Consider the following 57,091-nt stretch of genomic DNA (forward strand, 5'->3'; position numbering starts at 1 on the left):
TCCCCCATCGCGGCGATGCGTTCGGCCGCGGGTTCGAGGGCCTTCGCCCAGCCTGCTTCGACGAGCTCGTGCAAGGGTCGTGGTGCCACGGTCCGTCACCCTACTGGCAGGCGGCGCGCGGCGCATCCGTGCCTCCTTCGCGCATACCAGTCCTCCCCCGGGAGAGGCGTCGGCTTCCGCGTCCGTCGAGGTCCGTCGGGGCGGCGGCACCCATATGGTTCCGGCGGTGAACACCCCACCCGCCACCGAAAGATGTCGATGTCGGCGGATCCGTCCGCCACCCTTCGGACAAAACCGGACGCATCCCGCTCACCCGCCCCCTGCCCGAACGTCGGCGCGCGGACAGCCAGTAACATGCGGCGCCATGAGCTCCCCCACTGGGCCCGCGTCCGGCCTGCCAGTACGAATGCCGCGCCCCCGCCAGTCCGGACGGCACCGCCGCCCCGAGCCCCTGGCGGCTCCAGAGGGGGCGCCCGCGCTCGTCCTCGCCGTGCCGGGCGGGCCCGACGGCGCCGCCCTGGGGCTCGCCGAGGAGGTCCTCAGCATCGCGCGTTCCGAACTGCCCGGCCTCGACGCCCGAGTCGGCTTCGTGGACGGCGACGACGCGGACCTGTCTTCTCTGCGGTCCGTGCTCGCCACGGCCACCGAGGAACGCGCCGCGCGTCGGGAGTCGGCCGCAACGGCCGGCGTCGAGGCTCCGGACGCGGACGCGCCCGTGGCGGTGGTCGTGCCCTTGCTGGCCGGCCCGGACGGCGCGTTGATGCGTCGGCTCCGGCAGGCCGTGATGGACAGCCGTGCGGCGGTCGAGCTGACCGACGCACTGGGTCCGCACCCCCTGCTGGCGGAGGCCCTGCACGTCCGCCTCTCCGAGGCGGGGTTGGCCCGTGCCGACCGGGCCCGGCTGTTCACCGTGGCGACGGCGGCGGACGGCATCATCCTCGCGTCCCTGGGCGGCGAGGAGGCCGCGCAGGCGGCCGGGATCACCGGCATGCTGTTGGCCGCCCGACTGGCGGTGCCGGTGATGGCCGCCGCGCTGGACGAGGAGGGCGCCATCGCCTCCGTGGCCGAGCGGCTGCGTTCCTCCGGCTCCGGGCAGTTGGCACTCGCGCCGTACCTGATCGGCCCGGAGATCGAGGCGACCTTGCTGGAGGAGGCCGCGAAGGAGGCCGACTGCCCCGCCGCCCAGCCACTTGGCCCCTACCCGGCGGTCGGCAAGCTGGCCCTGGGCAAGTACACGACGGCGTTGGGCATCACCCCTCGGCAGCCGGGGACGCCGACCCGCTGAGACCGCGGGCCGGGCCGGCCGCCGCCGTACCGTCCCTTCGACGCCGTGGGGCTCCGCTCCTCAGACCGCCACCGGCGGCAACCGCCTGCGTGTGCGCAGCGGCGCGGCGAGCCCGGCGAGCGCGCTCTCCACCCCGTGTGCGTGCGCGAGGGCGGCGCCGCCCGCCGCCGGAGGCGGCGCGGCGTGGGACGGCGCCGCGTCACCCCCCGCGAGAGCCTCCACGGCGGCCTCCACGCGACGGGAAGCGTCCCGCAGGTCGGGGAGCGCCCGCGGGTCGACCGCGGCAGCGGCCAGCGCGCCGACCTCCCGCGCGCAGTCGTCCAGGAGTGCCACCACCACGCGGGCGCGTCGCTTCCTCCCGGGCATCGGGCTGAGAGGGTGGAGCAGCGGCGCCACCGCGAGGCGGACTCGGCCGAGCGCCCGCTCCAGTTCCGCCACCCGTGCCGCGGGATCGGCCTTCGGGTCGCCGGCGAGTCGGGCGGCGACCTCCGTTGTGCAGACGTGGACACACCTCAGCGCGCGACGGACGGAGGCCTGGGTGACACCGTGCGTGGTGACCGGAAGCAGGAGCGTCACCGCGATGGCGGCGCCGAGGGCTCCCACGCCGGTCTCGGCGAGCCGCAGGGCGAGCAGCCCGGGGGTGAGCGCTCCCAGCAGCCCGTAGAGCAGCGAGGCGAGCAGGGTCACGCAGAGCGTCATCCAGGAATACGACACCGCGGCGGTGTAGAAGATCCCGAAGACGCAGAGGGCGACGAGAGCGGCTGTCGGCACCGGTGCTCCCGCCACGGGAACGGCGACGACCAGGGCCGCTCCGACTCCGACGACGGTTCCGAGGACTCGGCGGAAGCCCCGGACGAGGGTCTCCCCGCGCGAGGTGGTGCCGACGAAGATCCACCAGGTCGCCCCCACCGCCCAGTACCAGCGCTCCCCCGAGACCAGCTGTCCGACCACGAGCGCGAACCCGGCGCCGGCGGTGGCCTGGACCGCCTGACGGGTGGTGACCCGGGCCAGCCCGCGCGCGGCGGGGGGAGCCGGCACGGCGGCGGGCGGATCCCGGCGCTCGTAGCACCACAGGCCGAATCGCGTGAGCGACGCGACCCCGAGCGACAGCAGCACCGCCGCGTACAGCTCGGGCAGGCGACCCGGGCCGGCGTCGAGGAACTGGGCGACGAAGTACGTCATGAACGCGAACACACCCAGGCTGTGGCCACGCGGACCCCAGCGGCGCGCGTAGACCCCGACCCCCACGACCGCCAGGAAGGTCAGGTCGCGGGCCACGGGGTCGGCGTGGAACACCGCGGCGGCGGCCAGCAGCGGCAGGCCCACCACCGGCAACAACGCGGTGGTGACGGCCTGGGACCGGATCGTGGTGTCGGTCACCGTGAAGAGGGCGAGGAGGGCGGCGAGGCCCCCGGTGATCGCACCGACCGTCGAGTGGCCGGCCAGGCCGGAGGCGACGACGGCCAGCACGACGCCGAGCACGCCCCGGGTGGCGAAGCGCAGCCGGGCACGGCCCGGATCCGGGGCCGCGAAGACCTTCTTGAGCACTGCCGTCCCCTCGGGAACTCGACGATCGTCTCGACATGACGAAGGCGCCGCGGTGTCCGCAGCGCCCTTGTCGCATCCATATCAGCACCCGGAGGCCACTGGCTCAAGTCGCTCCCTGATGTCTGGGCCATTGGTACAGTCAAGAGGCGCGAAGTCGGGCCACGAGCGAGCCACCGGCCCAGCCCCGAGGAGGAGCGACACCAATGGGCGTCGACACGTTGGACACCCGGATCCTGCGGCTGCTGCTGGAAGAGCCGCGCGGCAGCGTACGTGAGTACGCGCGCGTCCTCGGGGTCGCGCGGGGGACCGTCCAGGCTCGCCTGGACCGGCTGGAGCGGAACGGCGTGATCACCCCCTCGGGCCCGGACCTCTCCCCCGCCGCTCTGGGCCACCCGGTCCTGGCCTTCGTCCACATCGAGGTGACCCAAGGCCGACTGGACGAGGTGGGAGAGGCCCTGGCGGCCGTCCCGGAGATCGTCGAGGCCTTCTCGATCACGGGTGGGGGCGATCTCCTGACCCGTGTGGTGGCCCGGGACAACGCGCACCTGGAGGACGTGGTCCAGGCACTCATCAGCCTGCCGGGCGTGGTGCGCACCCGTAGCGAGGTGGCGCTCCGGGAGCGGGTGCCGCACCGGATGCTGCCACTGGTGGAGGCGATCGGGCGAGCCGTGTCCGAGTGACGGGCCCCACCGACGATCCGGCACGCTCGCCTCGCCCCGTGCGGGACGTGACCGAAGCCGCGTTCGGCCCGGACCGGTCCGGCTCCCCACGTGGTGGGACACCACAGGAGGCGCGACCGATTCCCGATCGCGTTGATCGGTTCGGGGCGACGATCCGTATCCCCTCCCGTACCAGTCTGTCTTCGTCCCAGGAGGCCCGATGCGCATCCCACGTGCCACGGCGGGAGCCACCTTCGTCGGTGGTGCCCTGATCCTCACGCTCACCGCGCTCGCCTACCCCACGATGCTCGGGGTCCAGAACACGGCGGGCGGCAAGGACCGCGTGGTGGCGAACACCCGGTTCGGCCCGCTCAGCGAGGCCGACCGGGATTTCGTCGTGAAGGTCAGGGCGGCCGGCCTGTGGGAGTACCCCCTCGGGCTGATGGCGATGGAGCGCGGCACCACGCCCGAGATGAAGGAGGCCGGCGAGCACCTGGTGGCGGGGCACGCCCGGCTCGACGAGACCTGCCGGAAGATCGCGCCCGAACTCGGCATCACGCTGCCGAACCAGGCCTCGCCGCAACAGCAGCAGTTCGTGTCGACGGTGGACGGGACCACCGGCCGACAGTTCGACACCACGGCGGTCAACATCATGCGGATCACGCACGGCCAGATCTTCCCGGTCATCGCGGACGTCCGGGCCAACACCAAGAACTCGCTCGTGCGTCAGCTGGCGGACCAGGCCAACGACACCGTGCTGGACCACATCACCGTGTTGGAGAAGACCGGCATGGTCAATTTCGACCAGGTCAACTTCCAGCAGACCGCTCCGCCCGGGCTGCCGGAGGCCCAACTGACCCCGCCCGCTCCCCCGCCCGGCGAGCCCGTGACCGCGCTGACCGAGCCGCCCGGCTTGGACGTGAACACGACATCACCGACACCCACCCCGTCGGCCGGTTGACCCGGCCGACGATCAGGAACGGCGGCGGGGACGTCCCCTCCCCCGGGAACCCCCGGCCCCGGACCCACGCCGGGGGTCACGGGCGGACGGCCGGCCCCCGGTCGGTGAGCCCGCCGACCCGCCGCCCTCACGCGAGTCGCGCCGGGGCGTCGCACGCTCGGCATCCCGGGCACCGGGCGTCCGACCGCGTCCCCGCGTACTGTTCACGGTCCGACCGCGCACGATCCCGATGAACTCCTCCACCAGGTCGGTGTGTCCGTCCTCGGGCCAAGAAAGGGCCACGGAGGAGCGCGGCGCGTCCGCCACGGGCACGTGGGCGAGGTCCCTGCGATGGTGCAGTCGCGCCAGCGACAGCGGCACGACGAGGACCCCGATCCCCGCCGCCACCAACCGCACCGCGTCGTCCGTGGTCTCGGGGCGTTCCCGAGCAGGCAGGCCGGGCGACGGTCGCCACCCCAGTACGTCGTCGAGGGGGTTCAGGACGATCTCGTCGGCCATGTCGTCCGCCGTCACCTCGTCGACGGCGGTGAACACGTGGTCTCGTGGCACGACGGCCACGGTGGTCTCGGTGTACAGCGGGATCGCGCTCAGCACCGTCCGGTCCACGGGAAGCCGCACCAGGCCCACGTCCGCGGCACGGCCCAGCAGCACGTCCGCGGCGTCGGCGGCCTCCACCTGCTCCAGGGAGAGCGGCACGCCGGGAAGCCGCTCCCGCCACACACCCGCCCACTTGCCGGGCATCACCCCCGGAACATAGGCGAGCCGGAACGAGGGAGGTCCTGCCGAGCCAGTCACCGGCCCAGGGTACCCGGCGAGGTCGGGAGCGGCGCGGGTGGTCGATACCCTGGTGGACATGACGTCGCACCAGAACACCCAGACCATGAAGCCCGCGACCGCGGCGAGGAAGCTGGGTGTGTACCTCGAGGCCACCCCGGCGGAGTTCCGGGCGGGCCTCGTCTCGCGCGCCGAGCTCGGCGCGCTCCAGTCCGACCCCCCGCAATGGCTCCGTGACCTGCGTCGGGAGGGCCCTCACCCTCGACAGGTGGTGGCCGCGAGGCTGGGGGTCTCGATCGCGGGACTGCGTCGCGGAGGATTGACGGAGGCGCTGACCACCGCGGAAATCGAGGCGGTGCGGGAAGAGAACCCCGAGTGGCTGGTCCGAGAGCGTGCGGTACAGGCCGACGTGCGCAAGGAGGCCTCCCGCGTCAAGAAGTTGCGGACCGAACGCGCCGATCGGGGCTGAGGCGCCCACGGGGTTCCCGTCGGCAGGGCACCGGCACGAGGCGAGGGGCGGCGGGGCTTCTCTCGGGCCGATCCGACCACCGGCGGGTGGCGACGGGAACGTCGATCGCCCTCCGGACGACATCGGCGCCCCGCCGGCACGGTTTCACGCCCCGCCGGTGACGGACCGGACACCCCCCGCGAGGTGTCCCCGGGGGCCCGCCCGTCGGAGACCGGTCCGCAGGAGACGTTGCGCGGTACCGGACAAGGGTGGAACGCTGGAAGAGGACACCCACACCAGGGACGCCGAAGGACCGCGTCACCCGACCGGAGCGATCGTCGGCCCTCCCGCGCCCGACGCGGGCGTGGGCCGACGCGCCGCCCGCCGCTTGGAGGCAGCCGTGAACAGCGCCGACGGATGGGGGGACGACGTCTATCAGCCCGACGGTTCCGAACAGCGGGAGGACACCGGGGTGCTGGACTCGGGTGACACGCTGGAGGACGACGGCGTCGACGACCCGTTGGACCGAGGCTGGTCCCCGCCCGAGCGGCCCCGGGCCGTCGAGCGGGACGGGGTGACCGCGGACGGGCGCCGCCGGGGAGACAGCCTCGACGATCGTCTCGCGGAGGAGCGACCGGACATCGCTCCCCACGGCGACGACGGCCTCGGCGACGGCGGCTGGAGCGACGGCGAACTCCTGGACAACGAGGTCGGCGCGGCCCGTTCGGGCCGGTTGGTGGCCCCGGACGAGGGCGCCCGCACGGACGAGGAGGCCGCCTTGGTGGCCCGCGACGTCGGTATCGACGGCGCCGCGGCGTCGGCCGAGGAGGCGGCGGTGCACGTCGTCGACGAGGACGAGATCCCCTGACACCGAGGTCTGGACCGGGCGGGCCTTGGCCCGCGCGGGCTCTCGGCTTCCCGAGGGCCGAGGGCCGATCCGGAGCGGGCACGGGCTCGCACCGTGCCCCCGGACTCCGTCGCGGAGTCCGACCACTCACACGGCGTTCAGCGCCACGACGCCGCCCACACCCCCGAGGAGCATGAACGCGGGCATCAGCACCTTCAGCTCCACCCAGCTGCCCGCGCGAAACCGCAGGGCCCGGGGAGGACCGACCGGGTACCAGCGCTTGCGGCCGACGGGTATCGGCCAGAGCACCGGGCAACCCGAGACGGTGAGCGCGTCGCCCAGGTCGTGAACCAGGGCGCCCAGCACGATGGGCAGCCCGAGCCACAGGTACTCCTGCCCCGGCGCGGTGAACAGCCAGTCCGCGCCGCCGCCGGCCCCGTCCAGCAGCTCGGCCAGTATCCAGGCGCTCGTCGCGGCCAGCAGCCACACGAGGACATCGCTGCTGGAGCCCCGGGTGGCCCGCCACAGGAGTCCTTCGATGGCCAGCACCATGTGCACGAAGAGGATCGCCAGGACGGCCCACCGACCGCCGGTGATCGCCAGGAGCGACGTGCCGCCGCCGATGAGCACGGCCCAGAGCCAGGTGTGCGTGAGGGTTCGGTGCCCGCCGTTGCGCCGGGGATCCCCCGGTTTCCTGGTGGCCTGGTAGACGGCGTGGGAGAGCTTGTCGACGATCTCGCAGAGGCCACGCGACACCGGCCCGAAAGCACGGGAGATGGTCGCCGCCTTGTGGTCGAGATCGGGCGCGAGCGCCGCCCCGGCGCAGATCAACGCCCCCGCGAGCAGAACGGGCCAGGGCATGGGATGGCCCCAGGCCGCCGCCGCTCCGCCGACCCCGAGCCAGGCAGCGGCTCCCGACAGTGAGTGTGCTGGTCCCATCATCGCCCCGCGCCCGCCCCATTCCGCCTGTGTCGCCGACCGGTCCCGGCCGATGGATCCGCCGTCGGCGACCCAGCGTAGCCTTCATGATCTTCGTTTCGGTCGCCGATTCCCGCATCCGAGACCACGCCATGCAAGATGGGGGCGTGACCCTCATCGATCAGCTGCCGCGGACCGCCGACCCCGACGCCCTCTACGAGGCCTTCGAGTCGTGGGCCGACGAACGCGGCCTCACGCTCTATCCCCATCAGGAGGAGGCACTGATCGAGGTGGTCTCCGGGGCGAACGTGATCGTGTCGACGCCCACCGGGTCCGGCAAGAGCATGATCGCCGCGGCGGCCCACTTCGCCGCGCTGGCCCGGGACGAGGTCACGTTCTACACGGCCCCGATCAAGGCACTGGTCTCGGAGAAGTTCTTCGAGCTGTGCAAGCTGTTCGGCACCGAGAACGTGGGCATGTTGACGGGCGACGCCTCCGTGAACGCCGACGCGCCCGTGATCTGCTGCACCGCCGAGGTTCTCGCCTCGATCGCGCTGCGGGACGGCAAGGACGCCGACATCGGCCAGGTCGTGATGGACGAGTTCCACTTCTACGCGGAACCCGACCGGGGATGGGCCTGGCAGATCCCGCTGTTGGAGCTGGAGCGGGCACAGTTCGTCCTCATGTCGGCGACCCTGGGGGACGTCTCCTTCTTCGAGAAGGACCTCGCGCGCAGGACCCGGCGCCCCACGGCCGTCGTCCGCTCGGCCACCCGCCCGGTTCCCCTGTCCTACGAGTACCGCCACACCCCGCTCACCGAGACGCTCACCGACCTCCTGTCGCACCGGCAGGCCCCGGTCTACATCGTCCACTTCACCCAGGCCCAGGCGGTGGAGCGCGCACAGGCCCTGATGAGCATCAACATGTGCAGCCGGGAGGAGAAGGACCGGATCGCCGAGCTGATCGGCGGCTTCCGGTTCACCACCAAGTTCGGCAGGAACCTTTCCCGGTACGTCCGGCACGGCATCGGGGTGCACCACGCCGGGATGCTGCCCAAGTACCGCCGGTTGGTGGAGAAGCTGGCGCAGGCGGGGCTGTTGAAGGTGATCTGCGGGACCGACACCCTCGGGGTCGGCGTCAACGTCCCCATTCGGACGGTGTTGTTCACGGCGCTCACGAAGTACGACGGGAGTCGCGTGCGAACGCTGCGCGCCCGGGAGTTCCACCAGATCGCCGGCAGGGCGGGACGGGCCGGTTTCGATACGGCGGGGCTGGTCGTGGCCCAGGCCCCCGAGCACGTGATCGAGAACGAGAAGGCCCTGGCCAAGGCCGGGGACGATCCCAAGAAACGTCGCAAGGTGGTCCGCAAGAAGGCCCCGGAGGGCTTCGTCTCCTGGACGGAGAAGACGTTCGAGAAGCTCATCGCCTCCGACCCCGAGCCGCTGACGTCCAGGTTCCGGGTCACACACACCATGCTGCTGTCGGTGATCGCCCGCCCGGGCAACGCCTTCGACGCGATGCGCCGACTGCTGGAGGACAACCACGAACCCCGCAAAAACCAGCTGCGGCACATCCGCCGGGCGATCGCCATCCAGCGGTCGCTGCTGGACGGCGGGATCGTCGAGAGGACGGCGGGACCCGACGCCGAGGATCGCGACTTCCGGCTCACCGTCGACCTCCAACAGGACTTCGCGCTCAACCAGCCGCTCTCCACCTTCGCGTTGGCCGCGTTCGACCTGCTCGATCCCGCGTCCCCGTCGTACGCGCTGGACATGGTCTCGGTGGTGGAGTCCACGCTGGACGACCCGAGGCAGATCCTCGCCGCGCAGCAGAACAAGGCACGGGGGGAGGCGGTCGCGGCGATGAAGGCCGACGGCGTGGAGTACGAGGAGCGCATGGAGCGCCTCCAGGACGTCACGTACCCCAAGCCCCTGGAGGAGTTGCTCGGCCACGCCTACGACACCTACCGCCGCAGCCATCCGTGGGTCGGTGACCACCCCCTCTCCCCGAAGTCCGTGATCCGGGACATGTACGAGAGGGCGCTGTCCTTCACGGAGCTGATCTCGTACTACGACCTGGCGCGCACCGAGGGGATCGTGCTGCGCTACCTGGCCGGCGCGTACAAGGCGCTCGACCACACCATCCCGGACGATCTCAAGTCCGACGACCTCCAGGACCTCGTCGAGTGGCTCGGCGAGATGGTCCGCCAGGTCGACTCCAGCCTGCTGGACGAGTGGGAGCAGTTGGCCAACCCCGAGGAACTGACCGCCGAGGAGGCCCAGGAGAAGGCCGACCAGGTCAGGCCCGTCACCGCCAACGCCCGTGCCTTCCGGGTCCTGGTGCGCAACGCCATGTTCCGCCGGGTGGAGTTGGCCGCCCTCGATCACGTGCGTGAGCTGGGCGAGATGGACGCCGACGCCGGCTGGGACGCGGACGCCTGGGGTGAGGCGATGGACGGCTACTGGGACGAGTACGACGACCTGGGCACCGGCCCGGACGCCCGCGGGCCCCGACTGCTGCTCATCGAGGAGGAGCCGCGGAACGGGCTGTGGCGCCTGCGCCAGATCTTCGACGATCCCAACGGCGACCACGACTGGGGCATCAGCGCGGAGGTGGATCTCACGGCCTCCGACGCCGAGGGTCGCGCCGTGATCCGGGTGACGGACGTCGGCCGGCTCTGAGGCACGCGGCGGGCGCTCCGGCACCCGCACACGTCGGTTCAGGATTCGGCGGCGGGGGCAGGGACGGCTCGGAGGTCGTCCACGGCGAGGTGCTCGCCGACGCGGTTCACCAGCAGGGTCATCTCGTAGGCGATCTGCCCGATGTCGGAGTCGCCACCGGTGAGGACGCACAGGCAACTGCCCTCGCCCGCGGCGGCGACGAACAGTATGGCGTCGTCGAACTCCACCATGGTCTGCCGCACCCGCCCGGCCCCGAAGTGACGTCCGGACCCCGTGGCAAGGCTGTGCAGCCCGGACGAGACGGCGGCGAGATGCTCGGCGTCCTCACGCCGCAGCCCCGTGCTTGTCCCTGTCACCAGTCCGTCACCGGACAGGATCATGGCGTGCCGTACGGGTTCGACGCGCTCGGTCAGGTCGTCGAGCAGCCATCCCAGCCCCTTGTCGTGCGCCATGTCGCGATCTCCCCGTGTCGAGCTCCGCCGATGCCGGACGTGTCGGGCCCCCTGGCCGGGGGACCCGGGACGCCAGCCTTCCCCACCGCGGGACCGGGGGCAAGGGAGGAGAGGGACATGGCACGGAAGATGACCGACGAGGAGTGGCGGGAGTTCGTCTCGTCCGGCACCCGCACGGGCAAACTGTCCACGGTGCGGGCCGACGGCGGTCCGCACGTGGCTCCGATCTGGTTCCTGCTGGACGGGGACGACCTGGTGTTCAACACGAGCAAGTCTTCGGTGAAGGGACGCAACCTGGCCCGGGACGGAAGGGTCGCCCTGTGCGTGGACGACGACCGGCCGCCCTTCGGCTTCGTCGTCCTGCGTGGCCGGGCTCGGCTGTCGGAGGACCCGGAGGAGGTGCGCCGCTGGGCCACGAGGATCGGGGGCCGGTACATGGGCGAGGAGCGGGCGGAGGAGTTCGGGGCTCGCAACGCCTCGCCGGGGGAACTGGTGGTGCGCGTCGGCGTCGAGCGGATACTCGCGATGGAGGGCATAGCCGACTGAGGCGGGGGCGGAGCGCGTACGGTGCTCGTGTCCGGGCTCACGCGCCGACGCCCGGCGGCGGTCGGGCTCTCAGTCAGCCGTCCTCGCCGTCCGTCCCGAAGGCCGGGCAGGGCAGCCGCGCGCCCCCGGCACCGGGCGGGTGCCCAGCTCCGCCAGCCGGTAGCCGTCCGGATAGCTCTTGATCTCCCGGTTCTGCCGTGCGTGGTGGGGCGCCCGTCGCGGTGGCATCAGTCTGACCGCGCGCCCGCGCAGCCGTACCGCGTGCCTCACCAGCGCGCGGGTGTGGTCTCCCGGCGGCCGGTAGCGGAAGGCGCGCAGCAGGTGGTCGTCCAGAAGCGCCAGGGTGGAGGCCCGGAGTACCGGGGCGAGGGGGCGCGGGTACCAGGAGCACATCAGGTCGAGCGTGGCGTCGGAGACCCGCCTGGCCTCGGGATCCCACCCGAAGCGCTCCTCCTCGTAGGCGTCCAGGACGCTCTCGTACTCGGTGTAGGTGCGCGGCACGTCCCTGATTCCCATCGCCCTGCCGAGGGTTCCGTAGTAGGCGGCGCAGGCGACGATCTCGTGCCGGGAGAGCCGGCGCCACCCGTAGGCGTCGATCCACCGCTTGGGCGTGACGACGAAGGTGCACAGGACGTACCGCATGTCGTCGTCGGAGATGTCATAGGACCGGTGCATCCGATTGATCCGGCGGATCGCCGTCCTGCCCTCCTCACTGCCGAAACCGTGCTCGACGATGGCGTCGAGGAGCAGCGACGTGTCGTCGTAGCGCCGCTGTGTCCGCTCGGTCAGCTCCCGCGTGCGGGCCAGCAGCCGACCGATGCTCGGGACCGCGTACGTGCGGTAGAGGGCCAGCTCCAACGCCCGGGTGAAGTCCCAGGGAAACTCGTAGGCGGAGGTGAGCCGATAGATCTCGTGGGCGTCGGCCAGCGGGTCGAGCCGTCGGATGTGGGCCAGTCGTTCGAAGCGCCGCACGCGGTCGCTCCTTTCCGCGGTCGGGACCTCGGCTCGGCGGTGTCGGGGCGCTCGGCCCGCACCCGCCTTCCGCCCGGTCGGCGCGAGGCGACCTGGGCGAGAGGGCGGGCACCGCCGCCGCGCCCTCCGGGAACGGCGGGCGCCACGCTCGGCCGACGTGCGCCCCGCGCGAGGGCGGCACTCCGTTCCGGGAAGGTGATCAACGGCCCAACTGACGCCGGGTGTTCCGACGCAGCCGGTCGCGCTGCGAGGGGTCGAGCGCGAGATACGCGGCGGCCGGAACTCCCACGATGATCAGGAGGGCCGCCCACCACGGCAGCCAGATGAGCAGCAGGAGTCCGATCGCCGCGCCTCCCGCAGCGATCTTCGCCTTCTTCGACATGGTGTCGCCTCCTCGCCCGGCCTCTGCCGGTCTCTCTGTCCTGAGAACGGCTCGACGTCGTCCGCGGTTCCGCCCGGCGGCCCGGAGAAACCCCTGAGAGGCTACCCCTACCCACCCCCGAGGATCCTGTCCCGCCAGGCCCTCGGGGCGGTTCGCCCAGGCCGGGTCCCCCGCGTCGTCACGGCCTCTCGCCCGTTCGAGTGACCGAGTTCCCCACAAGGGGGCGGCCGTCCACCGAATCCGGATGTCTCCCCCGTGCCCCACCTCGGAGCGTCGTAGCGTGACCGGCGCGGCACCCGCGGTGCGCGGGGCCGGACCCTCACCGACCACGCACTGCCGGATCGCGGCGCCACACCGGCGCCCACTCCACCTCCCACCCACCCGGCGGCTTCGGACCGCCCTCGCAGGGCTCTCCCCGAGGTCGTGAATCTGGAAAGGCGACCCGCCATGGAACGAGCACGACCGTTGCCCAGCCGGAGGCGGCTCCTGACGGGCGCCGCCCTCGCCGCGCTCCCCGGCTCCCTCCTCTCGGTCGCCCCCGCCGCCGCGCGCGCCACGTACGTCGACGATCCGTCCGCCGAGTGGAGTCCGGCCGACCCGGCCAACTACACGGTGGCCGAGCGGCCCCTCACCCACCCGATCGACCACGTCGTGATCCACGTCGCCCAGGAGACCTACGAGGACACGCTCGCGATCTTCGGTGATCCGACGAGGAGGGTCTCCGCGCACTACGTCGTCTCGTCGCGCGGGCGACTGGCCCAGTGCGTGCGCGAGGCCGACATCGGCTGGCACGCGGGCAACTGGGACCACAACACCCGCAGCGTCGGAATCGAGCACGAGGGATGGGTGGACCGGCCGTGGTTCTTCACTCACGCCATGTACGAGCGGTCGGCGCGGCTCACGGCGGGAGTCTGCGACCGATACGGCATCCCCAAGGACCGCTCACGGATCATCGCGCACCACGAGGTGCCCGGCAGCGATCACGTCGACCCCGGCCCCCTGTGGGACTGGACGCGCTACATCCGGCTCGTCAATCTCCTGTCGGAACCCCGGTGACACGTCCGGGCGAAGGACCGGCCGAGACGGTTGTCGCCCTTCCCGACCGGGGTGACCATGAGGCCTTTCGCATCACCGTCGCGGGAGGCCGGAATGGGTGATCCATGGGTGGCTCTGGCCGCGGGCGCGGACCCCGTGGAGCGCTCTCGCGCTCTGCGCCGCGCACACGAGACGTTCACCCGTCTGGGCACCGTGCCCCGCCCCGTCCGCGAAGTCGTGGCGGAATCGTGGCGCCGCTCGGCGAAGGCCGGGGTCGGTCCGGAGGACACGGCGGACGTCGAACTCCTCGACGACGATCTGGCCGCCTACCGCTCCGAGCATCCGTTGGCCCGGGTGATGCCCCTCGTCCGCGAACTCACCGGCTCCTTCGCGGCGGACGGCGAGCATCTGGTGGCCGTGTGCGACACCCACGGCAGGCTGCTGTGGGTCGAAGGACACCCGGCGACCCGCAGGCGGGCGTCCCGGATGAACTTCGTCCCCGGGGCGCGGTGGGCGGAGAGCGCGGTCGGGACCAACGCCCCGGGCACGGCCGTGGCGGTCGGTCACGCGGTTCAGATCTTCTCCGCCGAACACTTCGTCCGGCGCGTCCAGCCGTGGACCTGCGCGGCGGCGCCGGTCCACGACCCGTGGACGGGCCGGGTGCTCGGCGCGATCGACATCACCGGCGGTGATCGGCTGGCCCACCCGCACAGTCTGGGCTTCGTGCACGCGGTGGCCCGCGCGGCGGAGTCCCACCTCGCCCTCTCGTCCCCCCTCCGCCCGGCCGGGACGACCTGCCTGCTCCACGCGCTGGGGCGAAGCGAGGCCCGGCTCACCCTTGACGGGCTCCGCATGCGCCTGAGCCGCCGGCACAGCGAGATCGTGTTGTTGCTCTCCCGCCACCCCGAGGGGCTGACCGGAGACGAACTCCTCTGTGCCTTGTACGAGAACGAGGCGGTCACCGCGGTGACCCTGCGCGCCGAACTCGCCCGCCTCCGGCGGACCCTGGGGGCCGGACGACTGGCGTCGCGTCCGTACCGGCTGACCGTTCCGGTGGACTGCGATCTGTCCGTCGTGGAGCGGCGCCTCAACGCGGGCGCGGTCGGCGCGGCGCTCGCGGCCTACGGCGGCCCGCTGCTGCCGGCTTCCCGCGCCCCGGCCGTGGTCCGCCTGAGGCGCCGGGTCGCCGACACGCTCCGCCGCGCTCTCGTCGCCGGCGGTGATCCGGACCTGCTCACCGACTGGGCGCACGCCCCCTGGGGCGAGGACGACCTCGATGTCTGGCGCGCGCTCGCGGCCGTGCGACCGACGGCCGCGGTGGGCGCCCGGCTGGCCGCGTTGGAGGACGAGCTCGCCGTGCCCACGTCCAGGGCGCTCGCCGAGGAGGCGGCCAGGCGGGCCGCCGGGGCGCCCCGTTCACGCCTCCCCGGTCGGCGTCCGCCGTCCCGGTGACAGCGGTCCGCCGCCTTCGCCTCGTCCGTCGGTCCCCGTCCCCCGCCGTCTCGACCATGGGTCCGTCGCGACCGCTCCCGCCGCCTCCACCCGAAGACCTGCCGGTCGCCCCCTGCCCCGGCCGGCCGCCCCCAGGACGCCGCGCCACAGGCGACACCCGCGCGGCGCAACCTGACCGCAACGTCCCGCCCCCTAGCCTCCGGACACCGGCCTTTTCGACACGGTCGGTGTGCTGGGAGTCCCGCCCCGCTCCACGAGGGCTCGCCCGCGCCCCCGCTTCCGAGCCCCGTCCACCGGACGAGGCATCGACAAGGAGAGACCCGATGACCCGCTACGCCTCGCCCGGCACCGACGGCGCGATCGTCTCCTACCGGCCGCGATACGACCACTTCATCGGCGGCGAGTACGTCCCCCCGGTGCGCGGCCGGTACTTCGACAACCCGTCCCCCGTGAACGGCGAGCCGTTCACCGAGGTCGCCCGCGGCACGGCGGAGGACGTCGAGCGCGCCCTGGACGCGGCCCACGCGGCGGCGCCGGGGTGGGCGCGGACCTCGGCCGCCGAGCGCTCCGGGGTCCTGCTGAGGATCGCCGATCGGATGGAGGCCGATCTTGAGCGGCTGGCCGTCGCCGAGAGCTGGGAGAACGGCAAGCCTGTCCGGGAGACCCTGGCGGCCGACATCCCCCTGGCCATCGACCACTTCCGCTACTTCGCGGGGGTCATCCGATCACAGGAGGGGTCGCTGGGCGAGGTCGACGACGACACGGTCGCCTACCACTTCCACGAGCCGCTGGGCGTCGTCGCACAGATCATCCCGTGGAACTTCCCGATCCTGATGGCGGCGTGGAAGCTCGCGCCCGCCCTCGTCGCCGGGAACGCCGTCGTGCTGAAGCCCGCCGAGCAGACGCCGGCGTCCATCCACTACTGGCTGAGCCTGGTGGCGGACCTCATCCCCCCGGGGGTGCTGAACATCGTCAACGGGTTCGGGGCGGAGGCGGGGAAGCCGCTCGCCTCCAGTCCGCGGGTGGCCAAGGTGGCGTTCACCGGCGAGACCACCACCGGGCGGCTGATCATGCAGTACGCCTCGGAGAACATCAAGCCCGTCACCCTGGAGCTGGGGGGCAAATCACCCAATGTCTTCTTCGACGACGTGTGGGCGAGGGACGACGACTTCCGGGACAAGGCGCTGGAGGGCTTCACCATGTTCGCCCTGAACCAGGGCGAGGTGTGCACATGCCCGTCCCGCGCCCTGATCCAGCGTGGGCACTACGCGGAGTTCCTCGAAGCGGCCGTCGCGCGCACCGAGCGCATCACACCCGGTCACCCACTGGACACCGACACGATGATCGGCGCGCAGGCGTCCAACGACCAGTTGGAGAAGATCCTTTCCTACTTCGACATCGGCCGCCAAGAGGGCGGTAAGGTGCTCACAGGCGGCGAGCGCGTACGCCACGAGGGAGAACTGAAGGGCGGCTACTACGTGCAGCCGACCATCTTCGAGGGACACAACAGGATGCGGATCTTCCAAGAGGAGATCTTCGGCCCTGTCGTCTCGGTGACGCCGTTCGAAGAATTCGACGACGCGATGAGCATCGCCAACGACACGCTGTACGGTCTCGGCGCGGGCGTGTGGACACGGGACATCAACACGGCCTATCGTGCCGGCCGCGCCATCCAGGCGGGACGCGTCTGGACGAACTGCTACCACGCCTATCCGGCCCACGCCGCGTTCGGCGGGTACAAGCAGTCCGGTATCGGCCGGGAGACCCACCGAATGATGCTGGAGCACTACCAGCAGACGAAGAATCTGCTGGTGAGCTACTCGCCGAAGAAGCTGGGCTTCTTCTAGCCTCGATCTTGCATGAGGGTCTGTCAGCTTGCTGACGGACCCTTTCGGCTTGTTCGGGGTGGCTTTTTCTGCAGGTGGGCAGGCTGGTGGCCCGGCTGTCGCGTCGGGTGGGCGCCGGGTTCCACGGCTCCGGTCGGGTGGTGCTGCTCGTAGGGACGGGACGTTGCTGGTCAGCCGGGGTTGGGCAGGGCAGCGAGCCGTTGCAGGGCTTCGGTGATCAGGCCGGTCCAGGGCCAGTGTCTGGCGAGGCGGACGATGCGGCGGCGTCCGGTGGTGACGAGCTGAGCGGCCGCGGAGAACAGCCGCAGCCGCAGGCGGCGGGGCTCCCACCGGCGGGCGGTGCCGGTGAGGGCGAGCATCGGCATCCAGGCCAGCAGGTCGAGGGCGATCTGGACGATCTCCAGCCAGATCTGGTTCTGCGCGGCGTCGTGCAGGGGGAGGTTGCGCAGGCCGGTGGCGCGGGCGGCGCGGATGCGGTCCTCGGCGCGGGCCCGCTGGCGGTGCCGCAGCTCCAGCGCGGCGATCGGGGTGTTCTTGGTGTTGGTGGCGAAGCAGGTCAGGCGCATGCCGTCGGCGTCGGTGAGACGCAACTGGGCGCCGGGGTGCGGCCGTTCCTTCCGCACGATCAGCCGCATCCCCTTGGGCCAGCCCTTGAGGCAGTCGCCGTCGAGCTCGGCCACCCAGGCGCCGTCGCGGATCTCGCCGTCGGGCTCGACGGCCGGCGTCCAGGCCGATGCCGGGACCTTCAGGACCGCGTGGTGGATGGCATCGGTGATGGTCATGCCGACCGAGTAGGACAGCCACCGGCCGCGGGCGCACAGCCAGTCGACGAACTCATGGGTGCCCCCGCCGGAGTCGGTGCGGAGCAGCGTCTGCCGTCCGCGCCGGTACTTCTTCGGCAGCTGCGCCAGCGCGAGCCGGGCGACTTCGATGTGGTCGGCTGCGGTGTTGCTGCCCGCGTTCCCGGGCCGCAGCAGAGCGGCCACCGGCTCCCCGGACCCGCCCCGGCCGTGGTCGACGAACCCCATCAGCGGATGATGCCCGAAGGTCTTCTTCCAGGTCGCGGCCGCATCCTGCTTCTCGGAATGCGCGATCACCAGCACCCCGTCCAGGTCCACGACCACCTGCCCGGCCGCATCCGGCGCCACGTCACCGGCCAACTCCCACACGTATTCACGGACTTGAGCGCGTGCCTGGCGCAGTGCGGTCAGCGCACGCTTCCCGCCCGCTGCCAGCGCGTCGACCAGCCGGGACACCGTTGGGTCGGAAGCCACCGGCCCGAACACCGCAGGCTCCGCCCGCAGCATGCCCACGTCCGCCAGGCAGTCGCCGCCCAGCGCGACCGCGAGCGCCACATCCAGCAGGATCTTGCCCGGATCATGCACCGCCCGCGGCTTGCGCCACGGCGCCAACGCCGCCGATATCGCCTGATCCAGACCGGTCTTACGGACCGTCTCCACCAGCAGCACCCCACCGGCCTGGGAAACCACCCCGCGACCACCGCCTTCGGTACGGACACGCGGGTAGGACCCGATACGCTTCTTCACCTGGAGAGTGCTTCTTTCCTGCGACGGCCTGGACCCTAGACAAGTCCCATCGTTGCAGGTCAGGAGCACTCTCCGCGTTTCTGATCACCCACCGGACGCTCTGCCGCCTGAAAGCGCGAGGCTAGGCCCCCGAAGGGGCGCCCGCCCGGCCGTGTCGGTCACCGGGCCTGCGCCCGCTCCCGCACGCCTTCGCCGGCGAGGGAGGGCCACTCGCTCCCGTCCGCGCTCCCGGCGAGTGAGCGTCGGACTCTCACGGTGGCGACTTCCCGGTACGTGAGTGAACCCCCGGGCCGGCCCGGGGGTTCACTCACGTACCGTTCGCTCAGCCGTTCACGGCGTAGTCGACGGCGAGGCCGCCGACCACTGTCACCGCGATGACGTGGCCGGGGCACAGCGCCGCGGAGATGGCCAGGGGAGTGGCGAGCGTCACGGGCAGCGATCCCGGGGAAGGAATAGCCCCGCCGCTCTCTTCCGTAAGCGTGCCCGCCGATATAGTCAGCCGGTCGATGAGATCTCCACGCATCTGTGCGAATGGCCTTTCTTGCTCGGGTGGGACGCTGCCCGTATCGGAGCGCCCGGGGATTTTCCCCACCACTCCTTTCTAAGCCCCGCACCCGCCGAGAAACGTCCACCGACCGCCGCCTTGTCCGGTTGACGCCCGCGCCACCATTCGGTGGACCCCGGACGCCCACGTTCGAGGAAAATCCCACTCCGTTCACCGCGAGCACCCGCACCACACCGCACCCACGCGCCACTCCGGCGATCACAGGCACCGACTCCCTCACCATCCCCGACAGCAACGGCATCTACGGCGGGCGCCCCTTCGCCGTTTCCACGCGGCGTTCGCGGTCTCCCACGAAGGCGAGATCGATCGACCTCTCCGCATGGCCGTATATCGACCACGTCGACGCAGGCGTCTTGAAAGGCTTTCGGGCGAAACCTAGACTGAGCCGCCGATGATCGATTCCGCGGGGCGCCGCCCGAGACGGACCCGAAACCCTTCGGTCGGCAATAAGCGCGGGGTCGGCTGGCACGAGTCCGCCGAACTCGACCGGACCACGACGAACTCCTCCGTGACCACAGGCCGTCGGCGCCCGCGTCGGCGATCCGACGCACCACACAAGAGCGCCCCTCCCGGCCGGCTCCGCGTCGCCGGCGGTGCGCCACCGACGTTGCGACCCACGCGCCGACGAGAGGACAGCCCGTGTCGGACACCGCACAGGCGCCCGGGTTCGCCACCCGCCACCCGGGCCGAGCGGTCGAGACCCGACTGATCGACGGTCGTCCGCAGGTCGTGGCGTGGGATCTCGCGACGGACCGCCGGCGGGTCCTCACCGACCATCCCGAGGGCGTGGAACTGAGCGAGATCGAACCCGACGGCGAGCATGTGTGGTGGTTCGACTCCGACGACGCGGGCGAGGGCACATGGCGCCGCCAGCCCTTCACCGGCGGACCGGCCTCCCCGGCGCTGGGGGGCGTACCACCGGGCGCCGCCCACGGCATCGCGTTCGATCGCACCGGTTCGCTCGCCGCGGCGGTTCGAGGCGGCGGGGGCGCCTCGCATTGCCATCTGGGCGCGCCCTCGGGCCCGGCTCGACTTCTGGGCTCGCTCCCCGGATGCGTCACCTTGATCGACATGACACCCGCAGGCGAGTCGCTGGTTCTGGCGGGCGAGCCCGACGGGGCCGACGCCGTCGTGCTGTGGCCCTGCCGCGGCGGCGATCGTCATACCCTGCGGGGAAGCCCGGGCGCTCGGATCTGGCCGATGGAGTTCCACCCCGACGACGGGGCTCTCCTGCTTCTGGTGCTGGAGGACGCCCGAGGATACCGCGTGGCCACCTGGCGACCGACGACGGAGCCGCTCCCCCGTGTCGTCCCCGGCCTGTGCTTCCCCTCGGAGATCTCCGCACGCTGGCACGGGCCGGGCCGAGGCGTCCTGGTTCAGCACGACCGGGCGGGCCGCAGTCGACTCGTCTGGGCCGACCCGGACCACGGCACCCGGTCGAGCGTGCCGCTGCCCGCCGGCACACTGCACGATCTGTCGTCGGCGCCCGACTCGACCCTGCACGCGGTCTGGAGCCGGGAGGGGACGCCGCCCCGTCCCCTGGTCCTGGGCCCGGGGTCCGCCCACTGCGAGGCGGAGGATCGATCGGCGAGTCCGGACGCCGCCCGGCGTTCCGAACGGTGGACCGCCGCCCGGACGGGCGGCCGTGTGCACAGTTTCGTCACCACACCACCGGGCGAGGGACCGTGGCCCACGGTGTTCCTGGTGCACGGGGGGCCCGCCACTCACGACCGGGACTGCCACGATCCTCGGATCGCCCCGCTGGTCGAAACCGGCCACGCCGTGGTGCGCGCCAACTACCGGGGTTCCACCGGGTACGGGCCGCGGTGGCAGCACGACTGGGGCCACCGGGTGGGTCGTGCGCAGATCGAGGACCTCGCGGCCGTGCGGGCCCAGTTGACCGCCGAGGAGGTGGCCCTCCCGGACCGAACCGGCCTGTGCGGCTTCTCCTGGGGCGGCTACCTGACCCTGCTCGCGCTCGGCGTCCAGCCCGACCTGTGGTCGTGGGGCGTCGCGGCCTACCCGATCGCGGACTACGTGGCGGCGCACCACGCCACGACCCCCGCGCTGCGGGCGGTGGATCGACGGCTCTTCGGCGGCGACCCGGACGAGGTTCCCGAACGCTATCGGGCCGCCTGTCCCATGACCTACGTCCACCGGGTGCGGGCGCCCGTCCTGCTCGTCTCCTCCCCTGCCGACTCCCGTTGCCCGCCCGGCCAGGTGGACCGGTACGCGGAGGAACTCAGGCGCCTGGGACTCCCGCACGAGACGCTCCGCGTGGGCGGCGGGCACCGAAGTCGCCGGAGCGGCGACCACGCGAGGGTGCTCGCCGAGGTCCTCCGGTTCGTCGGGGCCCGCGGCGCCCCACCCCCATCCGTCCGGCCGCCGTCCGGGGCCGGATCACCCCGACTCCGGGAAAGGAGGTGAGGAACGATGAAGCGACGCAGTGTGCGCAACGACCCGATCAGCGCCCCTGAGCGCGACCGCGGCGCGGTGGTGGTGATGGCGTCCACGATCGACATCACGAAGGCCGAGCCCGTCAGGCCGCAGCAGGCCGGACCGCGAGCCGCCGGGGAGAAGTGAGCACCGCTGCTCCGGGGCGCGCCCGCCCCGGAGCAGCCCGGGACGATCACCCGCGATCCGGCCCCCGCCGCCACGACGAAAGCGATCACTCATGCGTGTCATCCTGGTGCACATGCCGTGGGGAGCACTCGACGTCCCCTCGTTGGCTCTGGGCATCCTGCACACCGTCGCCGCCGAACACGGCCACGACGTCGATGTCCGCTACGCGAACCTGGAGTTCGCGGAGTGGACGGCGGAGCGCGCCGGTTTCGACCTCGACGCCTACACCTATTTCTCCGAGAAGTCGTACTTCCAGGGCGTCGGTGACTGGGCGTTCGCCGGAGCCCTGTACGGGGACGATCCGTCGGACGACGGCAAGGGCCCCGATCCCGTCGGGTTCGCCGACTACTTCCGCTTCCTGGCCGCGAACGGCGCCCGGGAGCGCGAACGGGGGCTGGCCAGGGCGGCGCGCGCCCTGGCCCCGGGGTTCGTCCGCCACCTGGTGGACGAGTTGAGCGAGGATCCACCGGATCTGGTGGGCTTCACCACCACCTTCCAACAGAACACCGCGAGCCTCGCCGCGGCGCGTCTGTTGAAGGAGGCCTGCCCCCGCATCCGGATCGTCTTCGGCGGGGCCAACTGCGACGGGCCTCAGGGCGCGGCCCTGCATCGCAATTTCCCCTTCCTCGACTTCGTGGTGCGTGGCGAGGGGGAGCGGGCCTTCCCGGCCGTCCTCGGGGCCTTGGGCGACCCTCCGGCCGCCGGCCATGGTGCGCCGGACCTGTCCGATGTCCCCGGCCTGTGTTGGCGGGAGTCCTCCGGCGCCTCGGCCGTGAACGCCATCGCCGCGAGGCCGCTTCCGCCCGCGGCGATCCGCTCCCCGGACTACGACGCGTTCTACGAGACGTTCGACGCGTCGGCCGTGGCCGACTGGGTGGAACCCAAGTTGGTGGTCGAGGGTTCCCGAGGTTGTTGGTGGGGGGAGAAGCACCACTGTGCCTTCTGCGGGCTGAACGGCACGTCCATGGCGTTCCGCAGCAAGGAACCGGAGGTCTTCCTCGCCGAGGTCCTCCGCCTCAGCGAGCGGCACCGGATACTGGACGTGCAGGTCGTGGACAACATCCTGGACATGCGCTACTTCGACACCGTGTTGCGGACGCTCGCGGGTCTCCCCGTAGACCTGCGGCTGCACTTCGAGGTCAAGGCCAACCTTCGCCGGGAACACTTCCGACTGCTCGCCGAGTCGGGGGCGGTCCAGGTACAACCCGGTATCGAGAGCCTGAGCACCAGGGTGCTGCGCCTGATGGACAAGGGTGTGACGGGCTGCCAGAACGTGCGCGCGCTGCGGGACGCCCAGAGTGCCGGAGTGACCGTCGCGTGGAACCACCTGTACGGGTTCCCGGGCGAGACGGCGGAGGATTACGAGCCGGTGATCCGTCAGCTGCCCCTGCTGCACCACCTGGAGCCGCCCACCAGCGCCGGACGGATCGTCGTGGAGCGGTTCAGTCCGTACCACGACCGCCCTGAGCTGGGCTTCGACATCACCCGACCCGCCTTCCAGTACGGCGAGACCTATCGGTTGCCGCCGGGCGAACTCGCGGATCTCGCCTATGTCTTCACGGCCGCTCCTCGCGGCATCGGGCCGGACCCGGCCGACGCCCTGGGCAAGGCGGTGGAGCGGTGGCGCGAGGAGTATCCGACGAGCCGTCTCACCTTCCACGACACGGGCGACCGGATTCTGCTGGTGAACACCAGGAAGGACTACCGCTGGGACGCCGTCGAGATCTCGGACCCGGTGGAGTCGGCGCTGTTCCGGCTGCTGCACCGCCCTCGTTCCGCCGCCGCCCTGGCCCGTGAGGTCCCCGGCGGATCGCGAACGGTCGCGCCCGTGATCGATCGCTGGACGGACCAGGGGCTGCTCTTCCACGACGACGGCAGTTGGGTCCAGGTCGCGGTCGAGTCCGACAACCAGATGCTGATGCGGGTGGAGCACCGGCACGACTTCGCCCGGCAAGGGGAGGCGCACCATGCCCTCGTCTCGGGCTGAGGTCGTGCCGGAGGGGATCGTCGTGACCGTCGAGACGTGGCTCGACCACGATCCCTCCGCGTGGCGCCTGCCGGGGACACGATTGGGCACGGCGTGCCTCGGACATCCGGCGGACGCCGCTGTGACACGCCTGCACGCGGCGGGCGTGAGGTGTGTACGGCTGGTGGAGCCCGTCCGGCTCTGCGTGGACGCGCCCGTGGTGTCGGCCCTCGCGTTGCTGTCCGTCAAGGAGGCCACCGCGCGGGGGATGGTGGTCCTGTGGGAGGCGGTCTGCGACGACGGCTGCGTCGAGCGTCGGCTCTACCACCACCTGTATCCGCCGCGGCACGTGCACGGTTCGCCGGCGGAGGCCGCCGACGGCTGGCGGGCCGACTATCACCCGGCCCGATGTCTCTGGCGACGCGGCCCCGGGTTCGTCGAGGTCCGGGACCGGCGCCGGGGCTCGCTGGAGCTCCTCACCGTGGACGAGGCGGACCACCTCGCCCAGGTGCGGGCGTTGAGCGAGGGGGTCGACGCCCGGAGGCTGACCGAACCGGTGCGGGGGGACTTCGCCGAGGCGGACCTCTTCGCCGAGCACGACGGTCTCGCGTGGTGGCTGCCCGCGCCGGTGCGGCGGTGGCCCTTCCCCGCCCTCGTCGTCTGATGCCGTGTCGGGACCGGCCGAGCCCGGTTGGTCGCGTGGTCGCGACACGCCCGCCCGGGCCTCGCCCCACTCGCCACGGCCCCCGGCGTCGTCTTCGGCGCCACCGACACTCACGCCCCGTCCGATCGGGAGGAAGCACGTTGAGATCACGCGCCGACACCTCGCACGGATCCGGCGAAGCCGGTGGCCGGGCCGTTGGGGGCCCCTTTCGCACCGCCTCCCCCACGCGGCGTCGGTACCCGGCGACGAGCCGGCCGCCCGCTCGCTCCGACGTCGGACACCGCGTCGGGGTCCCGCGGTGAACGCGGCCGAGCGCCCCGACGCGGACACGGCGGCGTTCCTTCGCGACCCCCACCCCGTCCTCGCCAGGATCCGGTCCGCCTCCGCCGTCGCCACCCTGGCCTACTCGGGTGTTCCGGTGTGGATGCTGACCCGGTACGCCGACGTGTCCGCCGCCCTGAGGGATCCCCGGTTGGGGCAGGACGTCCGGCGCACCCAGCGGATCGCGGACCGTCGATCTCCTGGGGTCGGACTCGGGGCCGACGTGGTGCACATGCTGAACAGCGACCCTCCCGACCACACGAGGTTGCGCCGGCTCGTCCAAGGGCTCTTCACGCGTCGGCGGGTCGAGTCGATGCGCCCCATGGTGGCGAGGATCGCGGGCGACCTCCTGGACGCGGTGGGCGACCGGGAGCGGTTCGACGTCGTGAGGGATTTCGCCTTCCCGCTGCCCATGCTGATCATCTGTGAGTTGATCGGGTTTCCGCCGGAGGATATGCGCTCCTATCGGGCCTGGTCCACGTCGATCCTCACCCGCGGCGGCGAGATGCCCTTCGAGGAGGCGGTCTCCCGGATGAACGCCCACGTGCGCGACCTGATGGTCACCCGCCGCGCGGCGCCCCGGGAGGACATCCTGACCGAGCTGGTACGCGCCCACGACGACGGCGAGCTGACCGAGCGGGAAGTGTTCTCGATGGTCTTCCTGCTGCTGATCGGCGGACACGAGACCACCGTGAACCTGCTCGGTACGGCCGTGCTCTCCCTGCTGCGCCATCCGGATCAGGCGGCCTGGCTCCGTGCCCGTCCCGGGGCCATGGCGATGGCCGTCGACGAGTTCCTGCGGTTCGAGTCTCCGGTCGGCATGGCCACACTGCGGTACACCAGGGAGCCCATGGTGGTGGACGGCGTGGAGATCCCGGCCGAGGAGATGGTGCTCCTCTCCCTGGGCGCCGCGAACCGGGACCCCGACCGCTTCCCCGATCCGGACCGGCTGATCCTGGACCGGAACGACCCGGGCCACCTGGCCTTCGGCCAGGGGCCGCATCGCTGCCTGGGGGTCTTCCTGGGGCGCCTGGAGAGCGAGGTGGCCCTCGCGGCGCTGCTCGACCGCTTCGTCGGCATCGAACTCGACGTCGACGAGGCCGACCTGAGGTGGCGCGACACGATCATGTTGCGCGGTCTGGAGTCGCTGCCGGTCTCGGTGCGTCGTTGACGCGCCCGGCCGGGGGCGTCGTCGGGTGGCGGGGTCCGGGAGTCGCCACGACGGCGGCGCGGCGTCCCCCGAACGGCGGGGTCCGCGGACCATAGTGGGGCCGCGTGAGCAGGAGACGCGATCACCCGACCCCTACGCCGATTCCCCATCAGCGGCCGGTCCGTGCGGCGCCCGACCGCGCGCTCATCGCCGTGGGCATGACGGCAGTGGTGGCGGTGGTGTCGTGGGCCTGGCTCGGCCGGGAGTCCTTCGACAGCGCCACATCGGATGCCCTGGGATGGGTGTTGACGGACCTGGGCTGGCTGTTCGTCGTTGCCGCCGACCTCTTTCTGGTCCTGTGTCTGGTGTTCGCCTTCGGCAGGTTCGGCCGCATTCGGCTGGGGGCCGACGACTCCGCGCCGGAGTTCGGCAACCTCGCCTGGATCGCCATGATGTTCAGCGCCGGCATGGGGATCGGGCTCATGTTCTACGGCGTCGGCGAACCGCTGACGCACTTCCTGACGCCGTCCCCGGACAGCGGGGCCCCACCGGAGTCCGACGCGGCGGCGCAGGTCGCTCTGGAGTACTCGTTCTTCCACTGGACCCTCACCCCTTGGGCCATCTACGGGATCACCGGACTGGCCCTGGCGTACGCGGGGTTCCGCAAAGGCCGCAGCAACCGGCTCAGTTCGGCCTTCGTGCCGCTGATCGGCGCCCGTGCCGCCGCGTCGTGGCCCGGGCGGTCGATCGACCTGTTGGCCGTTTTCGCGACGGTGTTCGGCACGGCGACCAGCCTGGGGCTGGGAGCGCTCCAGGTCTCCGAGGGACTCGACATCACGGCCGGTGTGGACGCCGGCCGCACCACACAACTGGTCGTCATCGGCGCGCTCTCCGCCGCCTTCGTCGCCTCCGCGTTCTCGGGACTGCATCGGGGCATCAAGTGGCTCTCCACTCTGAACGTGGTGCTGGTCGCGGTGCTGGCGGCGTTCGTCCTCGTGGCGGGCCCGACCGTCCACGTCCTGGACACGATCCCGGCGTCCGCGGGCGGATACGTGGCGAACCTGGTGCCGATGGCCACCCGCACCGCAGCCTTCTCCGACCAGGCGTGGCTGGGCAGCTGGACCATCTTCTACTGGGCCTGGTGGCTCTCGTGGGCGCCGTTCGTCGGGACGTTCATCGCCCGCATCTCGCACGGGCGCAAGGTGCGGGAGTTCCTGGTGGGGGTACTGCTGGTGCCCAGCGGGGCGACGGTCGTCTGGTTCTGCGTGATGGGCGGTTCGGCTCTGCGGCTGGAGGCGACCGGGGAGGCGGATCTGGCGGGGGCGGTGGCCAGAAGTCCGGAGGCGTCGCTGTTCGCGATGTTGGAGGCGCTGCCCATCGGCTCGATCACCTCGTTCGTGGCCATGGGGCTGGTCATGACGTACTTCGTCACCAGCGCCGACTCGGCCTCCCTGGTGATGGGTTCGCTGACGAGCCGCGGGGCCTTGCACCCGCCGACACCGCTCGTCGTGGCGTGGGGGGTGCTGATGGCGTCCGTGGCGGCGGTACTGCTGGTGGCGGGCGGGCTGGAGGCGCTCCAGACGGCGACGATCCTGGTGGCCCTGCCGTTCGTGGTCGTCATGGTGCTGTTGTGCTGGTCCATGGTGCGCGAGATGCGCGAGGACCCGGGCGCGGGCGTCGCCCCCCATCCCGCCCTGCACGGGCTCACCGACGTGGTCCGGACGATGGTCGGCGACATCGTCGCGGAGCCGGCCTCGCCGCGCCACCGGCGGCTGCGCCGAGCGGCGCGGGCCCGCCGCTCGGCGCGTGAGGAGCCCTGACGGGGCGGGGCGGGCGGGGAGCCCATCCGGCGCGATGACGCCCCCGGGCCGACGGCCTGGGTGATGATGAGAGCGCCGTACGTGCCCCCCGCCCCTCGGAGGAGTTCTCGTGTCCGCACTCCCCTCGCCCCAGAGTCGACCCACCGCGGTGACCCACCGGGTGACCAATCAGCCGCCACCGCTCACCGGACACGACGTCGCCGACGACCCGGTGTTGGGCGAGGGCGTGCGGCGGGAGTCGGCCGCCTGGTGCCTGGACGACCTGGGCAGGCTCGGCAGGAGGGCCGGCGGAGCCGAGGCCCAGCGTTGGGCGGACGAGGCCAACCGCCACACGCCGGTGCTGCGCACCCACGACCGGTGGGGACATCGCGTCGACGAGGTCGACTTCCACGCCTCCTACCACGCCCTGATGGAGGTGGCCGTCGGCGCGGGTCTGGCCGGAGCCCCCTGGGCCGACGAGCGCCCCGGAGCGCACGTGGCGCGGGCGGCGGGGTTCATGGTCTGGAGCACGGTGGAGGCCGGGCACGGCTGCCCGGTCTCCATGACCTACGCCGTGGTGCCCGCGCTGCGGCACGCGCCGGAACTGGCCGCGATGTACGAGCCGCTGCTCACCAGCCGGGTCTACGACCCCGGCCTTCGACCGCCTGCCGGGAAGCGGGGGCTGCTGGCCGGCATGGGCATGACGGAGAAGCAGGGCGGCACGGACGTGCGGGCCAACACCACGACCGCCACCGAGCACGCGGACGGGACCTGGCGGCTGCGCGGTCACAAGTGGTTCACCAGCGCCCCGATGAACGACCTGTTCCTCGTCCTGGCCCAGGCTCCCGGAGGGCTCTCCTGTTTCCTGGTGCCGCGGGTGCTGCCCGACGGCCGGCGCAACGCCTTCCGGGTCCAGAGACTCAAGGACAAGCTGGGCAACCGCTCCAACGCCAGCGGGGAACCGGAGTTCGACGACACCGTCGCCTGGCCCGTCGGCGAGGAGGGCGCGGGCGTGCGCACCATCATCGAGATGGTGACGATGACCCGGCTGGACTGCGTCCTGGGGTCCGCCTCCGGCACCCGGGCGGCGCTCGCGCAGGCCGCGCACCACGCGCGGTATCGCACCGTCTTCGGCACCCGACTCGCCGACCAGCCGTTGATGCGCAACGTCCTCGCCGACCTCGGGCTGGAGTCGGAGGCGGCCACCACGACCGCGCTCCGCCTGGCCGGCGCCGTCGACCGGGCGGTGCGGGGCGACACCGGCGAGCGGGCCTTCCTCCGGCTGGCCACGGCGGTGGCGAAGTACTGGGTGTGCAAGCGTCAGCCCATGGCCGTCGCCGAGGCGCTGGAGTGCCTGGGCGGCAACGGCTACGACGAGGCATTCGGCATGGCCCGTCTGTACCGCGAGGCCCCGCTGAACGGCATCTGGGAGGGCTCGGGCAACGTCAACGCCCTGGACGTGCTGCGGGCGGTGGAGCGGGAACCGGAGTCCGTGGAGGCCTTCGGCGCCGAGATCGAGGCCGCGACGGGCGCGGATCGACGCCTGGACACCGCCTGGCGGGAGCTCAGGGGGGAACTGTCTGCGCCCGCGGACGCGCAGGCCCGCGCCCGCCGGATCGTGGAGCGCGCGGCGCTGGTGCTCCAGGGGTCGCTCCTGGTCCGGCACGCCCCGGCGGCCGTCGCCGACGCGTTCTGCGCGTCGCGCTTGGCGGGCGACGGCGGCCGGTCCTTCGGCACCCTCGCGCCCGCGACCGACTTCCGGGCCCTCCTGGACCGGCTGCCCCCGCCCCGCTGACTCCCCACGCGAGCAGCGGAAGCGACACGCGCCCCCTCCCCGCCCCGCACGCCCGGGGGAGACATCGACCCCCGAATGTCCCAGACTCTTACGAAAACACGCGGTCGATCCCGTTCGTCGGAGCGGGAACGGAGAGGTCGGTCCTGTGCATGACGTCCCGTTCTGGTTGTGGATGCTCTTCGCGTTCCTGGTGGTGGTCTCCCTCGCGATCGACCTGCTCGCCCATCGACAGGCCCATGTCATCGGTTTCCGGGAGGCCGCCGTCTGGAGCTGTGTCTGGGTGGGGCTGGCGCTCGCCTTCGGCGCGGTGGTCTTCCTCGTGGTCGGCACGACCGCCGGGGTGGAGTACACGACGGCGTGGCTCCTTGAGAAGAGCCTGTCCGTGGACAACCTCTTCGTCTTCGCCCTGATCTTCGGATACTTCCGGGTCCCACGCGCCTACCAGCACCGGGTTCTCTTCCTGGGGGTCCTCGGGGCGCTGGTGTTCCGCGGCGTCTTCCTCGCTCTCGGCGTGGCGGTCGTCAACCGCTTCACCGCCGTCCTGTTCGTCTTCGCGGCGGTGTTGTTCTACAGCACCTACAAGATCCTCCGCGAGGAGGAGGACAGCTTCGACCCCGGCCGGAGCCTGGCCGTGCGCCTGCTGCGAAGAGTCGTGCCGGTGCGCGACGAGTACGCCGGACCCCACTTCTTCGTCAAGGAGGCCGGGAAGCGGGTCGCCACCCCGCTGCTCGCCGTCGTCGCCGCGATCGAGGCAGCCGACCTCGTGTTCGCCGTCGACAGCGTGCCTGCGGTACTGGCGGTCAGCAGCGACACCTTCATCGTCTACACCAGCAACGCCTTCGCCATCCTGGGACTCCGCGCCCTGTACTTCCTGCTGTCGGGGCTACTCGACCGGTTCCACTACCTCAGCAAGGGCCTGGCGCTCATCCTGGCCTTCATCGGGGTCAAGCTCGTCCTCCAGGCGTCCCACAAGACGATCAGCACCGCCGTTCCCGAGATCCCCTCGCTGGTCAGTCTGGCCTTCATCGTCGTCGTGCTGACGGCGTCGGTGGTCGTCAGCGTGCTGCGCCCGCCGGTCCCCCCGCCGGTGGCGGGCGAGGCGGGAGGGGACGCGGGCGGTCCCCCGGGAAAGCCGCCGGACGGCTGACCCGAGTGCGTTCGGCACCCCGGTTCTCCGCCGGCTTCCGGCGGGCTTTCCGGTGCGAGCCCGGGGACCCGTGGTGCCTCCCGCTCCCGGAGCGCGACGTGTTCCCCTCCCCGGCGCGCCTCCCACTCCCCGCACCGCCGTCCCGACGCCCCCGCGCGGGTCCCTCGGTCGGCGGCCGGGCGTCCGCCGCCGGCCGGGATCGGGGCCGGGCGGTGGGAAGCGGCCTCCCGATACGGGAGGATGAGTCCGCCGGCGCCGCCAACTCCCCACCGTGGCAACGGTGTACCGGCCCAGACGGAAACGAGCAGGTGACGACGTGACGCAACCCCGTATCAGGCCACCGGCAGGGCCCCCCGGCCACCGGACCCCCCGCGGAGGTGCCCGGTGGTGACCCGTGCCCTCACCATGGACGACCTCGTCCCGGCCGGCGTCGTCCTGGCCGCCGGAGTAGTGGGGGCCTTGCTGCTCCGACTGCTGATGCGCTGGCTGGCCGGGCACGCCGGCCGCACGCGCTGGAGCGGTGACGACATCATCGTGGACGCCCTGCGCACCATCGTGCCGTGGACCGCCGTCGCGGGCGGCGTGGCGGGGGCGGCGGCGGTCCTGCCGCTGACCGGATCGGTCCGGCACCACACGCATCAGACGCTGACGGTGCTGCTGATCTTCGTCGCCACCCTGTCCGCCGCCCGGGTCGTGGCCGAGCTGGTGCGCACGGTGACCGTGTCCCGCTCGGGGGTCGCAGGATCGGCCACCATCTTCATGACCATCACGCGGATCCTGGTCCTGGCGATCGGCTTCCTCGTGGTCCTGCAGACCCTGGGGATCTCCATAGCGCCACTGCTCACCGCGCTCGGCGTGGGCGGCCTCGCGGTGGCGCTGGCCCTCCAGGACACCCTCGCCAACCTGTTCGCCGGGATCCACATCCTCGCCTCGAAGACCGTCCAGCCCGGCGACTACATCCAGCTCAGCAGCGGCGAGGAAGGATACGTCGAGGACATCAACTGGCGCCAGACCACGGTCCGGGAGCTGTCCAACAACCTCGTGGTGATCCCCAACGGCCAACTGGCCCGGTCGAACATGACCAACTACATGCGCCCCGAGCAGAAGCTGACCATCCTCGTGCAGGTCGGCGTCGCCTACGACAGCGACCTGGACCACGTGGAACGGGTCACCGCGGACGTCGTGACCGAGGTCATGACGGAGATCACCGGCGCGGTGCCGGAGCACGAGCCCGCGGTCCGCTTCCACACCTTCGGGGACTCGCGGATCGGCTTCACCGTCATCCTGGGCGTCGGCGAGTTCAGCGACCAGTACCGGATCAAGCACGAGTTCGTGAAGCGGCTGCACCGGCGCTACCGCGCGGAGGGGATCCACATCCCGGCGCCCGCCCGCACCGTCGCGCTGCGTCAGGGGTCCGTGGTCGTGCCGCACCAACGGACCCAGGCCACGGACCCGACCGGCGACCCCGAGGGCGGGGCGGACCACCCGACGGGACCCCGGTCGAACAAGGATCGACCAAGAGATATCTTGATGTCGAGCAATGTTGCAGACGTGGAGCGGAGCACCCGGTGACTGACTCGACCATCATCTACACCCACACTGACGAGGCCCCGGCCCTGGCCACGTATTCCTTCCTGCCGGTGATCCGGGCCTACGCCGCGCAGGCGGGCGTCCCGGTGGAGACCCGTGACATCTCGCTGGCCGGACGCGTCATCGCCGCCTTCCCGGAGTACCTCTCCGAGGACCAGCGGATCCCCGACGCGCTGGCGGAGCTGGGGCGTCTCGCGGGCACCCCCGCCGCCAACATCATCAAGCTGCCCAACATCTCCGCCTCGATTCCGCAGCTCAAGGCCGCCGTGGCCGAGCTTCGATCCCAGGGCTACGCACTGCCCGAGTACCCGGACGACCCGAAGACGGACGAGGAGCGGGAGATCCGCGCCCGCTACGACAAGATCAAGGGCTCTGCGGTCAACCCCGTGCTCCGCGAGGGCAACTCCGACCGCCGCGCGCCCGCCTCGGTCAAGAGCTACGCCCGGTCGCACCCGCACCGCATGGGTGCCTGGACCGCCGATTCCAGGACGGACGTGGCGACGATGGGCGCCGACGACTTCCGTTCCACCGAGAAGTCCGCGGTGATCCCCGAGGACGGGACGCTGCGCATCGAACTGAAGGGCGACGACGGCTCCACCACCGTGCTGCGCGAGTCGGTTCCGGTCACGGCCGGTGAGGTCGTCGACGCCTCCGTGATGCGGGTCGCCGCCCTCCGCGAGTTCCTCACCGCCCAGGTGGCCCGGGCCAAGGAGGAGGGCGTACTGTTCTCCGTCCACCTCAAGGCCACGATGATGAAGGTCTCCGACCCGATCGTCTTCGGACACGTGGTGCGCGCCTTCTTCCCCGAGACCTTCGCACGCCACGGCGAGCGGCTCGCCGCGGCCGGTCTCACCCCGAACGACGGCCTGGGCGGCATCCACAAGGGCCTGGAGTCGCTGCCGGACGGCGCCGAGATCAAGGCGTCCTTCGACGCCGAACTCGCCGCGGGCCCGGCGCTCGCCATGGTCGACTCCGACCGGGGGATCACCAACCTGCACGTGCCGTCCGACGTCATCATCGACGCCTCCATGCCGGCCATGATCCGCACCTCCGGTCACATGTGGGGGCCGGACGGGCAGGAGCACGACGCTCTCGCGGTGATCCCCGACTCCTCCTACGCCGGCGTGTACCAGGCCGTGATCGAGGACTGCAAGGCCAACGGGGCCTACGACCCGGCCACCATGGGTTCGGTGCCCAACGTGGGACTGATGGCGCGGAAGGCCGAGGAGTACGGCAGCCACGACAAGACCTTCGAGATCCCCGTCACCGGCACCGTCCGCCTCGTCGACCAGGCCGGCAACGCCGTACTGGAGCAGACCGTCTCCGCCGGGGACGTCTTCCGCGCCTGCCAGACCAAGGACGCCCCGATCAAGGACTGGGTGAAGCTGGCCGTCGCCCGCGCCCGCGCCACCGGCGACCCGGCGGTCTTCTGGCTGGACCCCTCCCGCGCCCACGACGCCAACCTCATCGAGAAGGTCCGCCGCTACCTCCCCGAGCACGACACCGAGGGCCTGGACATCAGCATCCTGTCCCCGGTGGAGGCGACCGAGCTCTCGGTGCGGCGGATCCGGCGCGGCGAGAACACCATCTCCGTCACGGGCAACGTGCTCCGCGACTATCTCACCGACCTCTTCCCGATCCTGGAGCTGGGCACCAGCGCCAAGATGCTGTCCGTGGTTCCCCTGATGGCGGGCGGCGGTCTGTTCGAGACCGGCGCCGGGGGCTCCGCGCCCAAGCACGTCCAGCAGCTCGTCAAGGAGAACTACCTGCGCTGGGACTCCCTCGGCGAGTTCTTCGCGCTGGTGCCGTCGCTGGAGCACTACGCCCAGACCACCGGCAACGCGCGGGCCCGGGTGCTCGCCGACGCCCTCGACCGCGCGACTGCCACGTTCCTCGACGAGGACAAGTCGCCGACCCGGCGACTGGGCGGCATCGACAACCGCGGCAGCCACTTCTACCTGTCGCTGTACTGGGCCCGGGAGCTGGCCGCGCAGACCGACGACGCGGAGCTGGCCGCGATCTTCGCCCCCCTCGCCCGGAAGCTCGCCGACGGCGAGCGGGCGATCGTCGAGGAACTGACGGCCGTCCAGGGCTCCCCTGTCGAGATCGGCGGCTACTACCAGCCCGACCCGGCCAAGGCCGCCGCCGTCATGCGCCCTTCGGCCACCTGGAACGCGGCGCTGGCCTCGCTGGGCTGAGACCCCGGCTCGCCCCTCGGCGCTCCGCCCCGCCCCGCCCCGGGAGCGGAGCGCCCCGCCCGCCCCTGGCCCTCGCACGCCGGCACCGTCGAGGCTCAGTCCCTTCTCAGCACACGGGCCAGGACCCGCCGCAACTCCGCGCCGGGGTCCGTCACCGGTCCCGGAGAACGCCAGGCCACGAAGCCGTCCGGGCGCACCAGGACCGCCCCGTCGACGGTGATGCCGTGTGACCTGGTCCAGTCCGCGCCGTCGGCCGGACGGAGGTCGGCGCCCACGCCGATGGGATGGGAGGCGAGCCGTACGGACCCCTCACGGGCCAGATCCCGCGCGGCGGCGTGCCACCCCGTGGTGTCGTCGGCCGAGCTGAGGAGGACCATCGACCGCTCGTACAGGTCGAGAGTGGAGGAGCGACCCGGACGGGACGGGTCTCCGCGCAGCCACAGATGGGGAGCGCGTTCGCCCGGCCCGGCGGGGGCGCCGAGCGTGGTCGTGAAGACGGCCCCCTCGCACGACGCGCCGAGCACCGCGCCTCGGGTGTAGCGGTAGCCCAAGACCGCCTCCGCCATCCCGCCCGCGCGGTCCGCGGTCCCGGCGGCGTGGGTGTCGCGGGGACATCCGGGGTGGCCGTGCTCGCGTGAACGGGCCGAGGCGCGGGCGGCGGTGGCCCGGGCCACCGGGCGACGCTCGGCGTCGTAGGTGTCGAGCAGGGCGGGCCCCGCCCAGCCGGCCCGTACCGCGGCGAGCTTCCAGGCCAGGTTGTGGGCGTCCTGGATGCCGGTGTTGGAGCCGAACGCCCCGGTCGGGGGCATCTGATGGGCCGCGTCACCGGCGAGGAACACCCGATCGGCCGCGAAGGTGTCGGCGATCCGTTCGGCGGCGCGCCAGGAGGCCGTCCCGGTGACCTCCACGTCGAGCCCGGGCACCCCGGTCGCCCGGCGGATGTGCCGGGCGCACCGCTCGGGCGTGAAGTGCTCGGGCCTCTCGCCGAGTTCCGGGTGCCAGGGGGCGTGGAAGACCCAGTGCTCCCGGTTGTCGACGGGGAGCAGCGCGCCCTCGGCCTGGGGGTCCGTCAGATAGCACACGACGAAGCGGCGGTCTCCGACGACGTCGGCGAGCGTCTTGGAACGGAAGACGACGCTGACGCTGTGGAAGAGGTCGCCGGGTCCGGTCGAGCGGATGCCGAGCCGGTCGCGGACGGTGCTGCGCGGTCCGTCCGCGGCCACGAGGTGGTCGGCGCGGACGGTCCGGTGCCTGCCGGTGTCCCGGTCGCGCAGGAGGGCGGTCACGCCCCGCGCGTCCTGTTCGAAGGCGAGCAGTTCCGTGGAGAATCGGAGGTCGCCACCGAGTTCCCGGGCCGCGTCCCGTAGGACGGGTTCGAGGTCGTTCTGACTGCACAGGCACCACGAGGTGGGGCTGAGCGGCCCCGCTCCGGCGGCGGCGTCGACGTGGCGGAGCAACCACCGCTCCTCCGCGCCGGACAGCGACGGCGTGCGGAGGATGCCTCGGTTGCCCGCCAGCGCCGAGGCCGCCGATCGGATCGCCGGCTCGATCCCCGCCACCCGGAACAGCTCCATCGTCCGGACGTTGTTGCCCCGGCCCCGCGGGTGCGCCGAGGTCGCCGCGTGCCGCTCGACCAGGATGTGCGGCACTCCGAGACGCCCGAGGAAGAGGGAGAGGGACAGACCCACCAGGGATCCGCCCACGACGAGGACGGGGGTCCGGTGGTCGGTGTCTGAGGACATGGGGGTCTCCTGGTGCCGGCGGTGCGAGCGGTGCGGGCGTCGAGGTTCGCATGCCCCTCCGGACGATCCGTGTTTCCCATCACCCGGGTGATTCACGCAAGTCGCGCACCCGCGCGCCGGAGACACACGATCGAGACCACCGGTGTGGCGCACACCGGCACCGGATCCGGACCCCGGCCCGAAGGAGACACGCACAGGATGACCATGTTGGATGAAGCCAAGCAGCCGCTGCCGCGCGAGGGGTCGGAGCGGGTCTCGCAGTCCGTCTTCGACGACTCCACGCTCCGGGTCGTCCTTCTCCTGGATCTCTACGACGGGGCGCAGCAGCGGTTTCTGGAGACCTACGAGCGGTTGCGTCGACACGTGGCCTCGGTGCCGGGCCATGTCGGCGAGCAGTTGTGCCAGTCGATCGAGAACCCTTCGCAGTGGCTCATCACCAGCGAGTGGGAGAGCGCTCCTCCCTTCCTCGCCTGGGTGAACAGCGAGGAACACGTCCAGATGGTCCGCCCGCTGCACCGATGTGTGCGGGACACCAGGTCGCTGCGGTTCCACGTCCTGCGGGAGACCGGTGGCGCGACCTCCGACGCGGGGCGGACCCGCCCGCAGCCCTCGCCGAGGGTCGGCGACGGGGTCATCCGACACGCGCTCACCTTCGCCGTCAAGCCGGGCAGCGAGCCGACCGTGGCCCGGTTGCTCGCCGACTACCCGTCGCCCGATCCGCGGGTGGACGACACCACGCGGCTGTGCCGCACCTCGGTGTTCATGCACGGTCGGCACGTCGTCCGGTTCGTCGAGGTGCGTGGTGATCTGCTGGCGGCGCTGCGGCACATCGCCGGACGGCCCGAGGTGCGGGCCCTGGAGGAGGCCGTCAACCCCTACCTGGAGCAGGAGCGCGACCTCGGTGACCCGGAGTCGGCCCGGGTCTTCTTCACACGGGCCGCGCTGACGGCGGTGCACCACGTGCGCACCAGCGGGCCCGTGCCGGGGCACGCGCGCCGGCACGCGCTGTACTACCCGGCTCGGCAGGGTCACGGGACGCGGCTGGCACGTCTGTTGGCTCGGCACGCCGAGGCGGTGGCATCCGACGCACTCAGTCCGATCCGCAACTCGACGGTCTTCCAGCGCGACGACTTCGTGGTGCGCCTGATCGACGTGCTGGGCGGCATCGACGACACGCCTGCCCTGTCGCTGGGGCTCCAGGACCCCGCCGACGTGTCCGAGCTCCTGTCCCACCTGGACACACGGGCCCTGGGAGTCGACGCCGCCGACGACGACGGCGTCGGTCGGCTGCTGGTCGCCGCGGGCATGACGACGGTCACGGATCGCAGAGCGGCCGACGGCTGACGGAGCGCGCACCGCGTCGGGGCGTCGACGGTCCTGAGGACCGTCCGCCGAGGACGGTGGACCCGGGAGACGGCGAGCCCCGACCCGCGAAACGCTCGGGTCGGGGCTCGCCGCGAGGGGGCGCGACCCGGGGGAGGCCCGCCCCGGGGCTCAGCCGGGAACGGTGCAGTCGAAGGCGTGCAGGTACGGGTTGACCGGGCGGATCTCGTCGATCAGCAGGCCCGCTCCGCGCAGCCGTTCGGTCATGCCGCGCATGGTGTGCTTCGCGCCGCCGACGTTGAGGAGGAGCAGCAGGTCCATGGCGGTGGTGAACTTCATCGATGGGGTGTCGTCGATCAGGTTCTCGATGACCACGACCCGGGTTCCGGGCCCACCCGCCGCGATGACGTTCCGCAGCACCCGGCCGGTGCTGGCGTCGTCCCACTCCAGGATGTTCTTGATGACGTAGACGTCGGCGCGCACCGGAACGGCCTCCCGGCAGTCTCCGGGCACGATCCGCGTGCGCTCCGCCAGAGGGCCGCCGTCGCGGAGTCGCGGATCGGCGTTCTCCACGACGTCCGGCAGATCGAGGAGCGCCCCGCGCATCGTCGGGTACTTCTCCAGGAGGCTCACTACCACGTGCCCTTGGCCGCCTCCGATGTCGGCGACCGACGAACGGTCGGACAGGTCCAGGCAGTCCGCGACGTCTCGCGCCGACTGTGCGCTGGAGGTGGTCATCGCCCGGTTGAAGACATCGGCCGATTCGGGGGCGTCCTGGTGGAGGTATTCGAAGAACCCCTTGCCGTACAGGTCCCGGACCACGTCACCGCCGGTGCGCACCGCCTCGTCGAGCCGGGGCCATGCGTCCCACGTCCAGGGTTCGGTGCACCACAGGGAGATGGCGCGCAGGCTCCGCGGTTCGTCCTCGCGCAGCAGCCGGGACATGTCGGTGTGCCCGAACGTGCCGTCCGGGTTCTCGACGAAGACTCCGTGGCAGGCCAGGGCTCGCAGCAGCCTCCGCAGTGGGGCGGGTTCGGTCTTGACGGAACGGGCGAGGTCCTCCGCGGTCGCGGGCGTCTCGCCCAGCGCGTCGGCCACGCCGAGTCGGGCCGCCGCGCGCACGGCGGCGGCCTGGGCCGCGCCGAAGACGAGTTCCCGCAGCCGCATGGACGGCGGGCAGGGTGCGCTGTCGGGCGTGGTGCGCGGAGTCGGCTGCCGGTCCGGAAGCGTGGGGGTGGGCACGGTCAGCACATCCCGGCGGGCCGTGAGAGGCCGCAGGAGTTGGACTGGAAGGTGTTGCCCTCTCCGGTGGCCACGTTGATCAGGTCCTCGGGGGCGTTTCCGGTCACGATGTTGCGGCTGACGGTGTTGTCCTCGCTGAGCGCGCCCACGAAGTTCCGGTAGAGCACGATGCCGCCGGACATCGGAGAGGTGCCCTGGTTGTCCGTCACCTGGTTCCGGGTCACCAGGGTGTCCTCGGCGCCGGTGAGGACGATGCCGACGCCCTGCATGAAGGGCAGCCGCTCGGTCGCCGGGCAGTACTTGTTGTTCCGGTGGACGATGTTGCCGCTGACGGTGAGGTTTCCGGCCCGGGGCTCGTTCTCGTCGCCGACGACGAACAGGGCGGCGCAGTTGCCGGTGATGACGTTGTGCTCGACGGTGAGGTTCCGCAGTCGCCGGACGATGGTCCCGATGCGGTTGTCCTGGAGGATGTTGTGCTCGACGACCGTCCCCCGGGTGTCCGTGGCCCCCGCTTCCTCGTCGGTCGCGTTGGCCAGGAAGACCCCCGCGTCGCCGTTGGCGCGGGCCGTGTTGTGGCGGACCACCGAGCGCAGGGACCGTTCGATAGCGATTCCGCGTTGACCGTTCTCCTCGACCGTCGTCCGACGCACGGTCAGCTTGTCCGTACGGGTCGCCAGGAGGCCGTCCCGGGCGAACCCGGACAGGGTCAGGGAGCGGATGGTGGTGCCGGTGACGGGGTCGTCGTCCGTGCCCTCCACGCAGATGCCGTTGCCCGCCCGCGCGCAGGCGTTGCCGGTTCCCTCCGGGCCCGGCTTGAGTACGGTGGCCGGGCCCATGCCCCGGAGGGTCAGCCGGGAGGTGGTCACCCGGACGCTCTCCCGGTAGGTGCCCGCTGAGAGCACGACGGTGTCCCCCGGCTTGGCGGCGTCGACGACCTGTTGGATGGATTGGCCCGGCTGCACGCGGTGGGTCGTGGGACCGGCGGCCGGGACGGCGGCACCCGTCGCGGCGACCACGGCCACGGTGGCGCAGGCAAGGCTGGTGATCTGGCGTCTCATCATATTTCCGACGCTATGTCTGCCCTGTGTCTTTCTCTACGCACGTTGCTCCCGCCGGGGCAGGAGGTCGGCCATCCGGCCGCACCCCGACCCGCCGTCCGAGCGGCTCTCCCGACGGCGGGTCGACCCCACCCGGCGATCCGGGCGACCGAGGAGAGACCCCGCCACACCGGCGCCCCGCCCACCGCCGGCACCCGACGGCGGGCGGGGCAGAGGCACGGCCCCCTCGTCTCCGCGGGAACGGCGAAGCCCCCGCCCGCACGGGTGGAACGGCGAGGTCCAAAGTTCCGCCCGCTCAGGGAACGTTGATGTTCACCATCCACGGAACGCCGAAACGGTCCGTGCACATGCCGTACACGTCGCCCCAGTTCTGCTTCTCCAGCGGCACGGCTACCGTCGCGCCCACCGACAGCTTGTCCCAGTACCCACGCAGTTCCGTCTCGTCGTCGCCATTGAGACAGACCGACTGGCTGTTGCCCTGGCTGCGGCGCATCCCGGGAGGCGTGTCGGCGCCCATCAGGGTGAAGCCGGAGGGCGTCTCCAAGGCTCCGTGCATGATCTTGTCCGCCTGGGTCGCCTCCATCTCGCCCAGCGAGCCGAACGTGTGCAGGGTGAGATCGCCGCCGAACACACGCTCGTAGAACTCCATCGCCTGACGCGCGTCGCCGTCGAAGGTGAGGTACGGGTTGAGACGTGAGGTCATGACTGCCTCCGGTGGGTACGAGGGGTCGGTGCTCCGCACGCTAACGCGCGCGCGCCGCCGCGGCCCGCCGAACGACGCACCCGGGCATCCCGGGGTGCCTCCCTGGACGCCGGCGTACGCGCGGAGCCGGGCCGCCGGCGGCATCGGAGCCCGGCTTCGCACACGGGGCGAAGGGCCCCGACCCCGAGGATCACTGCCGCCTCGCACCGTCGGGTCGACAGGGTTCGGACCTGCGACGCCTTGACCCCCACTGGGCGAACGCCCACGCCGGTCGCTACGGTTCGCGAGGCCCGTGCGAGACGACCTGGAAACGACGAAGCCCCTGCTCGGTCGCGGCATGTCGACGCGAGGACGCGCCCGAGGCGCGCGAAGGGCCGGCCGACTACGGGCAGGTGTCGCTCGCCTGGGCAGGAGTACGCCACCCGTTTCGGGTCGGAGAGCCGGAAAGGTCGGCTTCACCGACCGGCGGTCGCTCAGGGCGGATTCGGAGAAGCCGGCCGAACCTCGACCGGCCTTGATCAACGGCATTGTGGAGAAGGGCCGGACGGCTTCCCCGGAAACGATCGAGAGGGGCCCCGAAGGGCCCCTCCGACCTCGTACCTCACCGTCGGGACGACAGGATTTGAACCTGCGACCCCTTGACCCCCAGTCAAGTGCGCTACCAAGCTGCGCCACGTCCCGGTACCCGTGCACGGATCCCCGTGCGCTCGGCGAGACAGCACTCTACCCCACTCGTCCCCCGTGCCGAAGCGAGCCCTGACACGAGACACTGAGGGCATGGACGGCAACAGCCCCGACAGGCCGGGGAACCACCGGGCATCGGCCGCGAAGCCAGGGGCGCGCGACCGTGACGGAGCGGGACGGGCCCGCAACGCACGACCCCGGGACGGCCTGGGGCGCCCCCTCCCCCACGACGCGCGGGGCGTGCCCCGACAACCCGAGGGGGTGGTGCGCGCGCCGGAGGCGACTGTCGCCGAGGCTCAACGTCTGCTCGACGAGGGCAAACCCTTCCACGCGCACGAGGTGTTCGAGGACGCGTGGAAATCCGGCCCCGAGGACGAGCGCGAGCTGTGGCGTGGTCTGGCGCAGCTGTGCGTGGGGCTGACCCACACGGCCCGGGGGAACTCCGCGGGCGGTGATCGGCTGTTGCGACGCGGGGCCGCGACGGTCGAGGAGTGGGGACGCCGACACGGTGGGGAGCGGCCCCACGGGATCGCGCTCGGCCCGTTGGTCGCGTGGGCCCGCGCCCTGGCGTCCGAGGTGGCGACCGGCCCGGGCACGCCCCCGACGGCGGTCCCCGTCCCCAGGCTCCGCGGCTGAGCCCGTCGACTCCGGTGCCGGTCCCGCCCGGCCCGGCCGAACCGCTGTGCGAGCCGTACGGCAGACTCGGGGCGTGCGGAAGATCCATGTCATCGGAATCGGAGCGGGCGACCCGGAGCAGCTGACCCTGCAGGCGGTCCGGGCGCTGCGGGACACGGACGTGTTCTTCGTCCTGGACAAGGGGGAGGCCAAAGCGGACCTGACGGCACTGCGCCGGGACATCCTGGCAGCACACGTGCCGGAGGGGACGTACCGGGTCGTGCGGGCGCGCGATCCGGAGCGGGACCGGCGGGCCGGCGGAACCGCGTACGCCCCCGCCGTCGGGGACTGGCGCGGAGCCCGTGCCGACATCTACGAGCGACTGATCACCGAGCAGCTCGACGCCGACGGGACCGGGGCGTTCCTGGTCTGGGGCGACCCCTCGCTGTACGACAGCACGCTGGGGATCCTGGAGGAGCTGCTCGACCGAGGGACCGTGTCCTTCGAGTACGACGTGGTGCCCGGCATCAGCAGCGTCTCGTCCCTGATGGCGAGGCACCGCACGACGTTGAACCGCGTCGGGCGCCCCGTGCAGATCACCACCGGGCGCCGGCTCGCCGAGGGCTACCCGCGCGAGACCGACGACGTGGTCGTGATGCTCGACGCCCACCAGGCGTTCCGACGGTACGTCGACCAGGACGTGGACATCTACTGGGGCGCCTACCTGGGCACCGCCGACGAGATACTCGTCTCGGGCCCGTTGGGCGAGGTGGCGCCCCGGATCGAGCGACTGCGCGCGGAGGCCAGGGAACGCAAGGGCTGGATCATGGACACCTATCTGCTGCGGCGCGATCCAGGGTGCGACTGACGCCTCCGCGGGGCGTGCGCGACCCGTCAGGTGGGGCGCAGGCCGAGACGGTCCAGGACTCCGGGGACGTCGGTCACCGCCCACACCCCCTCGGGTAGCGGCGGCCTGCGCACGACGACGACGGGCAGGGCGAGATCGCGGGCGGCGGCGAGCTTCGCGGACGTGGCGCTCCCTCCACTGTCCTTGGCCACCAGTGTCTCGACGCGATGCGCGCGGAGCAGGGCCGTCTCCTCCTCGACGGTGAACGGTCCGCGATCCAGCACGATGTGGACACGGGGTGGCAGCGGCGGTTTCGGAGGCTCCACACATCGGGCGACGAAGTCCACGTCCCGCAGGTGCGCGAAGGCTCCGATGCCGGTCCGGCCGACGGTGAGGAGGACCCGCCGTCCCAGGTCGGGAAGGAGTTCGGCGGCCTCGGCGAGCGACTCGACGGGGTGCCAACGGTCTCCGGGCACCGGACACCAGCCAGGGCGCCGCACCACGACCAGGGGCACCGCCGCCGACTCGGCTGCCCGCACGGCGTGGGCGGTGATGGCCTGGGCGAAGGGATGGGTGGCGTCCACCAGCGCGGTCACCCGGTGCGCGCGCAGCCAGGCGGCCAGCCCCTCGGGGCCGCCGAACCCCCCGGTGCGCACCTCCCCGGCGAGCGGGCCCGGCCGTCCCACGCGTCCCGCGAGCGAGGTGGTGACGCGCACGCCGGCCCGCCCGGCCAGGTCGGCGACCAGGACGCGGGCCTCCGTGGTCCCGCCGAGGACGAGGACGTGCGCCGACACGGCCCCGAGCCTACGGCCCCCGCCGGATCCCCGAGCCGCCGGGTCGGGGCCGAGGGTCCGGGCGGCGCCGCCGGCGCGTCCGACGCCGGTCAGTCCCGCTCGACGAGCACCGCGCTCCCCTGTCCCACCCCGACGCACATGGTGGCCAGTCCGCGCGTGGTCCCGTTGCGGCGCATGCGGTGGAGCAGGGTGGTGAGGATCCGTGCGCCGGAGCAGCCGAGAGGGTGTCCGAGGGCGATGGCACCGCCGGAGGGGTTGACCAGATCCGGATCGATCCCGATGGCGTCCACGCAGGCGAGCGCCTGCGCGGCGAAAGCCTCGTTCACCTCGGCCTCCTGGACGTCCTCGATCCGCCAGCCCGCCCGGTCCAGTGCCCTTCGGGTGGCGGGCACGGGACCGATGCCCATCACGTCGGGATGGACGCCGACCGAGGTCCCGACGACGTAGCGCCCCAGGGACTCCAGACCGAGCTCGCCGAGGGCCTCCTCGCTCACCAGGAGGAGTCCGGCGGCGCCGTCGTTCATCGGGGAGGCGTTGCCCGCCGTGACCGTGCCACCGGCACGGAAGGCCGGGGCGAGGCCGGCGAGCTTGTCGAGGGAGGTGTCCTCCCGCACGCACTCGTCGCGCGTCACGGTGACTCCGTCGGGACGGAGGACGGGCAGCACCTCGTCGTCGAAGTGACCGCGCTCGCGCGCCTCGGCCGCCGACCGGTGGCTGCGCAGGGCGAACGCGTCCTGCCGTTCCCGGGAGATCCCGTGCCTCTCGGCGACTTCCTCCGCCGTCTCCCCCATGGCCGACAACCCGTGCAGCTCCCGCATGGCCGGATTGACCAGTCGCCAGCCCAGGCGGGTGTCGAAGGTGACCATCCGGTGGGGCAGCGCCTCGTCCGGGCGGGGCAGCACGAACGGTGCGCGACTCATCGACTCCGAGCCACCCGCGAGGACGATGTCCGCCTCGCCGGCGGCGATGGCGCGGGCGGCCGTGGTGACGGCCTCCAGTCCGGAGGCGCACAGTCGGTTGACGGTGGCGCCCGGCACGCTGTCGGGCAGCCCGGCGAGCAGCGCCGCCATCCTGGCGACGTTCCGGTTGTCCTCGCCGGACTGGTTGGCCGCACCCCAGTAGACGTCGTCCACACGAGCCGGGTCCAGCGTCGGCACACCCTCGACCAGACCCCTGATCACCTTGGCCGCCAGGTCGTCGGGACGAACCTCGCACAGGGAGCCACGCAGTCGTCCGATGGGGGTGCGGCGGGCCGCCGCGAAATGGACCGGGCGCACCACAGGGTCTCCTGACCGTCGTGACCTGCCATGGGGCGGGTCCGCGCGCGGGCCCGCGTCGTCGAGCCGTCCGCCGGGCGCCGACGGTCTCGGACTATAGCCGGCGGCGCGCCGGCGGGGAAGATCCCCTGCGAACGCTCCGGAGCGACGTCCGGAACGGGGCGGCTGCCGTGCTCTCCCAGCGAGGGAATCCGAAACCGGGGCGGGTGCGTGGAGCCCGTTCCCGACGGACGTTTGCTCCCCGCGGGCTCGGGGCACCCGCGTCGACGGAGCGACGGCGGACCGGCCTCCTCGGGCGACGCCTCGAAGGACAGGTCCCGCCGTCGAATCGACGCACCGCACGGAAGACGGGGACAAGGAGAAGCACCGTATGACTGTCGTGAAGAGCACGATTCCGGAGGCCGCCCGCCAGGTGACGGGGGACGCGCTGCAGGGCACCCTCGTGGATCTGCTGGGGCTCTCCCTGATCGCGAAGCAGGTGCACTGGAACGTCGTCGGGCCGCGGTTCCGTTCCATCCACCTCCAGCTCGACGAGGTCGTCGAGTCGGCCCGGTCCTACGCGGACACGGTCGCGGAGCGTTCGGTGGCCCTCGGAGTGCCGGCCGACGGCCGGCCGGAGACCGTCGCCACGGCGTTCACCCTGCCCGGCGCCAAGGAGGGTTGGATACGCGACAACGACGTGGTCGCGCTGATGGTGGAGAGCCTGGGGGCGGCCGTCTCCCGGCTCCGGGAACGGATAGCGGCCACCGAGGAGGCCGACCCGGTCAGCCAGGACCTGTTGATCGCCATCACGGCGGACCTGGAGAAGCAGCGCTGGATGTTCGACGCGGAGAACTGGCCTCGGGAGCCGTGATCGCGGGCCCGCTCCGCGGCCATGGCGCTCCGGAGTCGGCGGGGACGCCGGCCCGCACGCGTCCCGCCCCTGGCACCGGCACGCGACGGCGAGGGGCGGGACGACGGACCCTCCGCCCGGCGGGATCGGGTGGCGGTCTGCGGGGCGACGTCCGGAGGCGGTGACCGACACCGGTCGGCTCGACTCGGAGACGGTGGGGTGATCCGGGTCACCCGATCGGTGTCCGTGTGGTGGTGGGTCCCCTGGGACGGTGCTGCGCTGGGCGCAAGCGCCACGTTCCCAGGAGGCATCCCCGATGATCCGTCGCCACACCCGACCCGCCCGCCTGATCGCCACGGCGGTCACCGCGGGCGCGCTACTTACCACCGCCGCCTGCGCGGACAGTTCCTCGGACACCTCGGGCACGCGAGCCGAGACGGCCGCCGCGGCCGAGGCCGCCGCCCGGCAGACCGAGGGTTCGTCCGGAACCCTGACCAGCGAGCAGGCCCGCCAGGCATTGATCACCGAGGAGGACCTGGAGGACGACTGGCAGGAGGTGGACGGCGCCGACGACTGGGACGACGACCTGGAGATCGGCGGCGTCGACGTCGACGACTTCCTCGATCCGGCCGACGACGACGACAACTGCGAGAGGTTGATCGACGACCTCTTCGACGACGATCTCCTCAGCGACCCCACCGGCGCGGAGGCGGTACGAGGTTTCGCGATGGGCGACGCGCGTCTGCTCAACCAGGTCGCCTCCTACAACTCCGGGCGCCTGGACAGCTCCATGGACTGGTTGAAGGACCTGCCCTCGCAGTGCGACCAGTTCACGGTCACCGATGACGACGAACAGCGGACCGTCCAGATCGTGGAGATGTCCCTTCCCGATCTCGGCGACGACCGCCAGGGTCTCGAGATCACGGTGCAGGGGGACTCCGAGAACCCCTCCACCCTCACCTTCGATCTGGCCGTGGTGCGGATCGGCGACAACGCCTTGACCATCACCTCCGGCAGCCCGGACGGCGGGGAGCAGGACTCCGTCCGCCAGGGGGCAGAGGCCGGCACTCAGCGGCTCCAGGACGTGCTGGGCGGCGGCGACGGCGACGGCGACGACTCGTCGTCGGAGTCCCCGTCGGGCTCGCCCTCGGGGTCGCCGACCGAGTCCCCCACGCAGTCTCCGTCGGAGTCCCCGACCGAGTCCCCCACCGAATCACCGTCGGAGTCCCCGACCCAGTCGCCCACCGAGTCGCCCACCGACGGCGGCTGATCCGACCGCCCCACGAGCCGTGGAGTACCGACGCCCCGTCCCCCGGGCATCGGGACTCCACGGCTCGCCCACGCGGTGCTTCGCCGTTCGTGGGACATCGGTGATCAGTGAGCTGCACAATGGACTCGACCGTCGGCCCGGCGCGAAGGCGCGCGGGGTGGAGTGAGAGGCAGTGGCACGACCCGCGCCGGAGAACGCGGCGCCCTCCGGACAATCGAAGACGTTGAAAGTATGATCACGTGATGTCTGACATGACCGAAACCACGCCCGGCTGGCTCTCCACGGACGAGCTCGAGATCGTCCGGTCTCGCATGCCGGTTCTCTACGTCGAGGCCGTGCCCGTGCGGGTGGACGACAGCGGCGACGTGACCGAGGTCGGCCTGCTGCTGCGCATCGGCCCCGACGGCACGGTCAACCGCACTCTGGTGTCCGGTCGGGTACTGCACCACGAACGGGTCAGGGACGCCCTGCTGCGCCATCTGGAGAAGGACCTGGGGCCCGTGGCCCTGCCCCGTGTTCCGGCCTCGCTCCAGCCCTTCACCGTGGCGGAGTACTTCCCGACCCAGGGCGTCACGGCCTACCACGACCCACGCCAGCACGCGGTGTCGCTCGCCTACGTCGTCCCGGTGAGCGGCGACTGCCGCCCCCGGCAGGACGCCCTCGACCTCGTCTGGTTCACCCCCCGGGAGGCACTGTCCCCCGCCGTGCAGAGCGAGATGCCCGGCGGACACGGGGTGCTGTTGAAGCAGGCGATGGCCCACGCGGGCCACGTCGTCTGACATCCGCCGGTTCCGGCCGAGGCTCCGCGAGCCGTCACCGCCGCCGGGGCACGCCTCCGCGAGGACCTCGGCCGGGCGACCCCGATAGGGTCTCGGCCCGGCCGCCCGGCCGGATGGGCAGGGCGTGCACACTGTTGCCGACGAAGCTCGGATCGCGAGGGAGTCGCTCCTCGGGCAGGGCCAGATCGAGGTCCGGGAAGCGGGTGAACAGTCCCTCCAGAGCGACGGTCGCCTCCAGTCGGGCCAACGGAGCCCCGAGGCAGAAATGGGCTCCGTGCCCGAGCGAGAGGTGCCGCGCCGCGGCGGCCCGAGCCGGGCGGGTGACATCGAACCGGTCGGCGTCCGGACCGTGCGCGGCCGGATCGCGACCGGCGGCGGAGTACCCGGCGAGGACCGCCGTCCCGGCCGGGACGACCGTGCCGTGCAGCTCCATGTCGCGCACCGGGTACCGGAAGGGGAAGTAGCTGACCGGCGCGTCCCAGCGCAGAGTCTCCTCGACGACGTCGGCCCAGGACGCCTCTCCTTCCCGCACGAGGCGCAACTGGTCGCGGTGGCCGCACAACGCTCGAACGGCGTTGGTGATCAGATTGAGGGTGGTCTCGTGGCCGGCGATGACCATCAGGACCAGAGTGCCGACGAGTTCCCGCTCCTCCAGTCGGTCGCCCCCCGCCTCGCGCGCGGCGATCAGCGCGCTCGTGAGGTCCGCCCCCGGACGCTCGGCCCGCACGGCGGCGACCTCGGTCAGAATCTCGACCATCTCCCGGTTGGCGGCGACGGCTTGTTCCGGACGACTGTCGGTGGCCACGATCCGATTGGACAGACCGTGGAGACGATCGTGCAACTCCTGTTCCACACCGAGAAGTTCGCAGATGACACCCATCGGCAGCGGCAGGGCGAAGTGCTCCCGGAGGTCCGCCACCCCCTCGGCCGCCTCGGCCGCCACCGCGAGATCGTCCAGCAGCTTGTCCGTCAATTCTCTCACCCTCGGACGCAGTCGCGTCACTTGACGGGGCGTGAAGGCCTGGCTGACCAAGGAGCGCAACCTACGGTGGTCGGCCCCGTCGGCCGTGTTCATGCCCTCCACGACGGCGAAGGCGAGCAGGGGCCACCCCGGGCCGACCCTCCCTTCGCGCAGGGCACGGAAGTGCCGGGCGTCCTTGGCGACATCAGGATGTTGGAGAAACTCCCTGAGGGCGTCGTGCCCCAGGACGGCGACCGCCTCCACCTCGCCGGGCAGGGTGACGTGGGCGACCGGGCCCCGGGCGAGCAGCCGCGCGTTGTCGGCGTGGGGGCAGCCCCCCGACGGGTCCATTCGATGCGGTGGGGTCGTTCGCGCCGGATCCACCGGGCCTCCTCGCGTCCGTCGGACGGGAACACCCCCGATGGTAAGGAGCCGGCCCCCTACCGGGAGCGCCGTCACGCGCCAATCGCGACGCGCGGGGACCGGCCGAAACCCACCGTGACACCCCGGCTCGCCGAAGGCGCCCGGGACGAACACGCTCGACTCGCCCCGGAAATGACCGAGGGCCGACTCCGGACACCTCCGAGGCCGACCCTCACCACGACTTCGCAAAGTCGGGACGACAGGATTTGAACCTGCGACCCCTTGACCCCCAGTCAAGTGCGCTACCAAACTGCGCCACGTCCCGATGCCCGTCTGACCTGGTGCTTCCCGGCCCGATCGCGCAGGAAAACCATACCTCACTCGGAGCGGTGGGCGCGCGTGCCTCCACCGCGGCCGACGACCGGCTACTTGTCACCGTCAACCTGACATGTCAGCCTGATCTTCCGTGACCGCGCTCCCGTCTGTGCGGGAGGAGTGCGGCGCGCCGCGGGACGGAGTCCCGCGGCCTTCGAAGGGCTCGGGTGATGGCGATGCGCAGGCTGACCGTGCTGGGACCAGGGCGAGCGGAGTGGAGGGAGGCGCCCGCCCCCCGTACGAGGGAGGCCTCGGACGTCCTGGTGCGCCCGATCGCGTCCGCCGTGTGCGACCTGGACCGCCACCTCGTGCGCGAGGCTCCGCTGGAGCCGCCCTACGCCCTGGGGCACGAGGCGGTCGGCGAGGTCGTGGAGGTCGGGGACGCCGTGGGGCGGCTGAAGCCCGGCGACCGGGTGGTCATCCCGTGCCACGTCAGCTGTGGGGAGTGCGAGGAGTGCGCCCGGTCCATGCCGGGCGCGTGCGGCGCCGTGCCCCCCTTCTCCGCCTACGGCACCCCGACGGGCCGCTCCTGGGGAGGGCTCTTCGACGAACTGGTCCGCGTGCCCTGGGGCGAGCGGAGCCTGGTGCCGGTGCCGCCGGGCGTGGACGCGGTACGGGCCGCGGCCTGTTCCGACAACCTGGTGGACGCCTACCGCGCGGTGAGCCCCACGCTGAGCGGTGACCGGGACGCGTCCGTGCTGATCGTCGGGGGAACCCCCACGTTCGGGCTGCTGACGGTCCTCGTGTGCAAGGCACTCGGCGGCACGGCGGTGCACTACGTCGACCGCGACGCGCACTCCGTGGAGCGGGCGACGGCACTGGGAGCCGCGGCCACACTGATCGACTCCTACGCGGAGCCGATTCCGGGCCGCCACGACCTGACGGTGGACGCCTCCGCCCACCCCCGCGGGCTGCGCCGCGCGCTGATCTCCACCAGGCCCGGCGGCACCTGCGTGTCCCGGTCGGTGTTCCTCTCCGATCCCCCGCTGCCCTACCTGGAGATCTACTCCAGCGGCGTCACCTTCGTGACGGGCCCCCCGCACATCACCCCTTTCGCCCCCGAGGTCCTGCGGCTCATCGACTCCGAGACGCTGGACCCCACTCCGCTGATCTCAGGTCCCCACCACTACGACGAGGCGCCCGAGGTCCTGCTCGACCCGCCGGCCGGCAAGCCGGTGTTCGTCGGGGACCGTCGGTGACCGGGCCGGGCGGGCGGAAGCGGGCGCGGCCCGGTGAGGGAGCCCGTCTGCGCGCCGAGATCCTCGCCGCCGCGGAGAGCATCCTGGACACCCGAGGGGAGGCGGCGGTGACCGTACGCGGGGTCGCCGCCGCCGTGGGCGTGACCACGCCCTCGGTGTACCTGCACTTCGCCGGCAGGGTCGATCTGTTGCACGCCGTGTGCCTGGGCGTCTGGGACGGACTGGGCGCGCGCATGCGCGCCGCCGCCGCCGAGGTCGACGACCCGTTCGCCGCCCTCCACCGGTGCTGCGCCACCTACGTCTCCTTCGGGCTCGAACACCCCCTGCGGTACCGCCTCGTCATGGAAGGTCCCGCGACCGAGGCGAGCGGACGGGTGGCCGCGGACTGCTTCCGTCACCTCGCCCAGGCCGTCGCGCCGTGCGTGGCGTCGGGTGCCCTGCGCGGAGACGTCCACACGCTGACCCGCTCCGTCTGCGCGGGACTGCACGGAGCGGTGGCCCTGCTGGTACGCCGGCCGCCCTCGGCGTGGCCGCGCGACCTGGACGCCTACGTCGCGAGCATCGCCTCCTCGGTGGCGTTCGGGGCCGCCGCGCTCGGCCGGCTCCCCGACCCGTCGGGCACCCCGGACCACCGCGCCCTCGACGCCCTCTTCACCACACCCGCCCCGGCGGACGAGGGCCCCCGGGCGCCATAGCCCTCGTGCCGGGTGCGGGACCGGCCCGACCTGCCGGCTCAGGAATCGGCGGCGGCGCGGAGCGCGTCCAGCACCGGTCGGATCAAGGGGTGCTCCTCGGCGCCCCGCCGCACAGCGGCGAAGACCCTGCGGGTGGGTGCCACCCCGTCGACCGGACGGACCGCGACTCCCGCGAGATCGACGCCGCGCAACGCCGAGCGTGGAACCAGGGCGACCCCCGCCCCGGTGGACGCCAGCGCCACGACGGCGCGGAAGTCGTCGGAGGAATGCTCCATACGCGGCTGGAATCCCGCGTTCTCGCAGGCCAGCACCACGACGTCGTGGCAGGGATTACCCGGGTACGGGCCGATCCACCGGTCCTTGGCCAGTTCGGCGAGCGGCGTCCTGGCGACCCCGGCGAGGGGGTGACCGAGTGGCACCACCGCGTCGAACGGCTCGGCGTAGAGCGGGACATGGGTGAAACGGGGATCGTCCGCCGTGGGCGCCCCCCGGTATTCCACGGCCACGGCCACCTCGACCTGTCGCTCCAGCACCAGCGGCAGGCTGGCGTCCCCCTCCGCGTCCCGCACCCGGAGTCGGATTCCCGGGGCCGATTCCGCGAGCCGCGCGACGGCGGGTGCGACCACCAGCGTGATGCCCGTCGCGAAGGACGCCACCGTGACGGTGCCGGCCCGGCCGCTCCCGTAGGCGGCCAGCTCGGCCTCGGCCCGTTCCAACCGGGCGAGGACCGCGTGGGTGTGGCCGAGCAGGATCTCCCCGGCACCGGTCAGCCGGACTCCCCGGGCACCGCGCTCCACCAGGCGGTGCCCGGTCTCCTGTTCCAGGGCCGAGAGCTGCTGCGAGACCGCCGAAGGGGTGAGGTACAGCGCGGCGGCGGCGGCCGTCACCGTGCCGTGGTCCGCGACCGCCCGGAGGATGTGCAGCCGCCGTGCTTCGATCACACCATCGATTGTCGCAGGTCGTCCCGCCGGCGGCGGATCCCGGTCAGGCGTCGAGCAGCTCGCGGGAGGCCACGAAGGCCGTCACGGCACGCTCGACGTCCTCGCTCGAGTGCGCGGCCGACAGCTGCACGCGGATGCGCGCCTGTCCTCTCGGGACGACCGGGTAGGAGAAGCCGATGACATACACCCCGCGCTCCAGGAGGAGGTCCGCCATGCGGGCCGCTCGGGCGGCATCGCCGATCATCACCGGGGCGATGGCGTGGTCGCCCGCGAGGACGTCGAAGCCCTCCTCGTCCATCCGGCGGCGGAAGAGCGCGGTGTTCTCGGCCAGCCTGACGCGCAGGTCGTCGGCGGACTCCAGCAGATCGAGCACCTTCAGCGAAGCGGCGGCGATCACCGGGGCGAGGGTGTTGGAGAACAGGTAGGGCCTGGAGCGCTGACGCAGCAGCGCGACGATCTCGGCGCGGGCGGCGACATAGCCGCCCGAGGCCCCGCCGAGCGCCTTGCCCAGGGTGCCGGTGAGGATGTCGACCCGGTCCATGACCCCGTGCAGCTCCGGGGTACCGCGCCCGCCCGGGCCCACGAAGCCGACGGCGTGGGAATCGTCGACCATGACCATGGCGTCGTGTCGGTCGGCGAGGTCGCAGATCTCCCGGAGGGGCGCCACATAGCCGTCCATGGAGAAGACGCCGTCGGTGACGATCAACCTGCGACGCGCGTCGGCGGCCTCCCCCAGACGCCGCTCCAGCTCGGCGAGGTCACGGTTGGCGTAGCGCAGGCGACGCGCCTTGGACAGGCGGACGCCGTCGATGATGGAGGCGTGGTTGAGGGCGTCGGAGATGACGGCGTCCTCGGGCCCGAGCAGCGTCTCGAAGACACCCCCGTTGGCATCGAAGCAGGACGAGTAGAGGATCGTGTCCTCTTGGCCGAGGAAGGCGGAGAGTCGCGCCTCCAGTTCCTTGTGCACCTCCTGCGTGCCGCAGATGAAGCGCACCGACGCCATGCCGTAGCCCCACCGGTCCAGCGCTTCGTGGGCCGCCGAGATCACCTCGGGGTGGTCGGCGAGCCCGAGGTAGTTGTTGGCGCAGAAATTGAGCACCTCTCCGGGACGCCCACCGGCGGTGACCCGCACGGTCGCCGACTGGGGGGTGCCGATCACTCGCTCGGGCTTGTGCAGCCCGGCGGTGCGGATCTCTTCGAGGGTGCCGCGCAGATCGTCGCGGACGGAGTCGAACATCGGGGGCTCCCAGGGGGTGCGGGGACCTAGGCGGTCCAGTCGAGGATGACCTTGCCGCCGGTGCCGCCGGCGGCGTCGTCGAAGGCGGCCTGGAAGTCCCGGTGGCCGTAACGTCCGGTGATCACCGGGGAGAGGTCGAGGCCGCTCTCCAGCAGCACCGACATCGCGTACCAGGTCTCGAACATCTCCCGGCCGTAGATGCCCTTCACGGTGATCATCGAGGTGACGACGCGGGCCCAGTCGACGGAGAACTCCTCCGCCGGAAGCCCCAGCATGGCGATCCGCCCGCCGTGCGTCATGTTCGCGATCATGTCGCGCATCGCCTCGGGCTGACCGGACATCTCCAGGCCGATGTCGAACCCCTCGCGCAGGCCCAGTCGGCGCTGGCCCTCGGCGATCGTCGACCGGGACACGTCCAACGCCAGGCTCACACCGACCTTGCCCGCCAGCGCCAGCCGCTCCTCGCTGACGTCGGTGACGACGACGTTGCGCGCCCCGGCGTGCCTGGCCACGGCAGCGGCCATCAGGCCGATCGGCCCGGCCCCGGTGATCAACACGTCCTCGCCGACCAGCGGGAAGGACAGGGCGGTGTGGACGGCGTTGCCGAACGGGTCGAAGATCGCCGCGACGTCCAGGTCGACGGGGACCCGGTGCACCCACACGTTGGTGGCGGGCAGGGCCACGTACTCGGCGAACGCTCCGTCCCGTCCGACACCCAGCCCGACCGTCGCCCGACACAGGTGGCGCCGGCCCGCCAGGCAGTTGCGGCACGTCCCGCAGACCAGGTGGCCCTCGCCGCTGACCAGGTCGCCCAAGGCGATGTCGGCGACGTCCCGGCCCGTGTCGACGACCTCGCCGACGAACTCGTGACCGAGGATCAGGGGGGTGCCGACCGCCTGCCGGGCCCAGCCGTCCCAGGCCCTGATGTGCAGGTCGGTGCCGCAGATGCCGGTGCGCAGCACCTTGATCAGTACGTCGCCGGGGCCTATCGAGGGCTCGGGTACGTCCGCGAGCCACAGCCCGGGCTCTGCCTTCTCCTTGACCAGCGCCTTCAACGGCGTGCTCCTGACGGGTGCGTCCCGGGGCGCGGCGCGGTCCAGGCGGCCCACGTCCGGGGAGGTGAGGGGATCGCCGAGCAATCTGCCTCATCGCCGGCCCGTCCGTCCATCGAGGTTTTCTTAAACGCGCGCGCAGCTCTGCTTCACACCGGGGGCGGGGCCGACCGCCGCTGGTCGGCGCACACGCGGCCCGGCCGTTCGACGCGTGTCGCCTCCGGGCGGACCGGCTTTCCGTGCGGGCGCGAGGTCAACGGGACGGCGCGCCGCCCTCCTGGGGGGCGGCGGCCCGCCGGTCGGGAGGCGTGGGCGGTCGATCCTCCGCGCGCCCGAGGTCCCCTCGCAATGCCGCCGGGAATCCCGGGTCACGCGCCGGCATCGGCTCGGTGTGACGCCCGAGGGCCGGGTCGTCGCACCGCTCGGGCACCGGGTTCCCCGGGTCACCTCGTCGCGGAAGGGCGGGTCCGTCCAGGGTGTCGCGCACCGCGGTGTCGCGGGGCGCGGGCGGGGCCTGGGCGTGTTCCGGTGCTGGCCGCCGATCGTCCGGAGTCGCGCCGAGGGCGACCCCGGGGGGGTTGCCGTCGGCCGGGACCCGGCACGTGGGCGGCGGGGTCGTGGGGCGCGGCGGTTGCCGGGAGGTGGACTCGGGCGGCGCGGCGCCGGTCGGCACGGCCCCCCCGGCGGCCGGATCGCCCAGCAGTTCCCGAGGGACGACGAGCACGGCCTGGACCCCGCCGTAGATGTTGGACCGGAGGCGCACGTCGACTCCGTGCCTTCGGGCCAACTGGGAGACGACGTAAAGGCCGATGTGCCCGTCGGCGAGAAGGTGACCGACATCGACCTGGTCCGGGTCGGCGAGCAGGGCGTTGACGCGGTTCCGCTCTGCGGGCGACAGGCCCGGTCCGCGATCCTCGACCTCGATGGCCAATCCGGACGCCACATCGTCGGCACGGAGCAGTACCTGGGTGTGCGGGGCGGAGAACACGGTGGCGTTCTCGACCAGTTCGGCCAGCAGGTGCACGAGGTCGGCGACGGCGTGGCCGCGCAGGGTGCCGTCGACGGGCGGCACCAGCCGTACCCGCGCGTACTGCTCCACCTCGGCACCGGCCGAACGGAGCACCTCGGTCACGGGAACCGGGTTGTTCCACCGGCGACGGGCCGGGGCGCCGCCCAACACGGCGAGGCTCTCGGCGTGCCGGCGGATCCGGGTGGCGAGGTGGTCGAGTTGGAAGAGTCCCCTGAGGAGATCGGGGTCCTCCATCTCGCTCTCCATCGCGTCGAGAAGCGTGATCTCGTCGTGGGCCAGGGACTGCAACCTGCGGGCCAGGTTGCCGAAGACGTCCAGCTTCTGCCGGTCGCCCGCCTGGCTGGACAATCCCGCTGCCCGCACGACCGCCGAGACGGCGCCTTGGTGGGCATGGGCCAGATCGGCGGCGAGCAGGTCGAGGAGGTCGGCGCCCGCCGCGGTCTCGCGTCCGCGCGGCGCGCGAGGAGGCGGGCGCACTCCTCGGCGCAGGTCGTCGACCACGGCGCGGAGTTCCGCCTCCTCGCGCGCCGCGGCGCGCCGCAGGACCCCGACGCGGTCGTGCAGACGCCGGGCGAAGCGGTCGGCCAGGAGGTAGGAGACAAGGAGGGCGAGCAGGGCCACCCCCAGGGCGCCGAGAAGGGCGCCCCATCCGGTCGCGTCGAGCGGCGACGGCCCGAGGGCGCCCCAGACGGCCACGCCGCCGGCGAGTGCGACGACGCCCGCCGGCACCACGGTCAGCCGGACCAGTCGAGTCCGCAGGCGTCGTTCGGGCGGTGCGGAGAGTGTGCGCGGGGCCGGACGTCCGTGCCGGCCGCCCTCGCGACGGTCGGCGCGCGCGGACGGGGCGCGGAGGTGAGCCATCGATGTCCTCGTACCTGTCCGTCGGAAGGGGTGGGGCCCGCGTGCGCGCCGGGCGGGCGCACACCATGGCGGCGCCGGCGACGAGGATGCGCAGGCGGCTTCCCGTCGTCCGACGGGCACTCACGGTATTGGCGTACGAGGCGCGGAGAGGAGCCCGTCGGCAAACTCTCGCGGTCGGCGCCCCCTGTCTGATATGAGGGCGCGCACGAGGCCCCGTCGAGACGTGCGGCCCGCGCGACGGGGTGATCCGTCGCGGGACCAGCGGTGGCGAGTGGGCCCGGGAGCCCCCGCGCTGTCCGAGCGCACCGCCGGGAGCGCGAGGTGCCCTGCCGAGCGCGCCCGGGTCGTCGAGACGTCAGCCCGCCCCGGCCGCGACCGCCAGGCCCACGTAGGCGACCATCGTGAGCCCCAGGCCGTAGGTGGGAGTGAAGGTGACGGGGTCCGCGATCACGTCGCGGTTCGTTCCCTCGTCGTCTTCCCTCAGCTCGGTCGGCCCGGCGCAGGCGAAGGCGGCGACGAACCGGGCGCTGTCGGTGGTGGTCGTGCCGTCCATGCTCGTCACTCCTCGATCCGATGGGGGCGGCTCCGGCGTGGTCCAGTCTGGGCGTGGGGACAGACCGCCGGACTCCATCGGTCGGCCCCGCTCCCGGTGGGTTTCTCCCCCTCCGCCCGGCGGAACGGCGGGGGTGGCGGCGGCCCCGGGCGAGGAGGCGCCCGACCGGTCGGGGGAGAGCGGGTCCTCCGGGGCCCGGGCCGGGTGGTGGACCGCAGACCCGGCGAGCCACCCGCACGGTGGATATGTGTACGGCGCTCGTGGAAGCGATCCGCACGGGGCCGCGGGTCCCGCGCGGTGGACGGCGCCGGCCGGGTACCCGAGGGCTTGTCGTCTGATGAGGAAGTGGGCATGAACGCTCTGCGACTCGATGGTGCGGAACCGCTGCGGGAGGACCACCCGGGCTCGATCGACCACCGTGGTGGCCTGCTCGTGGCGGCCACACCCTGCTGTGTGATGGCCGTCGGCTTCATCGCGGCGGCGGTCG

General features: G+C 72.4%; 49 protein-coding genes and 2 tRNA genes (2 of these 51 cut by a window edge). 29 read left to right on the top strand and 22 right to left on the bottom strand.

The features are described 5' to 3' along the window. A protein-coding gene (locus tag JEK78_RS01805; protein WP_200262338.1) for a uracil-DNA glycosylase crosses the window boundary here: on the bottom strand, positions 1-89 show its start. Its footprint begins 589 nt before the window's first position; only the first 89 of its 678 coding nucleotides appear in the window; it begins with the start codon at positions 87-89; its stop codon lies beyond the left edge, outside the window. A 275-nt stretch (positions 90-364) separates the two neighbouring features. Here JEK78_RS01805 and JEK78_RS01810 point away from each other — a divergent pair, with 275 nt between their 5' ends. Next, the gene (locus JEK78_RS01810) at positions 365-1,285 is read left to right on the top strand and encodes a hypothetical protein (protein ID WP_200262339.1); all 921 of its coding nucleotides are present in this window, start codon (positions 365-367) and stop codon (positions 1,283-1,285) included. 60 nt (positions 1,286-1,345) lie between these two features. On the opposite strand, the gene JEK78_RS01815 is transcribed toward JEK78_RS01810, so the two are convergent. Then, positions 1,346-2,833 carry an FUSC family protein gene (locus JEK78_RS01815; protein ID WP_200262340.1) on the bottom strand — a complete coding sequence of 496 codons (1,488 nt, stop codon included), beginning with the start codon at positions 2,831-2,833 and terminating at the stop codon, positions 1,346-1,348. 203 nt (positions 2,834-3,036) lie between these two features. Between JEK78_RS01815 and JEK78_RS01820 the strand changes: the two genes are divergently transcribed. Beyond that, positions 3,037-3,513, top strand: coding sequence for an Lrp/AsnC family transcriptional regulator (locus JEK78_RS01820; RefSeq protein ID WP_200262341.1), 477 nt, complete (start codon positions 3,037-3,039; stop codon positions 3,511-3,513). Between the two features lie 199 nt (positions 3,514-3,712). Further along, the gene (locus tag JEK78_RS01825; protein WP_200262342.1) at positions 3,713-4,453 is read left to right on the top strand and encodes a DUF4142 domain-containing protein; all 741 of its coding nucleotides are present in this window, start codon (positions 3,713-3,715) and stop codon (positions 4,451-4,453) included. 12 nt (positions 4,454-4,465) lie between these two features. On the opposite strand, the gene JEK78_RS01830 is transcribed toward JEK78_RS01825, so the two are convergent. After that, entirely contained in the window at positions 4,466-5,248 is a 783-nt protein-coding gene (locus JEK78_RS01830; protein ID WP_200262343.1) for a LysR substrate-binding domain-containing protein, read from the bottom strand. A 58-nt stretch (positions 5,249-5,306) separates the two neighbouring features. Here JEK78_RS01830 and JEK78_RS01835 point away from each other — a divergent pair, with 58 nt between their 5' ends. Then, positions 5,307-5,696, top strand: coding sequence for a DUF5997 family protein (locus tag JEK78_RS01835; protein WP_200262344.1), 390 nt, complete (start codon positions 5,307-5,309; stop codon positions 5,694-5,696). Between the two features lie 379 nt (positions 5,697-6,075). Further along, positions 6,076-6,543 carry a DUF5709 domain-containing protein gene (locus tag JEK78_RS01840; protein ID WP_200262345.1) on the top strand — a complete coding sequence of 156 codons (468 nt, stop codon included), beginning with the start codon at positions 6,076-6,078 and terminating at the stop codon, positions 6,541-6,543. 126 nt (positions 6,544-6,669) lie between these two features. On the opposite strand, the gene JEK78_RS01845 is transcribed toward JEK78_RS01840, so the two are convergent. Further along, positions 6,670-7,464, bottom strand: a complete 795-nt coding sequence (locus JEK78_RS01845) for a metal-dependent hydrolase (RefSeq protein WP_200262346.1) — start codon at positions 7,462-7,464, stop codon at positions 6,670-6,672. 143 nt (positions 7,465-7,607) lie between these two features. On the opposite strand from JEK78_RS01845, the gene JEK78_RS01850 reads away from it, so the two are divergent. Then, complete coding sequence (locus JEK78_RS01850) at positions 7,608-10,121, top strand: DEAD/DEAH box helicase (protein WP_200262347.1); 2,514 nt, start codon at positions 7,608-7,610, stop codon at positions 10,119-10,121. A gap of 38 nt (positions 10,122-10,159) precedes the next feature. On the opposite strand, the gene JEK78_RS01855 is transcribed toward JEK78_RS01850, so the two are convergent. Continuing rightward, complete coding sequence (locus tag JEK78_RS01855) at positions 10,160-10,573, bottom strand: roadblock/LC7 domain-containing protein (RefSeq protein WP_200262348.1); 414 nt, start codon at positions 10,571-10,573, stop codon at positions 10,160-10,162. Between the two features lie 117 nt (positions 10,574-10,690). Between JEK78_RS01855 and JEK78_RS01860 the strand changes: the two genes are divergently transcribed. Next, complete coding sequence (locus tag JEK78_RS01860; protein WP_200262349.1) at positions 10,691-11,119, top strand: PPOX class F420-dependent oxidoreductase; 429 nt, start codon at positions 10,691-10,693, stop codon at positions 11,117-11,119. Between the two features lie 69 nt (positions 11,120-11,188). Here the strand turns inward: JEK78_RS01860 and JEK78_RS01865 are convergent, their stop codons facing one another. Together JEK78_RS01865 and JEK78_RS01870 are read right to left on the bottom strand one after the other, a co-directional pair. Next, positions 11,189-12,091, bottom strand: coding sequence for an oxygenase MpaB family protein (locus JEK78_RS01865; RefSeq protein ID WP_200262350.1), 903 nt, complete (start codon positions 12,089-12,091; stop codon positions 11,189-11,191). A gap of 199 nt (positions 12,092-12,290) precedes the next feature. Beyond that, entirely contained in the window at positions 12,291-12,473 is a 183-nt protein-coding gene (locus JEK78_RS01870) for a hypothetical protein (RefSeq protein ID WP_200262351.1), read from the bottom strand. 447 nt (positions 12,474-12,920) lie between these two features. Here JEK78_RS01870 and JEK78_RS01875 point away from each other — a divergent pair, with 447 nt between their 5' ends. The 3 genes from JEK78_RS01875 (at position 12,921) to JEK78_RS01885 (ending at position 16,807) form a co-directional block, all read left to right on the top strand. Beyond that, positions 12,921-13,529 (top strand): N-acetylmuramoyl-L-alanine amidase, encoded by a 609-nt coding sequence (locus JEK78_RS01875; protein WP_200262352.1) that lies wholly within the window; start codon positions 12,921-12,923, stop codon positions 13,527-13,529. A gap of 93 nt (positions 13,530-13,622) precedes the next feature. Further along, on the top strand, positions 13,623-14,960 hold the full coding sequence (locus JEK78_RS01880) for a GAF domain-containing protein (RefSeq protein ID WP_200262353.1): 1,338 nt from the start codon (positions 13,623-13,625) through the stop codon (positions 14,958-14,960). A 323-nt stretch (positions 14,961-15,283) separates the two neighbouring features. Next, positions 15,284-16,807 carry an aldehyde dehydrogenase family protein gene (locus tag JEK78_RS01885; protein WP_200262354.1) on the top strand — a complete coding sequence of 508 codons (1,524 nt, stop codon included), beginning with the start codon at positions 15,284-15,286 and terminating at the stop codon, positions 16,805-16,807. Positions 16,808-16,977: 170 nt separating this feature from the next. Here JEK78_RS01885 and JEK78_RS01890 read toward each other — a convergent pair whose 3' ends face one another. Then, complete coding sequence (locus JEK78_RS01890; RefSeq protein WP_200262355.1) at positions 16,978-18,354, bottom strand: IS1380 family transposase; 1,377 nt, start codon at positions 18,352-18,354, stop codon at positions 16,978-16,980. A 1,204-nt stretch (positions 18,355-19,558) separates the two neighbouring features. Here JEK78_RS01890 and JEK78_RS01895 point away from each other — a divergent pair. The 10 genes from JEK78_RS01895 (at position 19,559) to JEK78_RS01940 (ending at position 34,171) form a co-directional block, all read left to right on the top strand. After that, positions 19,559-21,346, top strand: a complete 1,788-nt coding sequence (locus tag JEK78_RS01895) for a prolyl oligopeptidase family serine peptidase (RefSeq protein ID WP_200262356.1) — start codon at positions 19,559-19,561, stop codon at positions 21,344-21,346. Positions 21,347-21,352: 6 nt separating this feature from the next. Further along, positions 21,353-21,502, top strand: a complete 150-nt coding sequence (locus JEK78_RS01900; RefSeq protein WP_200262357.1) for a hypothetical protein — start codon at positions 21,353-21,355, stop codon at positions 21,500-21,502. A 91-nt stretch (positions 21,503-21,593) separates the two neighbouring features. Beyond that, positions 21,594-23,528: a RiPP maturation radical SAM C-methyltransferase gene (locus JEK78_RS01905; protein ID WP_200262358.1), complete on the top strand. Its 1,935-nt coding sequence runs from the start codon at positions 21,594-21,596 to the stop codon at positions 23,526-23,528. 22 nt (positions 23,529-23,550) lie between these two features. Further along, the gene (locus JEK78_RS01910; protein WP_200262359.1) at positions 23,551-24,171 is read left to right on the top strand and encodes a DUF5825 family protein; all 621 of its coding nucleotides are present in this window, start codon (positions 23,551-23,553) and stop codon (positions 24,169-24,171) included. Between the two features lie 298 nt (positions 24,172-24,469). Beyond that, positions 24,470-25,663: a cytochrome P450 gene (locus JEK78_RS01915; protein WP_242483232.1), complete on the top strand. Its 1,194-nt coding sequence runs from the start codon at positions 24,470-24,472 to the stop codon at positions 25,661-25,663. Positions 25,664-25,860: 197 nt separating this feature from the next. After that, positions 25,861-27,462, top strand: coding sequence for a BCCT family transporter (locus JEK78_RS01920; RefSeq protein ID WP_200263942.1), 1,602 nt, complete (start codon positions 25,861-25,863; stop codon positions 27,460-27,462). A gap of 109 nt (positions 27,463-27,571) precedes the next feature. Then, the gene (locus tag JEK78_RS01925) at positions 27,572-29,236 is read left to right on the top strand and encodes an acyl-CoA dehydrogenase family protein (protein WP_200262360.1); all 1,665 of its coding nucleotides are present in this window, start codon (positions 27,572-27,574) and stop codon (positions 29,234-29,236) included. Between the two features lie 145 nt (positions 29,237-29,381). Beyond that, the gene (locus JEK78_RS01930) at positions 29,382-30,383 is read left to right on the top strand and encodes a TerC family protein (RefSeq protein WP_200262361.1); all 1,002 of its coding nucleotides are present in this window, start codon (positions 29,382-29,384) and stop codon (positions 30,381-30,383) included. 387 nt (positions 30,384-30,770) lie between these two features. After that, positions 30,771-31,955 carry a mechanosensitive ion channel family protein gene (locus tag JEK78_RS01935; protein ID WP_200262362.1) on the top strand — a complete coding sequence of 395 codons (1,185 nt, stop codon included), beginning with the start codon at positions 30,771-30,773 and terminating at the stop codon, positions 31,953-31,955. Beyond that, a complete protein-coding gene (locus tag JEK78_RS01940; protein ID WP_200262363.1) occupies positions 31,952-34,171 on the top strand; it encodes an NADP-dependent isocitrate dehydrogenase in 2,220 nt (739 codons plus the stop codon). The genes JEK78_RS01935 and JEK78_RS01940 overlap by 4 nt, the downstream gene beginning before the upstream one ends. 95 nt (positions 34,172-34,266) lie before the next feature. Here the strand turns inward: JEK78_RS01940 and JEK78_RS01945 are convergent, their stop codons facing one another. Continuing rightward, the gene (locus JEK78_RS01945; RefSeq protein WP_200262364.1) at positions 34,267-35,913 is read right to left on the bottom strand and encodes an FAD-dependent monooxygenase; all 1,647 of its coding nucleotides are present in this window, start codon (positions 35,911-35,913) and stop codon (positions 34,267-34,269) included. A gap of 198 nt (positions 35,914-36,111) precedes the next feature. Here JEK78_RS01945 and JEK78_RS01950 point away from each other — a divergent pair, with 198 nt between their 5' ends. After that, positions 36,112-37,257 (top strand): SchA/CurD-like domain-containing protein, encoded by a 1,146-nt coding sequence (locus JEK78_RS01950; RefSeq protein ID WP_200262365.1) that lies wholly within the window; start codon positions 36,112-36,114, stop codon positions 37,255-37,257. A gap of 150 nt (positions 37,258-37,407) precedes the next feature. On the opposite strand, the gene JEK78_RS01955 is transcribed toward JEK78_RS01950, so the two are convergent. The 4 genes from JEK78_RS01955 to JEK78_RS01970 form a co-directional block, all read right to left on the bottom strand. Next, the gene (locus JEK78_RS01955; protein ID WP_200263943.1) at positions 37,408-38,403 is read right to left on the bottom strand and encodes a methyltransferase; all 996 of its coding nucleotides are present in this window, start codon (positions 38,401-38,403) and stop codon (positions 37,408-37,410) included. Between the two features lie 77 nt (positions 38,404-38,480). Next, entirely contained in the window at positions 38,481-39,539 is a 1,059-nt protein-coding gene (locus tag JEK78_RS01960) for a right-handed parallel beta-helix repeat-containing protein (protein WP_200262366.1), read from the bottom strand. A 292-nt stretch (positions 39,540-39,831) separates the two neighbouring features. Continuing rightward, positions 39,832-40,239 carry a VOC family protein gene (locus JEK78_RS01965; protein ID WP_200262367.1) on the bottom strand — a complete coding sequence of 136 codons (408 nt, stop codon included), beginning with the start codon at positions 40,237-40,239 and terminating at the stop codon, positions 39,832-39,834. A 607-nt stretch (positions 40,240-40,846) separates the two neighbouring features. After that, positions 40,847-40,920 (bottom strand) — tRNA-Pro (locus tag JEK78_RS01970). Between the two features lie 96 nt (positions 40,921-41,016). Here JEK78_RS01970 and JEK78_RS01975 point away from each other — a divergent pair. Beyond that, positions 41,017-41,559, top strand: a complete 543-nt coding sequence (locus tag JEK78_RS01975; RefSeq protein WP_200262368.1) for a DUF309 domain-containing protein — start codon at positions 41,017-41,019, stop codon at positions 41,557-41,559. 73 nt (positions 41,560-41,632) lie between these two features. Further along, positions 41,633-42,406 carry a precorrin-6A synthase (deacetylating) gene (gene cobF / locus JEK78_RS01980; RefSeq protein ID WP_200262369.1) on the top strand — a complete coding sequence of 258 codons (774 nt, stop codon included), beginning with the start codon at positions 41,633-41,635 and terminating at the stop codon, positions 42,404-42,406. 26 nt (positions 42,407-42,432) lie between these two features. Here the strand turns inward: cobF and JEK78_RS01985 are convergent, their stop codons facing one another. After that, positions 42,433-43,179 (bottom strand): cobalt-precorrin-6A reductase, encoded by a 747-nt coding sequence (locus tag JEK78_RS01985; protein WP_200262370.1) that lies wholly within the window; start codon positions 43,177-43,179, stop codon positions 42,433-42,435. A gap of 89 nt (positions 43,180-43,268) precedes the next feature. Then, a complete protein-coding gene (locus JEK78_RS01990) occupies positions 43,269-44,456 on the bottom strand; it encodes a thiolase family protein (RefSeq protein ID WP_200262371.1) in 1,188 nt (395 codons plus the stop codon). A gap of 370 nt (positions 44,457-44,826) precedes the next feature. Between JEK78_RS01990 and JEK78_RS01995 the strand changes: the two genes are divergently transcribed. From JEK78_RS01995 to JEK78_RS02005, 3 genes are all read left to right on the top strand, one after another. Next, entirely contained in the window at positions 44,827-45,309 is a 483-nt protein-coding gene (locus JEK78_RS01995; RefSeq protein ID WP_200262372.1) for a DNA starvation/stationary phase protection protein, read from the top strand. Between the two features lie 295 nt (positions 45,310-45,604). Next, a complete protein-coding gene (locus tag JEK78_RS02000) occupies positions 45,605-46,558 on the top strand; it encodes a hypothetical protein (RefSeq protein ID WP_347341199.1) in 954 nt (317 codons plus the stop codon). 242 nt (positions 46,559-46,800) lie between these two features. Beyond that, the gene (locus JEK78_RS02005) at positions 46,801-47,337 is read left to right on the top strand and encodes an NUDIX hydrolase family protein (protein WP_200262373.1); all 537 of its coding nucleotides are present in this window, start codon (positions 46,801-46,803) and stop codon (positions 47,335-47,337) included. A 34-nt stretch (positions 47,338-47,371) separates the two neighbouring features. Here the strand turns inward: JEK78_RS02005 and JEK78_RS02010 are convergent, their stop codons facing one another. Both JEK78_RS02010 and JEK78_RS02015 read right to left on the bottom strand, forming a co-directional pair. Further along, entirely contained in the window at positions 47,372-48,649 is a 1,278-nt protein-coding gene (locus JEK78_RS02010; RefSeq protein WP_200262374.1) for a cytochrome P450, read from the bottom strand. A gap of 263 nt (positions 48,650-48,912) precedes the next feature. Beyond that, a tRNA-Pro gene (locus tag JEK78_RS02015) sits at positions 48,913-48,986 on the bottom strand. A gap of 220 nt (positions 48,987-49,206) precedes the next feature. Between JEK78_RS02015 and JEK78_RS02020 the strand changes: the two genes are divergently transcribed. Then, positions 49,207-50,235, top strand: a complete 1,029-nt coding sequence (locus tag JEK78_RS02020) for an alcohol dehydrogenase catalytic domain-containing protein (protein WP_200262375.1) — start codon at positions 49,207-49,209, stop codon at positions 50,233-50,235. After that, positions 50,232-50,930 carry a TetR/AcrR family transcriptional regulator gene (locus tag JEK78_RS02025; protein WP_200262376.1) on the top strand — a complete coding sequence of 233 codons (699 nt, stop codon included), beginning with the start codon at positions 50,232-50,234 and terminating at the stop codon, positions 50,928-50,930. Before JEK78_RS02020 ends, JEK78_RS02025 begins: the two co-directional genes overlap by 4 nt. A gap of 38 nt (positions 50,931-50,968) precedes the next feature. Here JEK78_RS02025 and JEK78_RS02030 read toward each other — a convergent pair whose 3' ends face one another. From JEK78_RS02030 to JEK78_RS02050, 5 genes are all read right to left on the bottom strand, one after another. Further along, positions 50,969-51,871, bottom strand: coding sequence for a LysR family transcriptional regulator (locus JEK78_RS02030; RefSeq protein ID WP_200262377.1), 903 nt, complete (start codon positions 51,869-51,871; stop codon positions 50,969-50,971). A gap of 43 nt (positions 51,872-51,914) precedes the next feature. After that, positions 51,915-53,108 (bottom strand): glycine C-acetyltransferase, encoded by a 1,194-nt coding sequence (locus tag JEK78_RS02035; RefSeq protein WP_200262378.1) that lies wholly within the window; start codon positions 53,106-53,108, stop codon positions 51,915-51,917. Positions 53,109-53,134: 26 nt separating this feature from the next. Then, entirely contained in the window at positions 53,135-54,163 is a 1,029-nt protein-coding gene (tdh, locus tag JEK78_RS02040; RefSeq protein ID WP_200263944.1) for an L-threonine 3-dehydrogenase, read from the bottom strand. Positions 54,164-54,413: 250 nt separating this feature from the next. Further along, the gene (locus JEK78_RS02045; protein ID WP_200262379.1) at positions 54,414-56,051 is read right to left on the bottom strand and encodes an ATP-binding protein; all 1,638 of its coding nucleotides are present in this window, start codon (positions 56,049-56,051) and stop codon (positions 54,414-54,416) included. A gap of 355 nt (positions 56,052-56,406) precedes the next feature. Continuing rightward, entirely contained in the window at positions 56,407-56,604 is a 198-nt protein-coding gene (locus JEK78_RS02050) for a hypothetical protein (protein WP_200262380.1), read from the bottom strand. A gap of 351 nt (positions 56,605-56,955) precedes the next feature. Between JEK78_RS02050 and JEK78_RS02055 the strand changes: the two genes are divergently transcribed. Further along, a protein-coding gene (locus JEK78_RS02055; RefSeq protein WP_200262381.1) for a hypothetical protein crosses the window boundary here: on the top strand, positions 56,956-57,091 show its 5' portion. It continues 47 nt past the right edge of the window; the window shows 136 of its 183 coding nt (coding positions 1-136); it begins with the start codon at positions 56,956-56,958; its stop codon lies beyond the right edge, outside the window.

The organism is Streptomyces sp. HSG2, assembly GCF_016598575.1.
Classification (GTDB): domain Bacteria; phylum Actinomycetota; class Actinomycetes; order Streptomycetales; family Streptomycetaceae; genus Streptomyces.

Bases quoted from the DNA above. Each gene is read 5' to 3' on its own strand.
- JEK78_RS01810 (WP_200262339.1), top strand. From the start codon at position 365: ATGAGCTCCCCCACTGGGCCCGCGTCCGGCCTGCCAGTACGAATGCCG.
- JEK78_RS01820 (WP_200262341.1), top strand. From the start codon at position 3,037: ATGGGCGTCGACACGTTGGACACCCGGATCCTGCGGCTGCTGCTGGAA.
- JEK78_RS01825 (WP_200262342.1), top strand. From the start codon at position 3,713: ATGCGCATCCCACGTGCCACGGCGGGAGCCACCTTCGTCGGTGGTGCC.
- JEK78_RS01835 (WP_200262344.1), top strand. From the start codon at position 5,307: ATGACGTCGCACCAGAACACCCAGACCATGAAGCCCGCGACCGCGGCG.
- JEK78_RS01845 (WP_200262346.1), bottom strand. From the start codon at position 7,464: ATGATGGGACCAGCACACTCACTGTCGGGAGCCGCTGCCTGGCTCGGG.
- JEK78_RS01855 (WP_200262348.1), bottom strand. From the start codon at position 10,573: ATGGCGCACGACAAGGGGCTGGGATGGCTGCTCGACGACCTGACCGAG.
- JEK78_RS01860 (WP_200262349.1), top strand. From the start codon at position 10,691: ATGGCACGGAAGATGACCGACGAGGAGTGGCGGGAGTTCGTCTCGTCC.
- JEK78_RS01870 (WP_200262351.1), bottom strand. From the start codon at position 12,473: ATGTCGAAGAAGGCGAAGATCGCTGCGGGAGGCGCGGCGATCGGACTC.
- JEK78_RS01875 (WP_200262352.1), top strand. From the start codon at position 12,921: ATGGAACGAGCACGACCGTTGCCCAGCCGGAGGCGGCTCCTGACGGGC.
- JEK78_RS01880 (WP_200262353.1), top strand. From the start codon at position 13,623: ATGGGTGATCCATGGGTGGCTCTGGCCGCGGGCGCGGACCCCGTGGAG.
- JEK78_RS01885 (WP_200262354.1), top strand. From the start codon at position 15,284: ATGACCCGCTACGCCTCGCCCGGCACCGACGGCGCGATCGTCTCCTAC.
- JEK78_RS01900 (WP_200262357.1), top strand. From the start codon at position 21,353: ATGAAGCGACGCAGTGTGCGCAACGACCCGATCAGCGCCCCTGAGCGC.
- JEK78_RS01905 (WP_200262358.1), top strand. From the start codon at position 21,594: ATGCGTGTCATCCTGGTGCACATGCCGTGGGGAGCACTCGACGTCCCC.
- JEK78_RS01920 (WP_200263942.1), top strand. From the start codon at position 25,861: ATGACGGCAGTGGTGGCGGTGGTGTCGTGGGCCTGGCTCGGCCGGGAG.
- JEK78_RS01945 (WP_200262364.1), bottom strand. From the start codon at position 35,913: ATGTCCTCAGACACCGACCACCGGACCCCCGTCCTCGTCGTGGGCGGA.
- JEK78_RS01950 (WP_200262365.1), top strand. From the start codon at position 36,112: ATGACCATGTTGGATGAAGCCAAGCAGCCGCTGCCGCGCGAGGGGTCG.
- JEK78_RS01955 (WP_200263943.1), bottom strand. From the start codon at position 38,403: ATGCGGCTGCGGGAACTCGTCTTCGGCGCGGCCCAGGCCGCCGCCGTG.
- JEK78_RS01960 (WP_200262366.1), bottom strand. From the start codon at position 39,539: ATGATGAGACGCCAGATCACCAGCCTTGCCTGCGCCACCGTGGCCGTG.
- JEK78_RS01965 (WP_200262367.1), bottom strand. From the start codon at position 40,239: ATGACCTCACGTCTCAACCCGTACCTCACCTTCGACGGCGACGCGCGT.
- JEK78_RS01975 (WP_200262368.1), top strand. From the start codon at position 41,017: ATGGACGGCAACAGCCCCGACAGGCCGGGGAACCACCGGGCATCGGCC.
- JEK78_RS01995 (WP_200262372.1), top strand. From the start codon at position 44,827: ATGACTGTCGTGAAGAGCACGATTCCGGAGGCCGCCCGCCAGGTGACG.
- JEK78_RS02000 (WP_347341199.1), top strand. From the start codon at position 45,605: ATGATCCGTCGCCACACCCGACCCGCCCGCCTGATCGCCACGGCGGTC.
- JEK78_RS02005 (WP_200262373.1), top strand. From the start codon at position 46,801: ATGTCTGACATGACCGAAACCACGCCCGGCTGGCTCTCCACGGACGAG.
- JEK78_RS02010 (WP_200262374.1), bottom strand. From the start codon at position 48,649: ATGGACCCGTCGGGGGGCTGCCCCCACGCCGACAACGCGCGGCTGCTC.
- JEK78_RS02020 (WP_200262375.1), top strand. From the start codon at position 49,207: ATGGCGATGCGCAGGCTGACCGTGCTGGGACCAGGGCGAGCGGAGTGG.
- JEK78_RS02035 (WP_200262378.1), bottom strand. From the start codon at position 53,108: ATGTTCGACTCCGTCCGCGACGATCTGCGCGGCACCCTCGAAGAGATC.
- JEK78_RS02045 (WP_200262379.1), bottom strand. From the start codon at position 56,051: ATGGCTCACCTCCGCGCCCCGTCCGCGCGCGCCGACCGTCGCGAGGGC.
- JEK78_RS02050 (WP_200262380.1), bottom strand. From the start codon at position 56,604: ATGGACGGCACGACCACCACCGACAGCGCCCGGTTCGTCGCCGCCTTC.